At 58.8% G+C, this 55,473-nt stretch carries 54 protein-coding genes and 3 tRNA genes (2 of these 57 cut by a window edge); 38 read left to right on the top strand and 19 right to left on the bottom strand.

Translation table 11 applies throughout. From position 1 onward, the window contains the following. A protein-coding gene (metE, locus tag ACPF7Z_RS01080; protein ID WP_425191302.1) for a 5-methyltetrahydropteroyltriglutamate--homocysteine S-methyltransferase crosses the window boundary here: on the top strand, positions 1-1,679 show its 3' portion. The gene continues 607 nt to the left of window position 1, outside the view; 1,679 of the gene's 2,286 nt are visible here — the last part of the coding sequence; the start codon falls outside the window, past its left edge; its stop codon occupies positions 1,677-1,679. A gap of 200 nt (positions 1,680-1,879) precedes the next feature. Beyond that, a complete protein-coding gene (locus tag ACPF7Z_RS01075; protein ID WP_425191301.1) occupies positions 1,880-2,593 on the top strand; it encodes an MliC family protein in 714 nt (237 codons plus the stop codon). A 36-nt stretch (positions 2,594-2,629) separates the two neighbouring features. Here ACPF7Z_RS01075 and ACPF7Z_RS01070 read toward each other — a convergent pair whose 3' ends face one another. Further along, positions 2,630-3,700 carry a metal-dependent hydrolase gene (locus ACPF7Z_RS01070; protein WP_425191300.1) on the bottom strand — a complete coding sequence of 357 codons (1,071 nt, stop codon included), beginning with the start codon at positions 3,698-3,700 and terminating at the stop codon, positions 2,630-2,632. A 260-nt stretch (positions 3,701-3,960) separates the two neighbouring features. On the opposite strand from ACPF7Z_RS01070, the gene ACPF7Z_RS01065 reads away from it, so the two are divergent. Beyond that, positions 3,961-5,598, top strand: coding sequence for a BCCT family transporter (locus ACPF7Z_RS01065; RefSeq protein ID WP_425191299.1), 1,638 nt, complete (start codon positions 3,961-3,963; stop codon positions 5,596-5,598). A gap of 4 nt (positions 5,599-5,602) precedes the next feature. Here ACPF7Z_RS01065 and ACPF7Z_RS01060 read toward each other — a convergent pair whose 3' ends face one another. Next, the gene (locus ACPF7Z_RS01060; protein ID WP_425191298.1) at positions 5,603-6,139 is read right to left on the bottom strand and encodes a DNA-3-methyladenine glycosylase I; all 537 of its coding nucleotides are present in this window, start codon (positions 6,137-6,139) and stop codon (positions 5,603-5,605) included. Positions 6,140-6,249: 110 nt separating this feature from the next. Here ACPF7Z_RS01060 and ACPF7Z_RS01055 point away from each other — a divergent pair, with 110 nt between their 5' ends. The 3 genes from ACPF7Z_RS01055 to ACPF7Z_RS01045 are packed head-to-tail and all read left to right on the top strand — an operon-like array spanning position 6,250 to position 7,945. Next, positions 6,250-6,714, top strand: a complete 465-nt coding sequence (locus tag ACPF7Z_RS01055; protein WP_425191297.1) for a DUF411 domain-containing protein — start codon at positions 6,250-6,252, stop codon at positions 6,712-6,714. Between the two features lie 22 nt (positions 6,715-6,736). After that, positions 6,737-7,177, top strand: coding sequence for a lactoylglutathione lyase (gene gloA, locus ACPF7Z_RS01050; protein ID WP_425191296.1), 441 nt, complete (start codon positions 6,737-6,739; stop codon positions 7,175-7,177). 60 nt (positions 7,178-7,237) lie between these two features. Continuing rightward, the gene (locus tag ACPF7Z_RS01045; protein WP_425191295.1) at positions 7,238-7,945 is read left to right on the top strand and encodes a uracil-DNA glycosylase family protein; all 708 of its coding nucleotides are present in this window, start codon (positions 7,238-7,240) and stop codon (positions 7,943-7,945) included. A gap of 127 nt (positions 7,946-8,072) precedes the next feature. Here the strand turns inward: ACPF7Z_RS01045 and ACPF7Z_RS01040 are convergent, their stop codons facing one another. Next, positions 8,073-8,477, bottom strand: coding sequence for a DoxX family protein (locus ACPF7Z_RS01040; RefSeq protein WP_425191294.1), 405 nt, complete (start codon positions 8,475-8,477; stop codon positions 8,073-8,075). Between the two features lie 520 nt (positions 8,478-8,997). Here ACPF7Z_RS01040 and ACPF7Z_RS01035 point away from each other — a divergent pair. Both ACPF7Z_RS01035 and ACPF7Z_RS01030 read left to right on the top strand, forming a co-directional pair. Next, complete coding sequence (locus tag ACPF7Z_RS01035; protein WP_425191293.1) at positions 8,998-9,996, top strand: GGDEF domain-containing protein; 999 nt, start codon at positions 8,998-9,000, stop codon at positions 9,994-9,996. 49 nt (positions 9,997-10,045) lie between these two features. After that, positions 10,046-10,489 (top strand): META domain-containing protein, encoded by a 444-nt coding sequence (locus tag ACPF7Z_RS01030; protein WP_425191292.1) that lies wholly within the window; start codon positions 10,046-10,048, stop codon positions 10,487-10,489. A gap of 79 nt (positions 10,490-10,568) precedes the next feature. Here the strand turns inward: ACPF7Z_RS01030 and ACPF7Z_RS01025 are convergent, their stop codons facing one another. After that, positions 10,569-13,535, bottom strand: coding sequence for a valine--tRNA ligase (locus ACPF7Z_RS01025; RefSeq protein WP_425191291.1), 2,967 nt, complete (start codon positions 13,533-13,535; stop codon positions 10,569-10,571). 183 nt (positions 13,536-13,718) lie between these two features. On the opposite strand from ACPF7Z_RS01025, the gene ACPF7Z_RS01020 reads away from it, so the two are divergent. Beyond that, entirely contained in the window at positions 13,719-16,619 is a 2,901-nt protein-coding gene (locus ACPF7Z_RS01020; protein WP_425191290.1) for an ATP-binding protein, read from the top strand. Here ACPF7Z_RS01020 and ACPF7Z_RS01015 read toward each other — a convergent pair. After that, entirely contained in the window at positions 16,597-17,022 is a 426-nt protein-coding gene (locus tag ACPF7Z_RS01015) for a DNA polymerase III subunit chi (RefSeq protein ID WP_425191289.1), read from the bottom strand. The two genes, ACPF7Z_RS01020 and ACPF7Z_RS01015, sit on opposite strands and share 23 nt — an antisense overlap. Positions 17,023-17,232: 210 nt before the next feature. After that, a complete protein-coding gene (locus ACPF7Z_RS01010) occupies positions 17,233-18,750 on the bottom strand; it encodes a leucyl aminopeptidase (protein ID WP_425191288.1) in 1,518 nt (505 codons plus the stop codon). Positions 18,751-18,956: 206 nt separating this feature from the next. Here ACPF7Z_RS01010 and lptF point away from each other — a divergent pair, with 206 nt between their 5' ends. From lptF to ACPF7Z_RS00995, 3 genes are all read left to right on the top strand, one after another. After that, on the top strand, positions 18,957-20,036 hold the full coding sequence (gene lptF, locus ACPF7Z_RS01005) for an LPS export ABC transporter permease LptF (RefSeq protein ID WP_425191287.1): 1,080 nt from the start codon (positions 18,957-18,959) through the stop codon (positions 20,034-20,036). After that, on the top strand, positions 20,036-21,100 hold the full coding sequence (lptG, locus tag ACPF7Z_RS01000) for an LPS export ABC transporter permease LptG (protein WP_425191286.1): 1,065 nt from the start codon (positions 20,036-20,038) through the stop codon (positions 21,098-21,100). The genes lptF and lptG overlap by 1 nt, the downstream gene beginning before the upstream one ends. Positions 21,101-21,265: 165 nt before the next feature. Continuing rightward, the gene (locus ACPF7Z_RS00995) at positions 21,266-21,718 is read left to right on the top strand and encodes an RDD family protein (protein ID WP_425191285.1); all 453 of its coding nucleotides are present in this window, start codon (positions 21,266-21,268) and stop codon (positions 21,716-21,718) included. Here ACPF7Z_RS00995 and ACPF7Z_RS00990 read toward each other — a convergent pair. After that, on the bottom strand, positions 21,613-22,407 hold the full coding sequence (locus tag ACPF7Z_RS00990; RefSeq protein ID WP_425191284.1) for a hypothetical protein: 795 nt from the start codon (positions 22,405-22,407) through the stop codon (positions 21,613-21,615). The two genes, ACPF7Z_RS00995 and ACPF7Z_RS00990, sit on opposite strands and share 106 nt — an antisense overlap. 352 nt (positions 22,408-22,759) lie before the next feature. Here ACPF7Z_RS00990 and ACPF7Z_RS00985 point away from each other — a divergent pair, with 352 nt between their 5' ends. Next, positions 22,760-22,963, top strand: a complete 204-nt coding sequence (locus tag ACPF7Z_RS00985; RefSeq protein WP_425191283.1) for a (2Fe-2S)-binding protein — start codon at positions 22,760-22,762, stop codon at positions 22,961-22,963. Positions 22,964-23,133: 170 nt separating this feature from the next. Then, entirely contained in the window at positions 23,134-23,610 is a 477-nt protein-coding gene (gene bfr / locus ACPF7Z_RS00980; RefSeq protein WP_425191282.1) for a bacterioferritin, read from the top strand. Positions 23,611-23,701: 91 nt separating this feature from the next. Here the strand turns inward: bfr and ACPF7Z_RS00975 are convergent, their stop codons facing one another. The 7 genes from ACPF7Z_RS00975 to ACPF7Z_RS00945 form a co-directional block, all read right to left on the bottom strand. Beyond that, the gene (locus tag ACPF7Z_RS00975; RefSeq protein ID WP_425191281.1) at positions 23,702-24,799 is read right to left on the bottom strand and encodes a 5-(carboxyamino)imidazole ribonucleotide synthase; all 1,098 of its coding nucleotides are present in this window, start codon (positions 24,797-24,799) and stop codon (positions 23,702-23,704) included. Further along, positions 24,800-25,306, bottom strand: coding sequence for a 5-(carboxyamino)imidazole ribonucleotide mutase (gene purE, locus ACPF7Z_RS00970; protein ID WP_425191280.1), 507 nt, complete (start codon positions 25,304-25,306; stop codon positions 24,800-24,802). A 75-nt stretch (positions 25,307-25,381) separates the two neighbouring features. Continuing rightward, positions 25,382-26,923 (bottom strand): PHB depolymerase family esterase, encoded by a 1,542-nt coding sequence (locus tag ACPF7Z_RS00965; protein WP_425191279.1) that lies wholly within the window; start codon positions 26,921-26,923, stop codon positions 25,382-25,384. A gap of 91 nt (positions 26,924-27,014) precedes the next feature. After that, positions 27,015-27,248, bottom strand: a complete 234-nt coding sequence (locus ACPF7Z_RS00960; RefSeq protein WP_425191278.1) for a DUF1653 domain-containing protein — start codon at positions 27,246-27,248, stop codon at positions 27,015-27,017. Next, positions 27,238-28,062 carry a tRNA cyclic N6-threonylcarbamoyladenosine(37) synthase TcdA gene (gene tcdA, locus ACPF7Z_RS00955; RefSeq protein ID WP_425191277.1) on the bottom strand — a complete coding sequence of 275 codons (825 nt, stop codon included), beginning with the start codon at positions 28,060-28,062 and terminating at the stop codon, positions 27,238-27,240. Before tcdA ends, ACPF7Z_RS00960 begins: the two co-directional genes overlap by 11 nt. A gap of 33 nt (positions 28,063-28,095) precedes the next feature. After that, on the bottom strand, positions 28,096-28,890 hold the full coding sequence (locus tag ACPF7Z_RS00950; RefSeq protein WP_425191276.1) for a pseudouridine synthase: 795 nt from the start codon (positions 28,888-28,890) through the stop codon (positions 28,096-28,098). 7 nt (positions 28,891-28,897) lie between these two features. Then, positions 28,898-29,020, bottom strand: a complete 123-nt coding sequence (locus tag ACPF7Z_RS00945; protein ID WP_425191275.1) for a hypothetical protein — start codon at positions 29,018-29,020, stop codon at positions 28,898-28,900. A 159-nt stretch (positions 29,021-29,179) separates the two neighbouring features. Here ACPF7Z_RS00945 and aceK point away from each other — a divergent pair, with 159 nt between their 5' ends. From aceK to ACPF7Z_RS00930, 3 genes are read left to right on the top strand one after another with little or no spacing between them, the layout of a single operon-like run. Then, positions 29,180-30,937, top strand: a complete 1,758-nt coding sequence (aceK, locus tag ACPF7Z_RS00940) for a bifunctional isocitrate dehydrogenase kinase/phosphatase (protein ID WP_425191274.1) — start codon at positions 29,180-29,182, stop codon at positions 30,935-30,937. A 30-nt stretch (positions 30,938-30,967) separates the two neighbouring features. After that, complete coding sequence (locus tag ACPF7Z_RS00935; protein ID WP_425191355.1) at positions 30,968-31,681, top strand: SIR2 family NAD-dependent protein deacylase; 714 nt, start codon at positions 30,968-30,970, stop codon at positions 31,679-31,681. A gap of 33 nt (positions 31,682-31,714) precedes the next feature. Beyond that, on the top strand, positions 31,715-32,434 hold the full coding sequence (locus tag ACPF7Z_RS00930; protein WP_425191273.1) for a tRNA-uridine aminocarboxypropyltransferase: 720 nt from the start codon (positions 31,715-31,717) through the stop codon (positions 32,432-32,434). A gap of 4 nt (positions 32,435-32,438) precedes the next feature. Here ACPF7Z_RS00930 and ACPF7Z_RS00925 read toward each other — a convergent pair whose 3' ends face one another. Continuing rightward, positions 32,439-34,088 carry a GMC family oxidoreductase gene (locus tag ACPF7Z_RS00925; protein ID WP_425191272.1) on the bottom strand — a complete coding sequence of 550 codons (1,650 nt, stop codon included), beginning with the start codon at positions 34,086-34,088 and terminating at the stop codon, positions 32,439-32,441. Positions 34,089-34,259: 171 nt separating this feature from the next. On the opposite strand from ACPF7Z_RS00925, the gene ACPF7Z_RS00920 reads away from it, so the two are divergent. The 8 genes from ACPF7Z_RS00920 to nadA all read left to right on the top strand — a co-directional run bounded on the left by ACPF7Z_RS00920 (position 34,260) and on the right by nadA (position 39,793). Then, positions 34,260-35,489, top strand: a complete 1,230-nt coding sequence (locus ACPF7Z_RS00920; protein WP_425191271.1) for a TRAP transporter substrate-binding protein — start codon at positions 34,260-34,262, stop codon at positions 35,487-35,489. A gap of 12 nt (positions 35,490-35,501) precedes the next feature. Next, positions 35,502-36,062 carry a TRAP transporter small permease gene (locus ACPF7Z_RS00915; protein WP_425191270.1) on the top strand — a complete coding sequence of 187 codons (561 nt, stop codon included), beginning with the start codon at positions 35,502-35,504 and terminating at the stop codon, positions 36,060-36,062. 11 nt (positions 36,063-36,073) lie between these two features. Continuing rightward, positions 36,074-37,357 carry a TRAP transporter large permease gene (locus tag ACPF7Z_RS00910; protein ID WP_425191269.1) on the top strand — a complete coding sequence of 428 codons (1,284 nt, stop codon included), beginning with the start codon at positions 36,074-36,076 and terminating at the stop codon, positions 37,355-37,357. A gap of 89 nt (positions 37,358-37,446) precedes the next feature. Next, entirely contained in the window at positions 37,447-38,205 is a 759-nt protein-coding gene (locus ACPF7Z_RS00905; RefSeq protein WP_425191268.1) for an IclR family transcriptional regulator, read from the top strand. Between the two features lie 90 nt (positions 38,206-38,295). Further along, positions 38,296-38,370: transfer RNA gene (locus ACPF7Z_RS00900), tRNA-Lys, on the top strand. A gap of 18 nt (positions 38,371-38,388) precedes the next feature. Then, positions 38,389-38,463 (top strand) — tRNA-Lys (locus ACPF7Z_RS00895). 48 nt (positions 38,464-38,511) lie between these two features. After that, positions 38,512-38,586: transfer RNA gene (locus ACPF7Z_RS00890), tRNA-Lys, on the top strand. Positions 38,587-38,764: 178 nt separating this feature from the next. After that, positions 38,765-39,793 carry a quinolinate synthase NadA gene (nadA, locus tag ACPF7Z_RS00885; protein WP_425191267.1) on the top strand — a complete coding sequence of 343 codons (1,029 nt, stop codon included), beginning with the start codon at positions 38,765-38,767 and terminating at the stop codon, positions 39,791-39,793. A 94-nt stretch (positions 39,794-39,887) separates the two neighbouring features. On the opposite strand, the gene ACPF7Z_RS00880 is transcribed toward nadA, so the two are convergent. After that, positions 39,888-41,330 (bottom strand): M48 family metalloprotease, encoded by a 1,443-nt coding sequence (locus ACPF7Z_RS00880; protein WP_425191266.1) that lies wholly within the window; start codon positions 41,328-41,330, stop codon positions 39,888-39,890. Positions 41,331-41,441: 111 nt separating this feature from the next. Between ACPF7Z_RS00880 and ACPF7Z_RS00875 the strand changes: the two genes are divergently transcribed. Together ACPF7Z_RS00875 and ACPF7Z_RS00870 are read left to right on the top strand one after the other, a co-directional pair. Further along, on the top strand, positions 41,442-41,687 hold the full coding sequence (locus ACPF7Z_RS00875; protein WP_425191265.1) for a sulfurtransferase TusA family protein: 246 nt from the start codon (positions 41,442-41,444) through the stop codon (positions 41,685-41,687). Continuing rightward, positions 41,684-42,781 carry an AI-2E family transporter gene (locus ACPF7Z_RS00870; RefSeq protein ID WP_425191264.1) on the top strand — a complete coding sequence of 366 codons (1,098 nt, stop codon included), beginning with the start codon at positions 41,684-41,686 and terminating at the stop codon, positions 42,779-42,781. Before ACPF7Z_RS00875 ends, ACPF7Z_RS00870 begins: the two co-directional genes overlap by 4 nt. A 167-nt stretch (positions 42,782-42,948) precedes the next feature. On the opposite strand, the gene ACPF7Z_RS00865 is transcribed toward ACPF7Z_RS00870, so the two are convergent. After that, the gene (locus ACPF7Z_RS00865) at positions 42,949-43,425 is read right to left on the bottom strand and encodes a peroxiredoxin (RefSeq protein ID WP_425191263.1); all 477 of its coding nucleotides are present in this window, start codon (positions 43,423-43,425) and stop codon (positions 42,949-42,951) included. Between the two features lie 223 nt (positions 43,426-43,648). Between ACPF7Z_RS00865 and dapA the strand changes: the two genes are divergently transcribed. The 4 genes from dapA (at position 43,649) to purC (ending at position 47,174) form a co-directional block, all read left to right on the top strand. Continuing rightward, on the top strand, positions 43,649-44,533 hold the full coding sequence (gene dapA / locus ACPF7Z_RS00860; RefSeq protein WP_425191262.1) for a 4-hydroxy-tetrahydrodipicolinate synthase: 885 nt from the start codon (positions 43,649-43,651) through the stop codon (positions 44,531-44,533). A gap of 77 nt (positions 44,534-44,610) precedes the next feature. Further along, complete coding sequence (bamC, locus tag ACPF7Z_RS00855; RefSeq protein ID WP_425191261.1) at positions 44,611-45,564, top strand: outer membrane protein assembly factor BamC; 954 nt, start codon at positions 44,611-44,613, stop codon at positions 45,562-45,564. Then, positions 45,564-46,379 (top strand): MBL fold metallo-hydrolase, encoded by an 816-nt coding sequence (locus ACPF7Z_RS00850; protein WP_425191260.1) that lies wholly within the window; start codon positions 45,564-45,566, stop codon positions 46,377-46,379. The genes bamC and ACPF7Z_RS00850 overlap by 1 nt, the downstream gene beginning before the upstream one ends. An 81-nt stretch (positions 46,380-46,460) precedes the next feature. Continuing rightward, entirely contained in the window at positions 46,461-47,174 is a 714-nt protein-coding gene (gene purC, locus ACPF7Z_RS00845; RefSeq protein ID WP_425191259.1) for a phosphoribosylaminoimidazolesuccinocarboxamide synthase, read from the top strand. A gap of 165 nt (positions 47,175-47,339) precedes the next feature. Here the strand turns inward: purC and tsaA are convergent, their stop codons facing one another. After that, positions 47,340-48,083, bottom strand: coding sequence for a tRNA (N6-threonylcarbamoyladenosine(37)-N6)-methyltransferase TrmO (tsaA, locus tag ACPF7Z_RS00840; RefSeq protein ID WP_425191258.1), 744 nt, complete (start codon positions 48,081-48,083; stop codon positions 47,340-47,342). Between the two features lie 9 nt (positions 48,084-48,092). Between tsaA and ACPF7Z_RS00835 the strand changes: the two genes are divergently transcribed. From ACPF7Z_RS00835 to ACPF7Z_RS00820, 4 genes are read left to right on the top strand one after another with little or no spacing between them, the layout of a single operon-like run. Continuing rightward, a complete protein-coding gene (locus tag ACPF7Z_RS00835; protein WP_425191257.1) occupies positions 48,093-48,758 on the top strand; it encodes a methylthioribulose 1-phosphate dehydratase in 666 nt (221 codons plus the stop codon). Next, a complete protein-coding gene (locus tag ACPF7Z_RS00830) occupies positions 48,755-49,321 on the top strand; it encodes a 1,2-dihydroxy-3-keto-5-methylthiopentene dioxygenase (protein WP_425191256.1) in 567 nt (188 codons plus the stop codon). The genes ACPF7Z_RS00835 and ACPF7Z_RS00830 overlap by 4 nt, the downstream gene beginning before the upstream one ends. Then, positions 49,318-50,001, top strand: coding sequence for an acireductone synthase (gene mtnC, locus ACPF7Z_RS00825; RefSeq protein ID WP_425191255.1), 684 nt, complete (start codon positions 49,318-49,320; stop codon positions 49,999-50,001). Before ACPF7Z_RS00830 ends, mtnC begins: the two co-directional genes overlap by 4 nt. A 5-nt stretch (positions 50,002-50,006) precedes the next feature. Next, positions 50,007-50,489 (top strand): GNAT family N-acetyltransferase, encoded by a 483-nt coding sequence (locus ACPF7Z_RS00820; protein WP_425191254.1) that lies wholly within the window; start codon positions 50,007-50,009, stop codon positions 50,487-50,489. A 16-nt stretch (positions 50,490-50,505) separates the two neighbouring features. Here the strand turns inward: ACPF7Z_RS00820 and nadC are convergent, their stop codons facing one another. Then, positions 50,506-51,360, bottom strand: a complete 855-nt coding sequence (gene nadC / locus ACPF7Z_RS00815; protein ID WP_425191253.1) for a carboxylating nicotinate-nucleotide diphosphorylase — start codon at positions 51,358-51,360, stop codon at positions 50,506-50,508. A 307-nt stretch (positions 51,361-51,667) separates the two neighbouring features. Between nadC and ampD the strand changes: the two genes are divergently transcribed. The 3 genes from ampD to aceF form a co-directional block, all read left to right on the top strand. Then, positions 51,668-52,270 carry a 1,6-anhydro-N-acetylmuramyl-L-alanine amidase AmpD gene (gene ampD, locus ACPF7Z_RS00810; RefSeq protein ID WP_425191252.1) on the top strand — a complete coding sequence of 201 codons (603 nt, stop codon included), beginning with the start codon at positions 51,668-51,670 and terminating at the stop codon, positions 52,268-52,270. A gap of 260 nt (positions 52,271-52,530) precedes the next feature. Then, entirely contained in the window at positions 52,531-55,215 is a 2,685-nt protein-coding gene (gene aceE / locus ACPF7Z_RS00805) for a pyruvate dehydrogenase (acetyl-transferring), homodimeric type (RefSeq protein WP_425191251.1), read from the top strand. Between the two features lie 110 nt (positions 55,216-55,325). Continuing rightward, positions 55,326-55,473, top strand: the beginning of a protein-coding gene (gene aceF, locus ACPF7Z_RS00800; RefSeq protein ID WP_425191250.1) for a pyruvate dehydrogenase complex dihydrolipoyllysine-residue acetyltransferase. Its footprint extends 1,931 nt past the window's final position; 148 of the gene's 2,079 nt are visible here — the first part of the coding sequence; its start codon is at positions 55,326-55,328; its stop codon lies off the right edge, out of view.

The raw sequence follows: 55,473 nt of genomic DNA, 5'->3' as shown, positions 1-55,473 counted from the left end.
AGTGGGTGCAGCTCGATGAGCCTGCACTGGTGCAGGATCTTCCTCAGGCATGGCAACAGGCCGTGGAGCACACCTATAACAGACTGCAATCCGCGCCGGTCAAGGTGCTGTTGGCGACTTACTTCGGTGATCTTGGTGACAATCTGGCCCTGGCCGTTGGCCTGCCCGTCGAGGCGCTGCACATCGATACGGTACGCGCTCCCAGACAACTCGAGCGGGTTCTCGATCGTCTGCCAACCTACAAGATTCTCTCCGTCGGCGCCATTGACGGCCGCAATGTCTGGCGCGCCGATCTGGCCGGACTGCGCGAAACGCTGGCTCATGCCAAGGTCCGGCTGGGTGATCGCCTATGGCTGGCACCGAGCTGTTCGTTGCTGCACGTCCCGGTGGATCTCGAAAGCGAAACGGAACTCGACGCAGAGCTCAAGAGCTGGCTGGCGTTTGCTCGACAGAAGCTCGACGAAGTCGCCCTTCTGACACGCTTGCTCGACGATCGCGGCACTCCGGCGGACGAGGAGCGCCTGGCGGAGGCGACGACTGCGCTGGAGGGGCGTCGTCATTCGAAGCGTATTCATAAAAAGGCGGTGGCGAAACGTCTCGGGGCGCTTGTCCAGAGTGACGCGGAGCGGACCAATGCCTACCCTCTGCGTGCCAGGGTGCAGCGGAAGCGCTTCGATCTGCCGTTGTTTCCCACCACCACCATCGGCTCCTTCCCGCAGACCGATGGTATTCGTGCCGCACGTCGCGCCTTCAAGGCCGGGACTCTGGAGCTCGAGGCCTATGAAGCCCGGATGCGCGAGGAAATCGCTTTTGCCGTTGAACGTCAGCAGGCGCTAGGGCTCGATGTGCTGGTGCATGGCGAAGCCGAGCGTAACGACATGGTCGAGTACTTCGGCGAACTGCTCGATGGCTTTGCCTTCACTCGTTTCGGTTGGGTGCAGAGCTATGGATCGCGCTGTGTCAAACCACCGATCATCTTTGGCGATGTCGCTCGGCCTCGGCCCATGACCGTGCGCTGGAGCGAATATGCGCAAAGTCTGACCGATGCACCCATGAAGGGCATGCTGACCGGACCGGTGACGATTCTTCAGTGGTCCTTCGTACGGGACGACCAGTCACGTGAGGCGACCTGTCGACAGATCGCCCTGGCGCTGCGCGATGAGGTGGCGGATCTCGAAGCGGCCGGCATCGGCATCATTCAGATCGACGAGCCGGCACTGCGCGAAGGGTTGCCTCTGCAACGTGAACAGTGGCAGACGTATCTGGACTGGGCGGTGACCTGCTTCAAGCTATCGGCGGCGGTGGCCCGGGACGAAACGCAGATTCATACCCATATGTGTTACTCGGAGTTCAACGACATCATCGATGCCATTGCGGCACTGGATGCGGATGTCATTACCATCGAGACCTCGCGTTCCGACATGGAGCTGCTCGATGCCTTCGAGGATTTCGCCTATCCCAACGAGATCGGCCCGGGGGTCTACGATATTCACTCGCCGAATATTCCCGAGGTAAGCTGGATAGTGACGCTGATGCAAAAGGCAGCGGACAAGGTGCCCGCGGAGCGCCTGTGGGTCAATCCGGATTGCGGCCTCAAGACCCGAGGCTGGGCAGAGGTCGAGCCGGCATTGGCCAACATGGTCGAGGCGGCAGGGGAGTTGCGGCGGCGCTATTCCTGACGGACTATCGTTGAAAGATCAATAGGCTCAATACCCTAAAATGAAGCCGGAAAAGGTGGCGGTAAGAGGCATGAGCAGTGTGCGATGACTGGTAATATCATCTCCTGATGATTAATTCTTTCATTCTGGAGGTGGCTGTGAGGTTCATTGTACCTGTGCTCGTTGCATTCGTCCTGGCGGGGTGCACCCTATCATCCTCAATGTCGACGACCACCGCACCGCAAATGGAGGAGCGGGTGGTTGAGATAACGCCTGCGACTCCTGCGGAGAAGGATGGATCCACGCAAGCGAGCAACAAACCCTCATCGCCGCTACTGCCATCGGCCTTTTTCGCCGATGGCGGTAAGGCATTCACCGCCTGGCGCTGCACCCCGGCTCAGGATTTGATTGCGACCTTTCCCGATAACCGGCTACGCCTGTGGTCAGGGCAAGGGCACTATGAGCTCGAGCGGGCCGTCGTGGCATCCGGAGCGCGCTACACCAAAGATGATCTGTCGTTCTGGAACAAGGGCGATATCGCCCTCGTCGAGAGCGACAACGGCCGACTCGAGTGTCAACAGGATGCGCAGCGCAAGACCTGGGACCGCCGCCAGCATCCCGACACGATCTTCTATGCCAAGGGTAACGAACCCGGCTGGGCGCTGAGACTGGATCGCCAGACACCGAGACTGAGTTGGGTAACGGATTACGGTAAGCGCACCCTGGTACTTCCCTACAAGGTAGACAATGTCGTCAATGGCCAGCACGCAAGCATGACCCTGGTCAGCCAGGACCCGGCCCAGCCTCTGACCGTCGAACTGGAGGCCAGGGCATGTTTCGATAGCATGAGCGGTAAACCCTTTCCGGTGCGCGTCACGATAACCTCTGACACCCAGAAATTGCTCGGTTGCGGCCAGGGCATCGAAGAACGCTAGTACGGATAGGAGTAAAGTGGCACCTGTAGCCGACTCCTACTCTTGATGCGATTGGCAGGTATCAGTGGATGCTGTCTGAGACGTACTGGCGAAAGCGGAGGGACACACGCGCCGATCGGGTGAAAAGACGCGCCGGGCCAGCAGTGCCAGCGCGTCCGAACCTGCCGAGCGCTCGTCTAACAGTCGCGTAGTGATCGGCGCCCAACCATCGCCGTTGCTTGCCGCCAGGGAAAAGCTGAAAGGATGAAAGCCGGGCACGCCCAGGCGTAAGTCGGTGGCGATCAGCTCCACGGCTTCATCACTCGTTTGGGTTCGGTAGCTCAAGAAGGGCCCGGCAAACCAGTAAAGACGTCGCCCGCTGGACAACTCTTGCACACTATCCTCATATTGCGCTCCTCGCGAGAAACGTTCGAACAGCGGTGGCCGAGTATCGAACAGCCCGACCAATGCTTCCTGATGGTCTGTGTCATCGATCACCGTCACTCGCCACAGCAGTGTATTGAACGGCGTCGGCTGCACGAGTCGAGGCGCGTTTTCCAGACCACGTTCGGCCAAAAGAGGCTCGATCCGGGTATCGATCGTCCATTGGGCGCCGATGGAAAACACCAGATAGGCACTGGACAAGGCCAATCCCCAGGTCAGCGACCGAGGACGATATCCCCGGATCAGCCCATAGGCCACGGCGATCAACAGCGGCAAGGTATACAGGGGATCGATGATGAAGATGCTCGACCAGCTCACTGGCGGAGTGTTCAGCGGCCATAACAGCTGAGTGCCGTAGGCGGTGAAGGCATCGAGCAGGGGATGCGTCAGCAGGCAGGCGCCATAAAATAGCCCCCATCGCGTCAGGGTAATATTCCCCCAGGTAATCAAGCGCGTCGACAGGAGCGCAAGCAGCAGCGCCAGGCCAGCGAGCACCAGCAGCGAATGGCTGAAGCCACGGTGATAAGTGTAATCGGCCACGGCGTCGCCATAGTCGATCAATACATCGAGATCCGGAAGAGTGCCCAGTACCGCTCCAGCAAGCAATGCCTTACGCCCCAGGCGTCGGCCAAGCACCGCGCCGCCGACTGCGGCGCCCAGACAGGCTTGGGTCAGGGAATCCATAGAAATCGGAGAACTTTTATCATTGCTGAAATGGCGATTGGTACATTCTCGGCAGAGCGCCAGCAGCGCGTCTTGATAGCTGGGTTTCTGTGATCGCGGTGCTCACGTGCTGACGCTTAGAACTGTTTTCGATGTGGAAGTATGTCACAAACTCGCCGCGCGTAGGCTAGTATGATTTTGTTGAGCTTCACTATTGTCGATGAGGTGACTCGAGGCGTCCTGTAGAACGTCAACGATCAAAACAGCACAGCGAGATAACAATGACAGAAAACGGATCTTCCAGCGAGGGCGGTCATGCGCCCCAGGACTCACTCATCGATACCGACTACGTCGTCGGTCAGGACAATATCGAAGGCAGTCTCGGCCCTATCGGTTTCGATATTCACAATCCAGTTTTCGGCATCTCCGCCGGCACCACGATCGTCTTCATCATCCTCACGCTGCTGTTTCCGGACAGGGCTGGCCAGGTCTTCCAGGCCGTGGTGGATTTTTCCACCGGCACCCTGGACTGGTATTTCATCATCGTCGTCAATCTCTATCTGCTCTTCTGTGTCGTGCTGGCCATCTCGCCCTACGGCTCGGTACGCCTCGGCGGCAAGGATGCGCGCCCCGACTATTCCTATCTCGCCTGGTTTTCGATGCTGTTCGCCGCCGGCATCGGCATTGGGCTATTGTTCTTCGGCGTGCTCGAACCGGTCTATCACATGGCGGTTTCCTCCCCCCTCGGGGTGCCTTCGCCCATCGGTCCGGAGGGCGAGATCATCGAAGCGAACATTGCCGATGCCCGGGCCTTGGGCATCGCCGGCACCTACCTGCATTGGGGATTACATGGCTGGGGGGTGTACGCGCTCATGGCACTGGCCCTGTCGATCTTCAGCTACAACAAGGGATTGCCGTTTTCGATTCGCTCTTCCTTCTATCCATTGCTGGGCGAGCGCGTGTGGGGCTGGACGGGTCATTTGATCGACGTGCTCGCGGTCTTCTCCACCCTGTTCGGGCTGGTCACCTCCCTGGGACTGGGCGCGCAGCAGGCCAATGCGGGCTTCAACTTCGTATTTGGCATGGAGATCAGCCTCACCGCGCAAATTACCATTATCGTCGTGGTCACCGCGGTGGCGCTGGTGTCGGTGTGGCGAGGGCTCGACGGCGGTGTGAAGGTGCTTTCCGAGATCAACATGGTCATGGCGTTCTTCTTTTTTCTCTTCGTGTTCTTCGCCGGCCCGACCCTCGCGGCGCTCAGCGGGTTCTGGGATGGACTGGTGACCTACGTCGGGGAGTTCGTGCCGCTCTCCATGCCCTTCGGTCGCACGGATGACGCCTATCGCGAAGACTGGAGCGCCTTCTACTGGGCCTGGTGGATCTCCTGGTCACCCTTCGTCGGCATGTTCATCGCCCGGGTCAGCCGCGGTCGCACGGTGCGCGAGTTTGTCGTGTCGGTGCTGTTGGTGCCTAGCCTGATCATCTTCCTCTGGATGGGGGTCTTCGGCGGTATCGCCATCGACCAACTCTTCGCCGATCCCGAAAACAGCCTCGTCAAGGCCAATGTGATCGACAGCTACAGCCCCGAACTGTCGCTGTTCGGCATGCTCAATGAACTGCCTTTTCCGGGCATCGTCTCGACCATCGCCATCATCCTGACACTGATCTTCTTCGTCACCTCATCGGACTCCGGTTCCCTGGTGGTCGATACCATCACCTCGGGTGGCAAGACCGATGCTCCCGTATCTCAGCGCATGTTCTGGGCAACGGCCGAGGGCATGATCGCGATTGCTCTGCTGGTGGGCGGCGGCCTCACGGCGTTGCAGGCGGGGGTGACGGCCACCGGATTGCCCTTCTCGCTGGTACTGCTGGTAATGTGCTATTCGGTGTGGAAGGCAGTGGCGAGCGAACCACGCTAATCGGTTACCCTTGTGACCAGGGCGGATGGCTGGCCAGTATCCGGGCCTGTACCGGGCAGTCATCGCGATGAGCACCGGGCAGGTAGCCAGTGCTCATCAAGAGTTCATTGACGATCTCCGGACCGGTGAAGCGAAAGGTGCGCTTGAACAGGCGCACCCATTCATCCAACGACAAGGGATGATGCAGATCCAGCCAGGCCTTGAAGCTGCCATGTTCCTTCTGCAGCCCTTGCACGACATTGGCATTGTGAATGGCGGCATCGACCTTCAACCGGTTACGAATGATGCCGGCATCGTTGAGCAGTCGTTTGCGCTCACGATCATCATAGGCGGCAACGCGGGGCACGACGAAGCCTTCGAAGGCGGCATTAAATGCCTCACGCTTTTTCAGCACCGTCAGCCAGGAAAGCCCTGCCTGATTGATCTCCAGCACCAGACGCTCGAACAGCACGTCATCTTCGTTGACTGGAAAGCCATATTCGTGATCATGATAGGGACCATGGAACGGATGGCCCGGTGCCAGGTCGCAGTAATCGGGCATGTAACGACTCCTCTTGAATGACTGATCCGTGTCAATGCCGGTGCGACATCCCCATGCGATGATGCCCTATCATGCCGTAATCGGCAGCAACAGAAAAAGTGAGACGCACTATGTTCATAACCTCTTCTTCCCGGCGCCTGCGTCAAATGAGTGCTGCACTGGCACTGGGGCTTGTTTCCATGCCGCTTTGGGCCGCCCCCACCGTCGAGATGTGGAAGGATCCCAACTGTGGATGCTGCACCGCCTGGGCGGAACACATGGAGGCCAATGGCTTCGAGGTGGTCCAGCACGCCACCCCGAAGATGAATGCCATCAAGCGTGAGCAGGGGGTGCATCCTCAACTGGCGTCCTGCCATACCGCCAAGGTGGGGGAGCACGTGATCGAGGGCCATGTACCCGCAAGCGACGTGCGTCGTTTACTGGAGAGCGATGCCAAGCCTGCGGTATTGGCAGTGCCGGGTATGCCCCAGGGTTCACCAGGCATGGAAACCGGTCGCGAGGATGAGTACGCGGTCTACCTCTGGCGGGATGGAGAAAATCCGGAAGTGTTTAGCCAGTATCCGCAATCGCAATAATCGATCGTCAGGAGCCTCTATCGTGCAATATCTGCATACCATGGTACGCGTAAGCGATCTGGACACTTCGCTGCACTTCTACCGCGATCTGCTTGGACTCGAGGAGATCAGCCGCAAGGATAACGAGAAGGGACGCTTCACCCTGGTCTTTCTCGCGGCGCCTCAGGACAAGCGACGCGCCCAGGAGGATCGCGCGCCCATGATCGAACTGACCCACAACTGGGACCCGGAGGAGTACACCGGCGGGCGCAACTTCGGTCATCTCGCCTATCGGGTCGATGATATCTACTCACTTTGCGAACATCTGCAGACGAATGGGGTGACCATCAACCGCCCTCCACGGGATGGTCATATGGCCTTCGTGCGGTCGCCGGACGGGATTTCCATCGAACTGTTGCAGGCCGGCGATGCACTGCCAGTCCAGGAGCCTTGGGCGTCCATGGAGAATACTGGGACTTGGTAAGAATCTGTTTGTGATTGAATCATAAAACAGATGCTAAGAGATTGCTGCCAAGGAGGGCTTATGCAGCTAAGCGACTCATTACGTACCGCCTTTCGTCGTGAGGCGGAGAATCTGGAAGGGGTGGATCTGGAGGTCTATCGCCAGTTCGACAAGGATCCTTTGGAACCGGTGATTGGTTTGGGTCCTCGAGAGGCACCCATCGGCTTCTTTGGTCGCGATCCGGGGCGCCAGGAAATCAAGCACGGTGCGCCGTTCGTGGGCAGCGGTGGACAGAAGGTTCGCGGGCCGCTCTACGAGGCACTTCATGGTGAACCCTTGCCGGATTTCGAGGCCTCGCTCGAGGTCGGTCGACGGGTGTTCTGGGCCAATACGGTGCCTTACAAACCGGCCGGCAACAAAGCGTGGTCCATGGCGGTCAAGAGGCGCTTTCAGCCATTGATGGCGGAACTTCTGGTCACGCATTGGCAAGGACGCACCGTGATCACTCTGGGCCGAGAAGCCTTTTTGTGGTTCGGGATCAATCAGCCGAAGGAGGTGCGTCAAGCCTTGGAAGCCTTCTGGACACGAGAGGATCGCTTTGAAGCCCTGCATCACACCCCGCTGGTGTTGGAAAGTGGTGAACAAGCGACCTTTGATCTGGCGCCGCTTCCTCATCCATCACCCCTCAATCAGACCTGGTACAAGCGTTTTCCTGGTCTTCTTGAAAGGCGTCTCGATGATCTGGGCGTGGCAGGGCGTTGCAGCGCTTTTGCAGGCACTGAAAAATAGACGAACGAAGCCCAGCGCTAGGCCCGAGGCGGGCCTGCCTGTCCCACATCCGTGTGGGTCACAAAGCAAAATACAGCGAGAATGCGGAGTTTACGGGTGTAAATGAGCATCTTGAACCATTCCAGTACTAATCTGGCCGAATGGCCATCCTTCCACTTCCTGTGAACACTATCGTCAGGGCGCCGACCAGGAACATGCCCTGTAGTTCGAGCGCCCAGCCACCGCTGCTTCCCAGCGTGAATAATTCATGCGTGTGAACCAGGATGATGGCGACTACCATATTGATGGTGATGAGCAGCGCCGCGATACGTGCGTGCCAGCCCAGCAACAGCATCACCGGCGCCACGATCTCGCCGATCAGTACACCATAGGCCAGAAACTCGGGTAAGCCATAACGGGCGACTTGATCGCCGATCCAGCTCAGGCTACTCGGATTGAGCAACTTGGCGATCCCGTGCAGCAAGATCAACCCGCCAACGCCAAGGCGTAGAATAAGTTTACCCAGTGCTTCATTGTGCAACGCGTTGAGCATGCAAAGGCCTCTCGATGGGAAAATCGTCAAAAATTAAGGAAAAACAGCCTTGATTGTGAATCAAATTGTGTATTTGTTTCAAAGTGCTGCGATAGGAACGCCAATGCCGTATTTATAACAGCTAATCAAGAGTGGCAGTGCAGCATCATTCCTATAAAAAAATTACAACAATCATTTCTGCTGAGGCGTGAAAAGCCAGGGTGTCATTACTCTGCATCATTTTGATTGCAAGGACAAAAAATTCATAAGATAGAAATGTCGTGACGTTTTCAGGTGTCGATAAATACTAAAATATTCATCGTATCCGCGTTGAAATCAATCAGTCTCGACTCCTTGTAATCTCAATAATAACCTGTAACGAATGATGAGAAGAGAGTGCGGTGTTATGGCCAAGGGTGTCTTGCGATTTCTCGATAGGCGTGTCTTGTCACCGTCGTTCAATCTAGCCCCAGAGCGACGCCGTAGTTTTCAGATATTCGCGCGCACTTATCTTTTCGTGACGACGGTTCATGTGCTCTTCATGCCCATCTTTCTATGGGTCGATATTCCTGTACTGACCGCACTCAATCTTCTGTGTATCGGCGTCAATCTGTTGGCAATTGGTCTTCATCGACATGGCTGGCTAGTGCCGGCGCTACTGATCAAGCTCACCAGCGCTTTTGTGCTGATCGTGGTCGCCGGTATGCTGCTGGGAAACGATATCGGCTTTGAATATTATTCCTTCATCATTTTGTTCGAAATCGTGATCAGCGATCTGCATCGTCGCTACAAGATGATGCTCAGCGGTGTGTTGCTGGGCATGTTTTTGGCCATGCTGCAGTGGCTGTTCGGACTCTGGGGTGAGTGGTCACTCGGTGAGCCGGCACGCGAAATGCTGCATGCCTTTAACCTGATGGTCACCTTCATCCTGATTACCTTCATCGCGTTACAGGTCTACATCGTGACAGAGACCAATGAGCGACGCTTCCTGAGCGATGCCTACCGGGATTCGTTGACCGGGGTGTTCAATCGGCGTGCCATCATCGAACGCGCCGATACTTTGTGGCATCAGGAGCGCCCTTTTGCCTTGCTGCTTATCGATGCCGATCATTTCAAGCAGGTCAATGACAACTACGGCCATAGTGCCGGTGACAAGGTGCTGCGCCATATTGCGCAGCTATTGCAACAGGCCTTGCGCGATAGAGATTGTATTGGACGCGTAGGGGGCGAGGAGTTTTTGATCCTGCTTCCCGATGCCCGCTTCGATGAAGCCGTGGGTATCGCGTCTCGCTTGCGAGAGCAACTGGCCAATCACCCCTGTCGTCTGGGTAGGCAGACATTGACGGTGACTCTTTCCATGGGCCTTTCATTGTCCCATGAGGAACAGGCGTTGGATGACGTGATCGATTTGGCAGATCGACGCCTGTATCTGGCAAAATTCTCGGGACGTGATCAAATGATAGCCGAAGGAGGGGAATCCTTCGGTATCATGGTGCGTGGTGAGGTGTTCACTGGCCCTGAGTCCACTGACGAGCTTTGACACTCACGTTGAGAACACATATCACTCGAATTCGTAGGGAGAGACAAGGATGCGCTTATGGGTAGCACTGCTGCTGTCGATGGTTCTGCTGGGCGGTTGTGGTGCATCGCCGTCAGTCAATAACGGAGCCGACACAGCACAGGCGACGTTGCCAATAGTAGGGCCGCGCTGGACATTGACACTGCTGGGCACGGACCAGCCCTGGCAAGGAGAGGCGGCTGCCTATTTCGAATTACAGCCGGAAGGCGATACATTGAGGCTCAGCGGCAGTGACGGCTGCAATCGCCTCATGGGCAAGGCGGAGCTGGGGGAGGGCAATCGCATCGCTATCTCCGAGGTCATCAGCACTCGCATGGCCTGCCCTGGTCTGGCGCAGTCGACCCAGGTGAGTCATCTACTTTCCCAGGCACACCGCTATTTGATCGACCACGATCGGTTGGTCTTGATGGGTCGCGACGGCCATGTACTGGCGGGCTTCAAGCGTCAGAAATAGTCGGTAAAGCAGGTGTCAGGAGGCTCGCCATCGTCCTGAGCGGCCGGGTGACGAGCCTCTTGCATGACAAAGCACCTTTTTACAGCGCGTTGATCTTGGCGTGCTGATCGGCCAATACTGCACGGTTTGCCTGCGCCTCCGCCAACTTGGCGCGCTCCTTGTCGACCACCTCGGCGGGGGCCTTGGCGATGAAGCTTTCGTTGGAAAGCTTTCGCTCCACTCCGGTAATGAACTTGTCCTGCTTGTCCATTTCCTTGGTCAGTCGAGCGAGTTCGGTTTCCTTGTCGATCAAATCGGCCATGGGCACCAGCACCTCCATGTCGCCGACCCGCTGGGTCGCCGATAGCGGCGCCTGAGCTGGATTGTCGAGCCACTCGACGCTTTGCAGCTTGGCCAGCTTGGCGAGGAAATGACGGTTGTTTTCCAAGCGCCGGTGATCGCTCTCGCCGCCCTTGGTCAGCAGCACATCGAGCAGCTTGCCCGGGGCGATGTTCATTTCGGCCCGCACGTTGCGTACGGCTACGATCACGCCCTTGAGCCACTCGATATCCCGCTCGGCCTGCTCGTCGATCTTGTCCATCTCGGACCGAGGCCAAGGCTGGTTCATGATCGATTCGTTGCCATCATCCTTGGCTTTTCCGGCCAGGGGCGCCACGCGCTGCCAGATCTCTTCGGTGATGAAGGGCATCATCGGATGAGCCAGACGCAGTATGGCCTCGAGCACACGCACCAGCGTTCGCCGGGTACCGCGCTTGGCCTCATCGGAGGCATTTTCGTCCCATAGCACCGGCTTGGAGAGTTCCAGGTACCAATCGCAATACTCGTTCCAGACGAACTCGTAGAGGGCCTGAGAGGCATGATCGAAACGGAACTCTTCCAGGGCCCGGGTGACCTGGGCTTCGGTCTGCTGCAGCGTCGATACGATCCAGCGATCCGCCAGGGACAGTTCGATATCGCTGTCCGTCAGGCCCACATCCGCCTCCTCGGTGTTCATCAGCACGTAGCGCGAGGCATTCCACAGCTTGTTGCAGAAGTTGCGGAAGCCGTCGAGACGCCCCATGTCGAACTTGACGTCGCGACCGGTAGTGGCCAGCGACAGGAAGGTATAGCGCAGCGCATCGGTGCCGTGGGGCTCGATGCCGTCAGGGAACTCGTTCCGGGTCGCCTTGGCGATGGCCTTGGCCTTCTGTGGCTGCATCATGTTGCCGGTGCGCTTGTCCATCAAGGTGTCCAGGTCGATGCCGTCGATCAAGTCGATGGGGTCGAGCACATTACCCTTGGATTTGGACATCTTCTGGCCCTGGGCGTCGCGCACCAGGCCGTGCACGTAGACCCTTCTGAAGGGCACTTCGCCGGTGAACTTGAGGGTCATCATGATCATCCGCGCGACCCAGAAGAAGATGATGTCGAAGCCGGTGACCAGCACGCTGGTGGGGTGGAAGGTCGCGAGCTCCGGCGTGTCTTCCGGCCAGCCCAGAGTGCCGAAGGTCCAGAGTCCGGAGCTGAACCAGGTATCCAGCACATCCTCGTCCTGGTTTAGCGGGATGCCGGGGGGGAGGTCATATTTTTCGCGGGCCTCGGCTTCCGTGCGGGCCACGAAGACGTTGCCTTCCGGGTCGTACCAGGCGGGAATGCGATGCCCCCACCAGAGCTGGCGTGAGATGCACCAGTCCTGCAGATCGCGCATCCAGGCGAAGTACATGTTCTCGTAGTTCCTAGGCACGAACTGAATATCGCCATTTTCGACGGCTTCGATGGCGGGTTTGGCCAAGGACTCCACTGCCACGAACCATTGATCGGTGAGATAGGGTTCGATGACTACCTGAGAGCGGTCGCCGAAGGGCTGCATGATCTTCTTGTTCTCGACCAGCGGTTGCGCCGTGCCATCCTCGCCTTGCTGGGTCACCGCCAGCCCTTCAGCTGTGATGGCCTCGACCACGCGCTGGCGTGCCTCGAAGCGGTCGAGTCCGCGCAATGATTCGGGTACCAGATTGACGTCGGACACGTCGCCCACGTCTTCACCCCGGGCGGCGCGGGTGGCGAATTCCGCGCTGGCCTCATAAGATAGCCCGTCGGTACGCATCCGGGCCTTGCGGTCCATCAGGTTGTACAGTGGGATGCCGTTTCGCTGCGCCACGGCATAGTCGTTGAAGTCGTGAGCGCCGGTGATCTTGACGGCGCCGGAGCCAAAATCGGGATCGGGATAGTCGTCGGTGATGATGGGAATCAGGCGCCGATGCTCTTTTGGCCCAACCGGGATCTCGCACAGCTTGCCGACCAAGGGCGCGTAGCGCTCGTCGGAGGGATGGACGGCGACGGCGCCGTCGCCCAGCATCGTCTCGGGGCGAGTGGTGGCGATGGAAATGTAATCCCGCGTCTCGCGCAGGGTAACGTTGCCGTCCCTGTCCTTCTCGATGTACTCGTAGGTTTCACCGCCCGCCAGCGGGTACTTGAAATGCCACATGTGGCCGTCGATCTCGACATTTTCCACCTCGAGATCGGAAATGGCGGTCTCGAGCTTCGGGTCCCAATTGACCAGACGCTTGCCGCGATAGATTACCCCCTCATCGAACAGGCGAACGAAGACTTCCTGCACCGCCTTGTAGAAGCCGTCGTCCATGGTGAAGCGCTCGCGGCTCCAGTCCACGCTGGCGCCCATGCGTCTCAGCTGGCGGGTGATATGGTCGCCGGATTCGGCCTTCCACTCCCATACCTTGTCGATGAAGGCATCACGGCCCAGGTCATGACGACTCTGCCCGGTTTCCGCGGCCAGCTTGCGCTCGACCAGCATCTGGGTGGCGATACCGGCGTGATCGGTGCCGATCTGCCACAGGGTATTGTGGCCCTGCATGCGTCGCCAGCGGACCAGGGTATCCATGATGGTGTCCTGGAACGCATGACCCATATGCAGGCTGCCGGTGACGTTAGGCGGCGGAATCATGATCGAGTAGGGTGCGCCTTCACCGGAAGGGGCGAAGCGATGGTCGGCTTCCCAGCGCTGATACCAGCGCCTTTCAATCTGCTCGGGTTGGTACGTCTTGTCCATGGATCGCTCGGTTTGAAAGGTGGCGTTCGCCCAGAGTATGGCGAACGTATGAAATGCCGAAATGGCTGGGATTATACCGGCGCAAATCGCCAACGTCATGAAGGCTTGCGGGTATTCCCCAGTGGCACAAAGGCCAGCCGGCTAGGTTAGTATGGCCCTTCGAACGAGTAGGAACGAAGGCTTATGGGCAAGACGCTGGATACACGCCGCTGGTTGTGGCGCGCGATGAGCAGGACATTGCTGGTCCCTCTGCTGTTGGTGGCTGCAGGGGTGATCGTCATGTATCTGGTGACCTACAAGCTGATGTACGCCCACCAGGTCGACTTGCTGGAGAAAGAGTCCAGCACCCTGTTGAGCCAGGTATTGGAGCGTGAATCGCGCTTGATGCAAGCGGATTTGAAAAGCTGGGAGCGGCAGGGGGCATTACTGGCCGATGCGGCACGCCGCGCACTGAATCAGCCGGTAGATTCACAGCGACTCGTGGAGGAAACTCGTCGGCATCGGCACGAGGCAAATGGCGTTTACTACACGCCGATGGATGATGGCCGAGCGGCTTCTTATTATTCCGCATTGACCCCGGAGGCGCTGCGCGATTATCGCAAGGTCGCCCAGTTGGCAGCGCTTGATCCTCTCATGCAGCAATTGGTCGAAGGTGATCCACGTCTGCGTCAGGTGTATATCAATACCTTCGATAGTTATAACCGGCTGTGGCCCTGGTTCGATGCCCGAGCCACCTACGACAGCCACATGGATATTCCCTCGTTCAATTTCTACTTTCTGGCGGATGCGCGCAACAATCCTGAACGCCAACCGGTGTGGACCGAGGCGTATATCGATCCGGCCGGGAGTGGCTGGATGATTTCTCTTGTGGCACCGATCTATCGCGGCGATTTTCTCGAAGGGGTTGCCGGTGTGGACATCACTCTCAAGGAACTGACGGACAGGCTGTTGTCCATGGAGCTGCCTTGGTCAGGGTATGCCGTGCTGATCGGACGCGATGGTCAGGTGCTCGCATTGCCCCCGGCAGATCAGCACGACTTTGTGCAACTGTTTCAGGAGGCCGAGTCGGCGAACGGCGTCGAGCCGGGAACCAGCATTAGCTCACACCCCGTCAATCTGTTGCGACTGAGCGATGCATCGATCATCGGTGACATCCTTGCCGAAGCCTCGGGAAGCCGACACATAGCGATGGCGGGAGAGGCTCGTCTATTGGCCTGGCGTGAGCTCGAAGGTGTGGATTGGACGCTGCTGGCGATCATCGATGAAAACTCTGCCTTCGTGACCGGCGACTCCCTGGGGCGTTCCTTCCGCGAGTTGGGTATCTGGATGCTGGCGGGGCTGCTGCTGTTTTATCTCGTGACCCTGGTGATCATTCGTCGGCGCACGGTCACTTTGAACCGCATGCTGGTCGATCCTTTGCAGCAATTACAGTCCATGGCCGCGGCGTTCGGCACCCAGCGCAGTATGAACAAGCCTCAATTTCAATTGCGCGAGTTCGATGACATAGGCGATGCGTTGGTCGACGCCAGTCGTGAGCGCGAAAGAGCCCTCGGCACATTGGCTGCGGAGAAGGAGCGTCTACGCTTGGCATTGGACGCCAGTGGGGGAAGCGTGTGGGAGTACGATATCCTCAATGACCGTTTGATGATGCACGACAGCATGTTCCAACTGCTTGGGCTGGTGCCGTTGGTGGCACTTCCCTTGGCGAGCTTTCAGGCCTGTATTCATCCCGAGGACTTGCCTCGCTTCGAATCTCAGCGTCGCCGCGTAATGGCCAGAAAGATGACGGTAGGTGAGGTGGAGATGCGTCTGCGAGTGGCGGACGGGCGTTGGCTATGGGTACTGACCCGGGGCAGTGTGCTCCGTCGCAACGAAAGCGGCGAGGCGCTTTATGCCACCGGCGTCGTGTTGGATATCCATCAACGCAAGCATACGACGAGTGAGCTGGAGCGTGCACGGGACGAGGCCAGGTGGGCACAGCGCGCGCAATCGCGGCTGTTTTCCCGGGTCAGCCATGAACTGCGCACCCCCTTGGGTATCATCATTGGCTTCACCGATCTGCTACAGGACAAGGATGCGTCCCGGTTCGACTCCCAGACCCAGCATTATCTCGATGAAGTGGTGCGGGCGGCGGAACGGCTTGATGAGTTGCTCAAGGATGTGCTGCAACTGGCCAATCTCGAGTCCGGCGAAATGGCCCTCGAGTGCGAAGCACAATCGGCGCTGCGGTGTTTGCAGCGTAATGTGAGTCATTCGAGAATCCGCGCCTCCCAAGGCGGGATTCAGCTCGAACTCGCGACGGCGATTCAGAGTAGCTGGGTATTGGCTGATCGCCAGCGGCTCGACCAGATACTTCAAAACCTGATCGACAATGCCATCAAGTACAATCGTCCCGGTGGCTGGGTCAGGCTATCGACCTGGACCGAGGCGGATAGTGTGTGTCTGGAGGTGGCGGATAACGGGCAGGGCATTGCCGAGGATGTCCGGGACGATCTGTTTCTGCCCTTCGCCCGTCTGGGAATGGAGCATAGTGACATCAAGGGAACCGGACTGGGACTGGCGCTATGCCTTGAGCTTGTGCGCCGCATGCAGGGTCATATCGAGGTATTCAGTCATCCAGGTCAAGGCAGCCGTTTTCAGGTCTGGCTGCCTCGGGTAGACGTGCAGGCGCACCAAGCCGCTGTGGTTCAGGCCCTGCCCGTTCAGGCACGACTGGCGCGTCCACTGACCTTGCTGTTGATCAGCGGGGATGAAAAGACCCGTATTCGCATGGAGGTATTGGCCGAGAAGCTCGATGGCCTCTCCTTAGTAAGCACGGGTCGCTACTCCCGAGCGCTGCGCTTGATCAATGAGCAGCCGCCACAGTTACTGGTCTGCGATGCGAGCGTGGGCATTGATAAGGCCACGGAACTGTTGCGCCGCTGTCAGCGTGTGCTGAAGACGCAATCAGTGTATGGCTACTGGATTGGGCCATTGCCCTTGCCAGAGGGATTCCATGCCCAATGGCAACCGCCACCGCGGATAGAGAGGGTGTGGTCGGCGTTGCAGCAGGCCGGCGCGACTAGCTCAGATGATGCGCCTTGACCGGATAGCCGCGACGCTTGTAGGTCTGCCAGCAGTCACGTTTGGCGCTCAACACGTCCTGATGTTGATTGATGATCTCGGCGACTCGCTCGAAGCGCGAGAACCACTCGGGAATGCCCGGATTCAGGTTCAGCATTGCCTCGATGCCAGGCTCCGGAGCCTCGCGCCAGTCGATGGTCACGGGAGTCTTGTCGAGATCGCTCCCCAGGATGGCGTGTGGCACATAGCTGTCAGGCCGAAAGGTCCATAACCGTTCATCAATGAATTGCGCCTCCTGCTCATCCGTCACGTGCACATGCAGTCGATAGCCCTTGCGGTAGATGGTCTCGATCAGCCTGCAGGCGAAATCGAACCGCGCCTCGCGGGTGGTGTCAGGGAGGATGTAGAAATCGATCTGGGTCATGGGGCTATGCCTGAGTATTGGCTGCGCTCGATCATGCTGCGTTAAAAATTATCTCAAGGTACTCATTTACACCCCGTAAACTCCGTCCTCTCGATAATTTTTGCCTTGCCTGATCTTCGCTCGCCGAATTCTCAGACAAAGCCCGGCTTCCAGAAACTGGCGGCCAGTTGAACCAGGCATCCCCCGCGCGGGGCGGATGCCCAAGGGTCATTACGTGTCGGTTTCGATCTTGGCGTCCTGCTCGCGATCCAGCAGATACTGGGTCAGCAGTCCCACCGGGCGGCCCGTGGCGCCTTTTTCCTTGCCGGAAATCCAGGCGGTGCCGGCGATATCCAGATGCGCCCAAGGGTACTTATCAGCGAAGCGAGATAGATAACACGCTGCGGTGACCGCACCTGCGGGGCGTCCGCCGATATTGGCCAGGTCGGCGAAGTTGGAATCCAACTGGCTCTGATACTCGTCCCAAAGCGGCATGTGCCAGGCCCTATCCCAGGCAGTTTCGCCGGCGTCGAGTAGGTCCAATGCCAGATCGTCGTCGTTGGAGAAGAGGCCAGTGGCATGATTGCCGAGGGCCATGACCATGGCGCCGGTCAAGGTGGCAATGTCCACCACGCTGGCCGGCTCGAAGCGCTCGGCGTAGGTCAGGGCATCGCACAGCACCAGCCGTCCTTCCGCATCGGTATTGAGCACTTCGACGGTCAGACCCTTGAGGGTCTTGATGATGTCGCCGGGCTTGGTGGCGCGCCCGTCCGGCATGTTTTCCGCGGCGGCGATGATGCCTACGACATTGAGCTTGGGCTTGATGGCAGCCAATGCCTTGAAAGTGCCTAAGACGCTTGCGGCGCCGCACATGTCGTACTTCATCTCGTCCATGTCCGCGCCGGGTTTGAGCGAGATGCCGCCACTGTCGAAGGTGATGCCCTTGCCGACCAATACGTGCGGTGCTTCCTGGTCGTTGTCAGCACCTTGATAGCGCATCACGATCAAACGCGAGGGTTCTTTACTCCCTCGACCGACGGAGAGCAGCGTGCGCGCTCCCAGCGCCTCGAGCGCCTCTTCGTCGAGAATTTCCACACTCAAGGTACCGGCGGACGCCTGGCCTAGCTGCTCGGCTTGCTCTGCCAGGTAACGCGGTGTGCATACATTGCCTGGCAGATTACCCAGGGTGCGGGTGAAATTGATGCCTTCACCCAAGGCGTCACCGATACGCAGGCCACGCTCGCTGCTCGCCGCATCGCCGCTTTCATCGAGCAGTAAGCCGACCCGCTCGAGGCGTGACGCCGGGGCCGGCTCGGATTTGAAGTCATCGAAACGATACAGGGCACGCCAGGTGGCCTCGGCAATCATGCGGGCCTTCCAGTCATTGGCGCGCTCGGGCACCGGCACGTCGCTCAGAGCGACCACGGCTTCGTCAATCGGCAGGCGTACAAGTGCCTTGAAAGTGGCATCGAGCACCTTGCGAAAGCTGCCCTCGTTACACTTGGCGCGCTCGCCAAGTCCCACGAGTAACAAGCGCTCCGCGGGCAGCCCTGGTGCAAAGGGAACCACCTGAACATTGGCGAGGGTGGCATCGAAGTCACCGCGCTCGATCAATTGCCCGATCAGCCGCTCACTGGCGTCATCGATCTTGGCTGCCGTCGGCAACAGCTCGCCATCCTTGAATACCGGAACGACGAGGCAGGCGGTCTCGACCTTGGCCGGTTTGACGGTGATGACAGGGAATTCCATGGTGTCTCCGCTGAACAAAGGGTTTCTAGTCTGGCCACTTGATCGGTAACGAGACAAGTGTCCGAGGATTCTGGATAATGCCGGCACGGTATCGGGAAGGCATTGCTCCTTGCTGCTCCGTATCCGTACTCTCCTCAGTGTACGCAAAGCACTGCGCCATTGCATGGACGTTACCACGCGCCAGGACGCTATCCCGGGAGACAGTCTTGATCATCTTTCGTTACTTGACCCGCGAAATTCTGATCACCATGAGTGCCGTGGCCGGTGTGCTGCTGCTCGTCATCATGGGCAGCCGCTTCATTCGCTACTTCACCAATGCCGCTGAAGGCGATATTCCGGCAAGTATTCTCGGTACCCTGATGCTCTATCATCTGCCCGGGTTTCTCGAGTTGATTCTTCCGCTGGCGTTCTTTCTGGGCATTCTGCTGGCCTATGGGCAGCTCTATCTCAACAGCGAAATCACCGTATTGGTGGCCTGTGGCATCAGCCCCAATCGCTTGTTGCAAGTCACCATGTTGCCGACGCTACTGGTGACCGTTCTGGTGGCATCCTGCAGTCTATGGCTGACATCCAGCGGTGCTCGCCATAATGAAATATTGCTCGAAGAGCAGCAAAGCCGCCTGGATTTCTCATCACTGGCGCCGGGGCGCTTTCAGGAATTCGGGGATGGACGCACTGCCTACATCGAAGGGTTGAATGACAAGCAGACCCGCATGCAGGAAGTCTTCATCAGCGAACGGCAACGTCGCGAGGACGACACCCCGCAAACCGTGGTGACTCGCGCCAGAAGTGGCTACCAGACCGTCGACAAGGAAACGGGGAGTCGTTTCCTGGTGCTCGCCGAGGGAGAACGCTATAGCGTCGAGCCCGGGCTCGCCCAAGCGGAACGTCTGGAGTTCGATACCTACGCGGTGCGTCTCTCCCGGGCCACCGAGATGAGTGAGCTCGACGACGCTGAGTACGCCACTACCGCCGAGCTCATTGCGTCTGATGACCCGGAAGCTCAGGCACAATTGCAATGGCGCATCAGCCTGCCGTTGATGGTGCCGATCCTGACCTTACTGGCCTTGCCCTTGTCCAAGGTCAACCCACGACAAGGTCGCTTTGCCAAGCTGTTGCCGGCGATCTTTCTGCACATCAGCTATCTGAGTCTGCTGTTGGCCGCGCTGGACGCGATCGGACGGGGGGCGCTGTCCGCCACTATCGGTATGTGGCCCATTCATCTGGGGTATCTGGTGCTGGGCTGGTGGCTGGCTCGCCGGTCGCAACTGGGGGGAATGCGCTGATGATTGCCGACCGTCTCGACCGCTATATCGCTCGCAATGTACTGGCGGCCATTCTCGTGGTCCAGCTGGTGCTGCTGGGGCTTGATCTGATCATCGCCTTCATCAACGATCTGAAGGATGTGGAGGGTGGCTACGGCGCCTTCGATGTTCTGCTGTATCTGGGGCTGCGCATGCCCTGGCGCTTTTACCAGTATGCCCCGGTGGCGGTGCTGATCGGAGCCTTGATCGGCCTGGGAAGCATGGCCTCCAGCAATGAACTGACGGTAATGCGTGCCTCCGGGCGCTCCTTGATGCGTATTCTATGGAGTGCGATGAAGCCCATTCTTCTGATAATCGTTGCCGTGTTGCTGATCGCCGAATTCGTCAGTCCCCGCAGCGAGCAGTTTGCCCAGGCCTGGCGTCTGGAACAGCTGAGTGGTGCGGGTGCCGTGCTGACTCAACGTGGTGGCTGGCAACGCGAGGGGGACTCTTTCTATCGATTTGGTGCGATTCGAGCCGACGATACGGTCATCGATCTGACCCGTTATCGTTTCGATGACTATCGTCTCGAGCAGGCCACTCACGCGGAGCGGGCGGTCTGGGAAGAGGACCACTGGGTATTGATGGGCGCCGAGGTAACACGCTTTCTCGAGGAGCGTACCGAAACCGAGCAACACGCCCGCTTGACCTGGAACACTAGCCTTACTCCTGAGCAGCTTAACCGTCTGCTGCGGGATGTGGAAAGCCAGGCGCCCAGCGAGCTGTGGGCTTACGCGAACTATCTTGGCAATCAAGGACTGACCGCCACTCAGCCCTTGCTGTACTTCTGGCAGAAGATGCTGATGCCGGTCACCATGGCGTCACTGGTATTAGTGGCGGCCTCTTTTGTATTCGGCCCCTTGCGGACCGTGGCTGCCGGTACCCGGGTGTTCTACGGCGTCATCGTCGGTTTGTCGTTCAAGTATTTGCAGGATCTGCTGGCGCCCGCGTCTATGGTCTTTGGTTTTTCGCCCGTCTGGGCGGTACTGACGCCAACACTGGCCTGTATCGGGGTGGGGCTTTATTTGCTGCGGCGCAGCGGCTAGGAGGCCAGTCACGATTTGCTGCGTGTCGGTCATACTTCGTTAAATTCGAACTCGAGTGCGAGCCCAGTCCGTTTTCGTCCGAATTTGCCTTGTCTGACTCTAACTCGCTAAATCGTGAACAGACCTCCGTGGGCTTGACTACGGTTTACTGTTGAGGGAAAAGAGATGCGGTGTTTTGCCAATCTGGATGATGTGTGGCCGGCGGGATTGCTGCGTCGTTTGGCGGCCATGATCTATGACTCGCTGGTGCTGATGGCGATATGGATGCTGGTGGGGTTCGTGGGCGTGGCGCTGAACGAGGGGGAGGCCATCGAGAGCCCCTTTTTTCATAGCGTTTTGCTGATCGTGACCTTCGTATTCTTTGCCTTCTTCTGGATGCGCGCCGGCATGACACTGGGCATGCAGGCTTGGCGTCTGCGAGTTCAAAGCGTCGAAGGCAATACGTTGACCCTGCCGCAATGTCTGGTGCGTTTCGTTGCCGCTTTCTTTTCGTTGGCCCTGGGTGGGTTGGGTTACTGGTGGATCTTGTTCGACAGTGAGCAGCGCAGCTGGTCGGACATTGCCTCTAATTCACGGGTGGTCGTGCTTCCCAAGCGCTCGGGACGCAGAGCGTCCTGACACCTGGCGGTAAAGCGGTTTAAACGGCTGGCTTCGCGAATGACCACAACGAAGACCTTGCGATAATGGCCTGGAGGACAGGTGACTTCCCGTACGCCATGCCAGGAATTTCCGCGGCGCGAAAAGATGAGACTGTAATTGCCCATGGCCCGGGATTCGATGGCCTCATCGAAGTCTTCGAACGCCGGTGCGCTATTGGTGACGAAACGTCCGCGATCGTTCAGCATGACGTTCTGCCCGCCCCATTCCGGTTGCCAGTCATCCCCATCATTGAAATAAAAGATGTGTGAGCCGATTTTGCGCTGATCGCCGCAATGCGGTGACACCGGGCAGCTTGCCGGTGTGTAGTGCCAATGGAAATGCATGTGAAATACATTGGTACCTAGTATGCGAGCCATGAAGCGACGATAACGTAGGCCTTGCAATTCAGCCATGAAGGCATGCCAGTGCGGCGACAGGGCCATGTCCGGCGTATATTCCAGGAATAGACGATCGTGGGGCCTCTGATCGAGATGGCGCATTTCACCAAGGTTTTTCTCGAAACGCTCCACCCCGGGCATCGATGACTGCAGTGCGTGGAAGCCTTCTTCCGTAAGCAGACCATGCGGATTGATCCAGGGGTAAGGCGTCTGAGTCTGAAACTTCTTGGCATCCAGCTTCGTGAGCGCATCGAAGTCTAGATAGTTCATTGCCTTTCCCTTTGTAAAAGATTGCCATAGACCAGGCGAGGCCAAGCTTGTCTGGGGTCGTTGAATAGCGAGCATGGTTGCTTTTTTACATAAAAGTAACAATAGAGTGTTTTTGTGAAATTAAATGTAATATTCAAGGCGGTTAAATCACTAATACTCGGATGGTAATAATTGCCTATTCGTTTGCTCGGAGTATTAGTTGCCTAAAGCCTTGTGTCTGATCAGGCGCTGTTGACCGGTTTACAGAGACTTGCGGACAGGGCGTTGGGCGGAAAAAATAAGATGACTTTTACTTGCAATCCCCTATGCGAATCATTTACATTCACTATCAGGGCGATAGTGAGGCAATCCCATGTATGTATGTCTATGCAAGCGTGTTTCCGACCATACCATTCAACAGGTGGTCGCCGAAGGTGCAAGGAGCTGGCGCGAGGTGCGTGAGCAGACCGGTTGCGCTACTCAGTGTGGCAAATGCGCCTGTATGGGCAAATCAGTCACCCAGGATGCCCTGGCCCGGGAAATGTTTGGCGACCCCGAACTGGCCTATGCTGTCTAGCCTGTAATGATGTTCACTTTCATTGGCATTCGACAACACCTGTCGAATGCGATGTTGTCTCTATAACTATTTGGCATCGTTGGACTTTTCCTCGACTTTAAGCGATACTTTGCGCGTAAAAAGAGCGTGGGCACGCTTCCTGCGCCAATAGAAATTGTCAGGAGATTCCCATGAAAGGCGACGCCAAGGTCATCGAACATCTCAATACCGTGCTCGGTAACGAGCTGGTAGCGATCAATCAGTATTTTCTGCACGCCAAGATGTACAAGGACTGGGGTCTCAAGGCACTGGCGAAGTGGGAATACGATGAGTCTATCGAGGAGATGAATCACGCCGACAAGCTGATCGAGCGCATTCTCTTTCTCGAAGGGCTGCCCAATCTGCAGGATCTTGGCAAACTGCATATCGGCGAGCACACCCGTGAAATGCTCGAGAGCGATCTGGCCGCTGAGCACAAGGGCCGCAAGGACCTGATCGAAGCCATTACCCATTGCGAGCAGGTGCGCGATTATGTCAGTCGCGATTTGTTCCGGCATATCCTCGATGACGAGGAAGAGCACATCGACATGCTCGAGACCGAACTAGGACTGATCGACAAGGTGGGTATCGAGAATTATCTGCAGAAGCAGATGCACGAAGCCTCATAACCTGACATCGTGGATAATTCGCTGACACGATTGGTAACGAAGAAGGCGCCCCCTGAAAGGAGGCGCCTTCTTTCATTGAGAAACAACAAGATCAGCCCAGATCGTTGACCAGCAGCCTCTCCACGGTGGCGATGCGTTCGCCGAGCTGTGCTTCGTTCGCTGCCAGCACGGTGATATGACCGATCTTGCGACCGGGGCGCGGCGCCTTGCCGTAGTCGTGCCAGCGTGTACCGGGTACCTTGAGTACTGCGTCACGCTCGGGGAGGGCGCCGATCACATTGAGCATGGCGCAAGGGGCAAGACGCTCGACACAGCCCAGGGGTAGGCCGGTGATGGCCCGTAAATGATTCTCGAATTGGCTGGTTACGGCACCCTCGATGGTCCAGTGGCCGGAATTATGGACACGAGGGGCGATCTCGTTGGCGAGCAGAGTCTCACTATCCTGAACAAAGAATTCAAAGGCCATGACCCCGACATAATCGAGTTCCGCGAGCACCCGGTTGGCGTAATCCTCGGCTAGGGGCTGCAGCGCGTGACCCGGCTCCGGGATGGAGCAGTGCAACATGCCCTGGCGATGTTCATTGCGTACCAGTGGCCATACCCGGGTTTCCCCATCGTTACCCCGCACCGCGATCACTGAAACCTCGTGGTCGAAATCGACGAAGCCCTCGAGTACCAAGGGGACTGCGCCCAATTCGGCAAAGGCATCGGTCACATCATCGGGTTCGCGCAGTAACTTCTGGCCCTTGCCATCGTAGCCCAGAGTTCGCGTCTTGATCACTGCGGGCAGGCCGATCTCGGCGACTGCCGCATCAAGATCGGTCTGGTTGTCGATCTTGGCCACCGGCGGCAGCGGAATGTCCAATGAGCGAAACAGTGACTTCTCGGCCCAGCGATCCTGGGCGGTTGCCAGGGCCTTGGCGGGAGGAAAGGCGGGACGATCCTCGGCCAGTCGGGTCACGACCTCGGCGGCGATATTCTCGAATTCGAAGGTCACCACATCGCTATCGACGACGAGCCGTTCGTGAGCGGCATTGTCGTTCCAATCCGCCTGGATATGACGGCCGTGAAGGGCCGCGCAGGGCGAGTCCGAGGGATCTAGAAAAGTGAAGCGGGCATCGAAGCCCGCTCCCGCTTCGGCCATCATGCGGCCCAACTGGCCGCCACCGACGATACCGATATGCATCATTCAGGCCTCCGGTGAATCCTGTTGGCTGGGGTCGGGCTGATCCAGCACCTGGCGAGTCTGTTCGGCGCGATAATGCTCGAGTGCTCCTCGCACCTCGGGATACTTGTTGCCGAGCATGGCGGCGGCAAGCAGGGCGGCGTTGATGGCGCCGGCACGGCCAATGGCCAGGGTGCCGGTAGGGATGCCGGCGGGCATTTGCACGATCGACAGCAAGGAATCGACACCGCTGAGCATGCTCGACTGTACCGGGACACCCAGCACCGGCAGGCTGGTCTTGGCCGCAGCCATGCCAGGTAGATGGGCCGCACCACCGGCGCCGGCGATGATGACTTCGAGGCCGCGATCGATGGCGCCGGCGGCATAATCGAATAGAAGATCCGGGGTACGATGAGCGGACACAACCTTGACCTCATGTTCGATTCCCAGTTGTTCCAGGGTCTCGGCGGTATGGCGCATGGTCGCCCAGTCCGATTTCGATCCCATGATGACACCTACCCGTATGCTCATTCGTCCTCCGCTTGCCGCTTTCGAAACGCTGGCCGGGGTTGTCGGCGTGGCCATTGAAAGAAGCGCCGCAGTATATCAGCCGTTCCCCCCAGTGGCACCTCGAGCCTCGCGACATGCGTCTGGCCGTAATAAGTACCACTGCCCCGGCTCTCCCTCATGGAGTGTCACGCTTGACCAGGTATCGTAGGCGAAGCCAATGTCCCGGCGATCGGCTTTCGCAAACGCCCGAAGGCCGAAGAACCCCCCGGCGACGGCGCGGCCGGCATTGATATGCCCACGCGGTGAGGCGGTGACACTGGCACAGGTTTCGCTCGGTGTCTGAGGGTCGAACACACGCACGGTGCGCTGAGCGGTCGTGGTGTTGCCATCGCTGTCGGTGGCAGAGTAGGCACAGGCGTAGTCGCCGAGCCGAGAGGTATCTATCTGGCTGCAATCGGTAGTGACGGGCACTTCGCCATCCTCGGTGTCCTCGGCGCTCGCGCCCGGGTCGTCGTAGGAGGCGTTCAACGGTACCAACAGTGGGTTTGCACCGTTGAGTACGATCCTTGGGGCGCCTGGGGGCGATGAAGCATTGCGTGGGTGACGTTCAAAAAAGTCCCAGATGATGTCGGGATAGCTGGGCCCCTGGCGTATTGCCCACCGGCCTTGATTGCCGCTTTCGCCGCCGATCCAGTAATGGCCCTTATCAGTGTCCGCGGGGCTAGGCGTGGCCAGGGGGCCGTCATAGAAGACTGTTTCCACCAGCGACCGACTGGTCGGCTCGCTGTTCACGGTATAGCGGGACTGGCGACAGGCATAATCCTGTTCATGGAACGGTTGGCAGGCCTTCTGTGATGCGAGTGCCTCGTTGGGAGTGTCGTGGCTTTCATCGCCGAACACTGCAAGCTGCGCATCCCTCAGATTGCGCCCAGCAGGTTGAATCACCGTGCAGTCGTCGTTGTTCTGCAATACCAGTAGCGGAATGGCATAGTCGTCGTCGAGCTCACCACGCATATCGCCGACCACTTGACTTACCGGATGAAAGGTAGCAAATCCGGGGCACTGTCCGGATAGCGACACCGAGGCGGCATCCTCGCCATAGGGCAATCCCGCAGCGCTGGCTGCAGCGGCCCAGTATTCGTTGTGGGTGATGGCGGCCACCACCGTCATGGCGCCACCGGAAGAGAGCCCGGTGATATAGCGTCGCTCGGGATCAATGGCAAAGTCGCGTTCCACGGCCAGGGCGATCTGATGCAGATCCTCGGGTTCTCCCATGCCCTCCTGTTGATGCTGATCCAGCCAGAAGCCCCAGCAATTGGTATTGCGTAGCCCGTCGTAACTAGTGATGAACGGTGCGACCAGAATGAATCCGTAGCGGTCCGCCGCTGCTTTGAGGCCCCAGTCATCAAGTACATCGGCTTGGGTTTGCTGGCAGCCATGCAGTGCCATGACCAGGGGAGCGGGCCGGGTAAGATTATCGGGCACGTAGACTTGATAATTGCGCTCCCGGGAGCCCGGATAGCCTTGAGCATCCAGGGTGGCACTGGTGATGGTGCCGGCCTGAACCGAGGCGCTGAGAAGCAGTACCAGGATCGCGATCAGGTCGCGAACCAATCGGGTGAAGGAAAGCGCAGGCATAAATCATCCTTGAGAGCTGCGATAGTCAGCCTTCAGCATCGTCGTTTTTTCACGAGCATGCCAGCTCATGCTCGTCGTCACGGCTGAGGGGCTACTTAAAGGCCACTTCCAGCTCGAAGCGTGGCAGGGGTTCGCCCTGGACCTCAACGGTCTCGCCGAACATGGCAAGCGGGCGCACCCACAGGCCGTAATCGCCATACAGCGCACGATAGACCACCAGGGGCTCTTCGGTTTCGCTATGATGGGCAAGCCCGATGACTTCGTAGCTCTGCCCTTTGTAATGACGATAGATGCCCGGCACCGGACGGGGATGTTCATGGATCATCGGAAGACTCCTGAAAAGCGGCCAGGCGTGCCATCGCACGAGAAGCGGCAACGAAGCCGAAGCTGCCGGTGACGAAGGTTGCCGCGCCGAAGCCGCTGGCGCAATCGAGCCGGGTGGCTTCGCCAGAACCGGGTTTCTGCAGGCAGACCTCGCCGTCGCTGCCCGGATAGACCAGTTGTTCATCAGAATAGACGCATTCCACACCGAAGCGTCTTTTCGGGTTGCGCGAGAAGCCAAAATCTCGACGCAACCGGGAGCGCACCTTGGCCAATAGCGGGTCGTGCTCCGTGCGGGTCAGATCGGCGACGCGGATGCGAGTAGGATCGGTCTGACCGCCGGCGGCGCCGGTGACGGTGAGCCGGATCTTGCGGCGCGTGCACCAGGCGATCAATGCCGCCTTGGCAATCACACTATCGATGGCATCGATGACATGGTCCGCATTCTCGGGGATGCGCTCGGCGAGGTTGTTCGGCGTGACGAAAGCACTGTCGGCGACTACTTCGATATCGGGATTGATGGCCCGGCAACGCTCCGCCAGTACCTCGACCTTGGGCCGGCCGATGGTGCCCTCCAGGGCATGCAACTGGCGGTTGATATTGGAAACACAGACATCGTCGAGATCGATGAGCGTCAGTTTGCCGATACCGGCGCGGGCCAGGGCTTCCACCGCCCAGCTGCCGACGCCTCCGACACCCGCCACGACGACATGGGCTCGACGAAAGCGTTCTGCGGCCCGAGCGCCGTAAAGGCGGCGAATACCGCCGAAACGAACCCTATAATCGTCGGCGATGGGGGCGGGTTCAAAGGTGTTCATGAGGGCTCTCTGCGTCTGTCGCCTGTAAGTCTGTCAAGAATGTGCGGTAGGTGATGACGACGATGATGGGCCGGATCGGGCCTCTTGCCAATGGACGATATTTTCTGGCAAATGCCCCGACCAGCCAAAGCGATCGAACAGTCGGCCCATGCCGATATCGAGCGCAGAACTCAGATGTAGCACCGCCTGATGTTCGGGATGCCAAATACTCAGGCCCACCGCCGCCAGCAGTAGGTGAGGGTGATCGAGCCGCTCGCGAAAGAAGCGATTGTGCACGCCCTTGCCGTGCTTGGCGTCACCGATGATCGGATAGCCGCGCCGGGATAGATGACGCCGAATCTGATGGCGTCGCCCCGTCAATGGACGGGCCTCCATCAGTGAATAGCGGGCCTGGGGATAGCGATCGATGGGAATCGGTAGTTCGACGCTATCCAGTCGGCGTACCTCGGTGCAGGCAGGCTGCGCCGGCATCTCGGCCTTGGGCCGGTGACCGTCTTCCTCGCGCAGTGGCCAATCGATCCGTTCCTGCCCGGGGCCGATGCCCCGCACCACCGCCAGATAGCGTTTTTGCACGCGTTGAGCGCTGAACTCCGCCGCCAACTGACTGGCCATCCCGGGGGAAAGTGCAAACAACAACAGCCCCGAGGTAGGACGATCCAGACGATGTACCGGATAGACACGTTGACCGAGTTGATCCCGCAGGATCTGCAGAGCGAAACGTGTCTCGCCCCGGGCTAGCGCCGTGCGGTGTACCAGTAGCCCCGAAGGCTTGTACACCGCCACCAGATACTCGTCCTGAAAAAGGACCGTCAAGGATTCGTCCTTCATTGAAATATCAACCGAAGAAGCCATACAGGATGCCCGTGCCCACGGCGGTGCCGAAAAGGCTCAGTATCCAGGCCGTGGCCTGCACGGCGTTCCGATCGCGCCCCGGATGAGTGATAGTGGGAGCTTCCATGAGAATACATCCATTGCCTCAAAAAGTGCGCGGCAGCATAACGCATTCCAGGTATGTAAAACATGACGCCGGTCAGTTATACCGATAGCGGCTTGTTGCGTCTCGCAATCCGCATCGTCATTGGGCATGCTGATGCTTTGAGCCGTGGAAAGCTTCCTCATGAAAGTGTCCCCTGCCTATCGCATCGCTGCCACCATCCTGCATGGCTTCGATGAATACCGCTCACGCTTTAAGCAAATCACCAGCGATGCTCGCCGCCGTTTTGCTGAGGCGGCTTGGCGCGACGCACAGCAAGCGTCTGCGGCACGCATCAACCTCTATGATGTGAAGGTCGAACAAACGCTTTCGCGACTCAGGCGCTCCTTCGAAAACGAGGAACTCACCCACTGCGAAAACTGGCGCGAAGCCAAGCAGCATTACGCCGAGCTGATCGATCAGCGCCTGGATTATGAACTGGCCGAGACCTATTTCAATTCGCTGTTCTGTTCGATCTTTCATCATCGCCATATCCGCAATGACTGGATGTTCGTTTACAGCTCGCGAAGCCACGCCGCCCGTCGCTCGGATATCGAGCTGACACGCCGACGGCCGGTGGAGGGCGACTGGAAAGGAGCGCTGTACTGGGCGCTCAACGAGGCCCCCCTGGATACCCTTTTCGACGATCTCGAGCGTGACACCGACCTGGGTAGTGGCTTTCTGAATACGCATTTGCCCGAGGCGTTGCGCGACGCCCCGGATGCGCAGATCGAACTGCTCGAGAGCGTGTTTTATCGCAACAAGGGCGCTTATCTGGTGGGGCGGCTCAGTGGCGCTGACTTGCAGGTGCCTCTGGTCCTGCCCATCGTGCACGATGAGTTCCAAGGCGATGAAAGGGGCGTGCGGCTGGATACGGTGATCATCGAGCCAGTCGAGATATCGATCATCTTCTCCTTTACTCGCGCCTATTTTCAGGTCGATGTGGCGGTGCCCGGCGAGTTCGTGGGTTATCTGCAGCAACTGATGCCAGACAAGCCGGAGGGGGAGCTCTACTCGGCCATTGGCTTCTTCAAGCACGGCAAGACGGAGTTTTTCCGGGCGTTGAACCATCACATGGCCAAGCGCCAGGATCGTTTCATCATCGCCCCGGGAGTACGCGGCATGGTCATGGCGGTGTTCGTGTTGCCGTCCTACCGAATAGTGTTCAAGATCATCAAGGATCGCTTCGATCCCTCCAAGGCGATGAGTCACGAGAACGTGCGGGAGAAGTATCGTCTGGTCAAGCGCCACGATCGCGTGGGGCGCATGGCGGATACCCAGGAGTTTTCCAACTTCATCGCCCGCAAGGATCACTTCGATCCAGAGTGTCTGGCGGAGCTGCTCGAGGTGGCGCCGTCCACCGTGGAGCTACGCGATGACAAGGTACTCATCAAGCACTGCTATACAGAGCGCATGATGATGCCGCTCAACCTCTATCTGGAACAGAGTGAGGAGCAGGAAACCCGGGCGGTACTCAAGGATTACGGCAACGCCATCAAACAGATGGCGGCAGCGAATATCTTTCCTGGCGATATGCTGCTCAAGAACTTCGGGGTCACTCGCCATGGACGAGTAGTGTTCTATGACTACGATGAAATCTGCTATCTCACCCAATGCAACTTCAGACGCATTCCCGAAGCGCGCTATCCCGAGCAGGAGATGATGGACGAACCGTGGTACTCGGTCGGCCCCAATGATATTTTCCCCGAAGAATTCGGTCCGTTCCTGTTCGCCGACATCAAGTTACGCCGCCTGTTTCTTGACCTGCATCCCGAGCTCTTCGAGGCGGAGTACTGGCAGGGCCTACAAAATGCCATCAAGGCAGGCCAAGTGATCGATGTCTATCCCTACCGCAACAAGCAGCGTTTTGCAGGGGACGACCAGGCGGTACTGACTTACTGATTTAATGGTTGAATGCGAGACAACATGACGATGAATTCCAAAGCGCGTCTAGTGGTGCTCACCGGCGCGGGAATCAGCGCGGAAAGCGGTCTGAAAACCTTTCGCGACGGCGATGGCCTATGGGAGAACCATGCCATCGAGGATGTCGCTACGCCGGAAGGATGGCAGCGTGACCCAGAGTTGGTACTGCGCTTTTACAATGAGCGTCGCGACCAGGTACGCCGTGCCAAACCCAACCCCGCTCACCGCGCCCTGGCGGAGCTCGAAGCCGCTGGCTTCAATGTATGCATCGTGACGCAGAACATAGACGATCTGCACGAGCGCGCCGGCTCCAAGGACGTCGTGCATCTGCATGGCGAAGTGCTCAAGGCGCGTTCGAATGCCGACCCGCGACTCGTTTATCCATTGACGCGTGGCGACATCAAGCTCGGCGATCTTTGCGATAAGGGCTCTCAACTTCGCCCTGATGTGGTGTGGTTCGGTGAAGCGGTGCCTGCCTACGGCCAGGCCTGCGATATTGTGGCCGAGGCCGATCTGCTCCTGGTCGTCGGCACCTCGTTGGCGGTCATGCCGGCAGCCATGCTGTTACATGAGGCGCCCACGGATTGTCCGTGCATTCTGGTCGATCCTAACGCCTCCGCGCTGTCACCGCAGTGGGTGCGGGCCATTGATGCACCGGCCAGTCGGGGCGTGCCACCACTGGTTGAACACTGGTGCCGCCAGCGCCGCTTAGAGATGCCTTGAGCGTTTGATGAAAACTGGATTTCAGAGTACGTCATGACCCTCACGGACTCGTACCCCTGTGTTTCGCCGCCACCCCGACGACCCTTCAAGGCCCGCGGTAGCTTCGTTACCCGCTGCCAGACGTGTCGCCTGCCGGCGTTGAATTGTCTGTGCCCTTATCGGATAAGGACCCGGAGCGACGCGCGTTTCTGGCTGTTGACCCACCCTCTGGAACATAACAAGCCGACCAACACCGGCCGACTGATCGGGGATATTCTCGATACCACCGAGGTCTTTACCTGGTATCGCACCGCGCCGGACACTGTGCTGCTTGACCATCTCGATGACTCGCGCTTTGTACCCTTCGTCATCTTTCCCGACGATCAGCCGGACTATGCCGAGCGGGTCATCAGCGTCGATGCGGTAAGCGGTGCAAAGCGGGAAGGGCGCATTCCGGTGTTCATCATTCTCGACGGTACCTGGCGTCAGGCACGGCGTATCTTTCGCAAGAGCCCCTATCTGGAGCGTCTGCCGGTACTGCCGCTGCACACCGATCGGCAGACGCGTTATCACCTGCGCAAACCCGCCTCAGCGTCTCACCTGTGCACTGCCGAGGTCGCCGCCGAGCTGCTGCGTCAGAGTGGCGATGCAACCGCCGCCGAGGTGCTCGATGACTACTTCGATGCCTTCAACGACAGCTACGCGGCGAGTCGTCGGCATCACAAGCTCGAGACGCCGACGCCGGCGATGCGGCGCTTGTTGGAAAGACAATGACACTTCAATGCGGGTTGTCCTCCTTGATCATGTCGGCGGCTTTCTCTGCGATCATGATGGTCGGGGCGTTGGTGTTACCGGAAACGATGGTCGGCATGATGGAGGCGTCGACTACCCGCAGTCCGCTTAGGCCATGAACCCGTAGGCGGGCGTCGACCACCGCCATGGCGTCATTGTCGCTGCCCATCTTGCAGGTGCCGGCGGGATGGTAGATGGTCTGACTGTACTGGCGTGCGGCGTCGAGCAGTTCCTCATCGGTCTGAAACTTTGTTCCCGGTACGTACTCATCGGTAATCACTTCCTCCAGAGGCTTGGCTTCGGCGATACTGCGAGCCACCTTGATGGCATCCACCACCACGCGCTGATCTTCCTCGGCGCTCAGATAGTTCGGGTGAATGACCGGGTAGTCGAGAGGATTCGAGCTAGTGATGCGCACGCGTCCGCGACTGTGCGGACGCAGTTGACAGACAGAGGAAGTGAACGCGGAAAAAGGATGGACACCTTCCGCGGGTTTGTCGGCGCTAAGAGGCTGCATATGAAACTGGATATCCGGGCGATCCAGCCCTTCCCGGGATTTGGTGAAGATGTAGACCTGGCTGGCCGCCAGGGTCAGTGGACCGGTACGAGTCAAGACGTACTGGGCCCCCACCATGAGCTTCTTCAGGGGATGGCGTACTTCGTCATTGAGGGTGCTACAGCGGGTCTTGAATACCAGGCGCACCTGCAAGTGATCCTGAAGATTCTCGCCTACCCCGGGCAGGGCGTGCCGACATTCCACACTTACCGACTTCAGATGTTCGGGATCGCCGATACCGGAGGACTGCAAAATCTGCGGCGAGCCGATGGCGCCGCTGCTCAAGATGACCTCGCGCCGAGCATGGGCGGTATGCGCCTTACCACTTTGTTGAAAATTGACGCCGTAGACGCGCTTGCCGTCAAGCAGCAGTTGCTTGCACTGGGCACGCGTCATTACCGTCAAATTCTTGCGTTTGCGCGCCGGACGTAAAAAAGCCTTGGCGGTGCTGCACCGAAAGCCTTTGTAGGCGGTCTGCTGGAAGTAGCCGACGCCTTCCTGATCCTGGCCATTGACATCGCTGTTGCCGGGGATGCCGATGGCCTTGGCAGCCTCGATGAAACGCTCGGCGATCTCGCGGCGTAGGCGTAGATCCGAGACGTGGAGCGGGCCATCCACGCCGTGGTAGTCATCGGCGCCCCGGGACTGGCATTCGGACTTCTTGAAGTAAGGCAGCACCGAGGCGTAGTCCCATCCCGGATTTCCTTCTGCGGCCCAGCTGTCGTAGTCCTCCTTTTGTCCGCGGATATAAAGCAGGCCGTTAAGGGAACTCGAACCACCCAGCACCTTACCCCTTGGCCATTGCAGCTGACGATTGTTGATACCGGCGTCGGGCTCGGTCATATAGCACCAGTCGGTGGCCGGGTTGTGCATGGTCTTGAAATACCCTACTGGTACATGAATCCAGGGATTCCAGTCGCGTCCGCCGGCTTCGAGCAGCAGCACCGTGACATCCGGGTTCTCACTCAGGCGATTGGCCAGGACGCAGCCGGCGGAACCGGCGCCAATGACAATGTAATCGTAGGCGTCGCCGTGATCGGGCGATGACTGTTCTGCTGAGTGGGAGGCGGACTTGATCATGAGGTAGCCTTTATATCGAGACTTTTTGTCTCGATATTATCTATCTATCTTATTAATTGGTCAATAACGAGACAAAATATTTCAAAATAATTTGCATCCTGGGTGATAGTGACCTAGCTTTGATCAAGCCCCTCGGGTAATCACAACAACCAGGACACCAGGAGCCCCTCCATGAGCCAACAACAAGAGACGGGCATCTCCCGTCGCGACTTCGTCCGCATCTCTGGCCGCTTCGGCCTGACATCGACCCTGCTGGCCGCCTCCGGTCTGGGCGCGACCATGACCGCCTCGGGTCTGGCGCGGGCCGCAGAGGAGGAAGACAAGAAGCGCAATCAGGTCGAGCCCAAGTTCAAGTTGCGTTTTGGCGCCTCAGGCTTCAACGAGCGCAATCTGGACATCCAGAAATCCGGCCAGCTATTCTTCGCCAGGGATCTTGAAGCCCGTACCAACGGGGCGATCCGGGTCGAATTCATGGGCAGCAATGAGGTCTGTAACCAGCTCGACTGCGTGAGCAAGACCCAGCAGGGCATCGTCGACATGTTTTCCGCCTCGACCCAGAACTCCGCCGGGGGCGCGCCCTATTACAACGTGCTCGACTTCGCCTACATGTTTCCTTCCACGGCGTCGATGTTCCATTTCTTCTACGACAATCGCAGCGAAAAACTCTTTCGCGAGCCGCTGCGCGAGCGCCACAACATTCAGTTTCTGTTCACCCATTGCGATCTGCGCGGCCTGATGATGGGGCTGAAATGGGCGGACAAGCCGCTGGTCACCAGCCTCGAGGATCTGGCCGGCACCAAGAATCGGGTGACGGGTACCCAGTTGGGTCGCATCGCCATGCAACAGATGAACCTCAATCCGGTGCCGGTGGCCTGGGAAGAGACGTTGGACGGGCTGCGCCAGGGCCTGCTGGATGGGGCAGAAACCTGGATGGCGGCGGTCGCCTACGCGGGCATGGCGCCGGTGGTCTCCCAGGCGGTGGACCTGCGCTTTTTTGCCGGTACCGAGCACACCGCCATGAGCCTGCAGGTCTTCGACAAGCTGGGCGGCGATCTCCAGGATCAGGTGATGGAGTCTGCCTATACGGCACAGATATTCACTCAGGGCATGAACGAAGCCGGGCGTATCGAGGTGGTAGGGGCTACGGAAAATCCCGCACCTGGCACCGTCTTCGCCAAGAACAACGTACGGGTGGCGCCATTGTCGGACGAGGTGCGTCAGCAGGCTGCCGAGATGTGCGCGCCGGAGTTCAACCCGGAGCCTTGGGAGCAGTGGCGTGAGCGTCTCAACGGCTGGGCCGGTGGCGTGGATATCTATAAGGAAATTCACGGCATTGCCCGGGAGATTCCACTGGAAACGGCGGCGGTCAATGTCAAGCCCAATCGCTGGTGGCGCGCCTGATCGGAGGTTCTCATGACCCCTAACGACAACACACCAGGCCGGCCCCGTCCGGTCTGGCTCAAGCCCTTTCTCTGGCTCAATGATAACCTCGAGAAGACGGTCATCCTGATCGCCTACTCCGGCATGGCCGGGATCATCTTTATCGAGGTGATCCGCCGCTTCCTGCTCAATCAGCAAGCCGCCTGGAGCACCAGCATACCGATTCTGCTGTTCCTGTGGCTGACCTGGTTCGGCGCCTCGCTGAACGTCAAGAATCGCAGCCACCTGTCCCTCAATGAGCTGCGCATGCGCATGCCCTACAAGGCCCAGTTCGGCTGTCTGATTCTGGATGCGCTGCTGTGGATCGGCTTCGGGATACTGGTCATCTACTTCTCGACCCAGCAGGTGACGCTGGCCTATGACAATTTCGCCATCGTCAGCGGCACCAACGACGTCATGCAGTGGTGGTTCTATCTGGCCACACCCTTGGCCTGGGTGCTGCTGCTCTTTCGGGTATTACAGAATCTGTACGTGGACATCCAGCGCTTCAAGCGCGGCGAGTCCTTTCAACTACAACCTGCGATCATGGATTAACGGAGGCTATCATGGCGGATGGAACCTTGATTGGCCTCGTGACGTTTCTGATCGTGGGGCTCTTTCTGATCGGTGTGCCGATCTTTCTGGTGATCGGCCTATGGGTGGTCGGTGTCAGCATCATCATCGACTTCAGTCTGGCCAATATCGGCGTGACCCTGTTTCAGGGGCTTCGCTTCTTCGGGTTGCTGGCATTGCCGCTTTTCATTCTGACTGGCGACCTGATCAACGCGGCGGGCATCGCCAAACGATTGTCGGACTTCGCTTACTCCGTGCTGGGCTGGATGCGGGGCGGCATGGGCATGGCGACCCTGGGCGCCTGCGGCATGTTCGCGGCGATCTCGGGCTCCAATGCCGGGACCACGGCCACCATCGGTTCCATCATGCATCCGGAGATGGTCAAGAACGGCTATGACGAACGCTTCGCCGCCGCCACGGCGGCCTCCGGCGGCACCGTGGGCATCATCATTCCGCCGAGTATCATCTTCATCGTCTACGGCTTCATGATGAATCTGTCGATCAGCGAGCTGTTCATCGCCGGCATGGTGCCCGGGGCGCTGATGGTGCTGGTGATGATGCTGGCCTGCAACTGGGTATCCCGTCGCAATCGTTGGGGCACGCTGATCCCGTTTCGTGTGGGCGATAGCCTGCGCCATGCGGGGAAGGCCTATCTGGGATTCGCGACCATCGGCGTGGTGCTCTACGGCATCTACTCCGGGCTTTTCTCGCCGACCGAGGCAGCAGCGGTGACGGTGGGCTTCACCTTGATTGCCGGGCTTCTGATCACCCGGGAGATCAAATTCAGGAACCTGCCGGCCATCTTGCTGCGCTCCGGGCAGATCGCCGGTATGCTGGCGCCGCTGATCGCCATCTCCGTGGTCATGCAGCAGCTGCTCTCCGTGCTTGGGGTCGGAGAATTGCTCAACGACCTGTTGCTCGGGCTGGGTAATTATTACCTCGTGCTGGGCATCTGCATGGTGATCATTCTGGTGGCGGGGATGGTGCTGGAAAGCTTGCCGATCACCATCATCCTGGCGCCCATTCTGGCCCCGATTGCCCAGAACGTAGGGGTGGACCCGATCCATTTCTCGGTCATCTTCCTGGTGGGGGCGGCCATCGGCTTCATCACGCCGCCATTCGGTCTCAATTTGTACGTGGCCAGCAGCATTACCGGCATCCCTTACCTACGACTGGTCAAGTACATCATTCCGTACTTCGTCGTGCTGATGCTGTGCTGGTTGGCCATTGCGCTATGGCCGGCGCTGTCGATGTATCTGGTGCAGTTCAGCGGCTGAACGTGCTTTGCACTTCCGATTGCCGCGGCTCTTGGTTTAACCAGGGGCCGCGGTATCATTGGCGGCTCGAATAACGCAGGGAGCATTGCATGTCATTGCCGACGAATTCCACGCTGCTAAGAGCCATCGCCATCATGGAAGAGGTGGTGCGCGCCCAGGATGGTGTAACCGCCGCGGAAATCGGCAAGCGTCTGGATATTCCCAAGCCCACGGCGCACCGGCTGTTAAACCAGCTGGAGCAGGAAGGGCTGATCAAGCGCGAACTGGACGGACGCCATCTTGTGCCGGGACAGCGAATGAAACAGCTGGCTTTCGGCATCCTCGCCAGTCCCAGCGTCAGTGCAGCGCTGAGAGCCGTACTGCAACGACTTTCGGAGCAGGTGGGGGAAACCTGTAACCTGTCGGTACGCAGTGAGCACGAAGTCATCTACTTCGATCGGGTCGAGACCAACTGGCCGGTGCGGGTGCAACTGGCGCCGGGTTCCCGACTGCCCCTGCATTGCACCGCCAGCGGCAAGCTGTTTTTGGCTCTGATGCCCCATGATCAACGCCGCACCCTGATGGCAAGCCTTGACCTGAAACCCCATACCCCGCACACGGCAACGACGATTGAGCAGCTCGAAGAGCGCCTCAAACATATCGAGCGTGAGCGTATCAGCACCGATGATGAAGAATTCATCGAAGGCATGGTGGCGGTGGCGGTGCCGGTCTACGATGGCACCAACAATGTGCTGGCATCCCTTGCGATTCACGCGCCCAGCATGCGCCAACCCATGGAACGCCTATTGGAGCAGGTACCGTTGATGCGTAAAGCGACCCGGGAATTGGAAAGTATTTTGGAAGAATGAGGGCTGAGCTTCATGGGGCTCGGACTATGGACGTCGAAAACCCACTTGTCATCCCCGAGCGCTGTCAGTAATATGTGCGCCCTGTCGAGGGGGTCGTTAGCTCAGTGGTAGAGCAGTTGGCTTTTAACCAATTGGTCGTAGGTTCGAATCCTACACGACCCACCATCTCGACGGCCCGGCGGCGGGTCGTTAGCTCAGTGGTAGAGCAGTTGGCTTTTAACCAATTGGTCGTAGGTTCGAATCCTACACGACCCACCATCATTGCCGCCCAAGCTTTCTCGCAGCTTACATAGCAGGATTCATTACGGGTCGTTAGCTCAGTGGTAGAGCAGTTGGCTTTTAACCAATTGGTCGTAGGTTCGAATCCTACACGACCCACCAGGCGCCGACGCCCTCGCATGTTCGAATGCGAGGGCGTTTTGCTATTCGCGGGGAGCGTTTTCGCGCTAGACTGGTCGAAATTCGTGAGTTGGGCGCGTCGGACGATCGAAAAGATCGATCAGGTCTGACGCTTCTGAAATGCAGGGGGATTCCCTGCCGATCGAGAGTGATAGACACGATGACGATCATGACGCCTCGCGCGAGGGTGCAAGAGCACCTGGCTCGCGCCTACTGTCCTACGCGGATTCCTGCCGAGGATGAAGCGCGCATCGACGAGATCAAGCGCTTGCTGAAAGCGCGTAACGCGGTGCTCGTCGCCCATTACTATACTGACGATGCCATTCAGCAACTGGCGGAAGAGACCGGCGGTTGCGTCTCCGATTCGTTGGAGATGGCGCGTTTTGGCGCCCGTCATGAAGCCTCGACTCTGGTGGTCGCCGGGGTGCGCTTCATGGGCGAGACCGCCAAGATCCTCTCCCCCGAAAAGCGGGTGCTGATGCCGACCCTGGAGGCTACCTGTTCCCTGGATATCGGTTGTCCCGCGGACGAGTTCGCGGCCTTCTGCGATGCCCATCCGGATCGCACTGTGGTGGTCTATGCCAACACTTCGGCGGCGGTGAAGGCGCGAGCCGATTGGGTGGTGACCTCGTCCATAGCCGTTGATGTGATCGAGCATCTTCACGCAAAGGGCGAGAAGATACTGTGGGCCCCGGACAAGCACCTGGGCGGCTACATCCAGAAGCAGACCGGTGCCGACATGCTGCTATGGGACGGTGCCTGCATCGTCCATGAGGAGTTCAAGGCCAAGGGGGTGGGCGATCTCAAGTCGATCTATCCCGAGGCGGCGGTGCTGGTGCATCCGGAATCTCCGGCCAATGTGGTGGAGATCGCGGACGTGGTGGGCTCCACCTCGCAACTGATCAAGGCAGCCAAGGAGTTGCCCCAGCAGGAGATGATCGTCGCCACGGACCGCGGCATCTTCTTCAAGATGCAGCAGGCGGTGCCGGAAAAGACCCTGTTTGAGGCCCCCACCGCCGGCAATGGCGCGACCTGCAAGAGCTGCGCCCACTGTCCATGGATGGCGATGAATGCCCTCGACAATCTGGCCGGAGCGCTGCGTGATTATAGCGGTGAGATATTCGTCGACGATGAGTTGCGTCAGCGGGCGTTGAAGCCGCTGGAGCGGATGCTTGACTTCAAGCGTTGACTATCAAACGCATCGCAGCAAGGCCGATATTTTCCAAGAGCCCGTTCACGATTTAACGACGTATGACTGACACGCAGCAGATCGTGAATAGGCTCTAAAGCTGCTGGGCGGCCTCGCGATATGTCAGATACACCTTGCGCCGCTGTTGAATACGACTGGCCATGCCGAAATCGTTGTCGCGTTTGGCCACTTCCTCGGCCACCTCGAGTTGGCGGATGGCACGGTCGATTCGCCCGGTGAGTTGGAGCTGCTCCGCCCGGGCCAGATGCCCCCAGGTTTCGTGGCCGCTGCGCCCGGCAGCCTCGGCGAGCAGGGTGAACACCTGAGGGTCTTCCGGGGCTTGCTGACTGAGTTCACGTAGTACATCGAAGGCTTGGGTGGGGTCGGTCTGCAGCAGAATATCGGCCCGGAGCAGCTCGACGGGAAAGTAACCTGGCGCCAGTCTCAAAATACGCTGGGTACGCTCAAGGGCTGCACTGCGTCGTCCTGCATCCAGCGCGATTTCTGCGGCGCTGGCCGGGATCAAGGAGAGATCCGGCAGTTCTCGGGCCAGGCGGTCGAGGCTGTCCAGGGCCGTATCGGTACGGTTCTGCTCCGCGGCGATGAGCGCCTCCAGGTAACGAATAGCCGTCTTGGGTGGATCGTCCTGGCGCAGTAGCGTCATGGGCTGAGTCGGGTCATTCGGGTTCAGTTTCAGCAGGGCCCTGGCCCGAATCATGGCATAGCTCGGGTCCCCGGAAGAGGTTGTCGAGCGAAGTTGATCGGCGCGGCTCTGAGTATCGCTGATGCGTGATTCCGTGACCGGGTGGGTCAACAGGAATTCCGGCGGGTTGCCGCCCTGCAGGCTGGTCAAGCGTTGCATTGCACGAAACATGGCGGGCATGGCCTGGGGGTCGAAACCCGCATCCGCCATGGCCTCGAGGCCGACCCGATCGGCTTCCTGCTCGAAACGCCGGGAATAGGCGAGCTGGTCCTGGATAAAGGCGGCCTGGGAGCCGGCCATGGCCGCAAGGCCGGCATTGCCGCCACCGCCGGCGGCAATCACCATGCCCGCCAGCATGGCCGCCATGGTGGGTAACTGGGTTTCCTCGATGCGCTCCATGCGGCGCGCGAAATGGCGCTGGGACAAGTGCCCCAGTTCATGGGCCAGCACCGAGGCGAAGGCGTCTTCGCTAGGAGCGAAAGAGAAAAGCCCCGCGTTGACGCCGACGATCCCTCCCGGCACGGCGAAGGCGTTGAGCAGCCGACTATCGACCAGGGTCACGATCACCTGGGTATTGCCGATATCACTGTAAGGTAAAAGGCGTGATAGCACCGACTCGACATAACGTTGCGTGATGGGGTCCTGCCAGGCTTGGGTCTGGGCGCGAAACTGACGCAGCCAGGCGCGGCCGAGACGATGCTCTTCGTCGATGGAGACGCTGCTCCCGCCACTTCCCAGGGAGGGCAGGCCATAGTCGTCGGCGTGAATTGGTGGCGCAAGCGAGGCGAGCGTCAGGACGCTGATCAGTGCCGGTATTGTCATTCTAAGCAGCATGACTATCCTCGTGGGCAAGTAACGCCGGTAGCGGCTATGGTCTCTCGACATTGATTCGAGAAACAAAGTGCCTTTAAATCGAAACGATTTTCTATTCTCAGGGGAGATGTCATGGCTCTGCAACCCGATGATGTGCTCGATGCGCGTGGCCTGCACTGCCCGCTGCCGCTGCTCAAGGCCAAGCAGGCCTTGGCGGGCCTCGATGTCGGCGAGGTACTTCATGTGAAAGCGACGGATCCCGGCTCCTGGAAGGACTTCGAGACCTTCACCGATCAAAGCGATGTCGAATTGATGTCCCGAGAGGAAGCCGGCGACGAATACCACTACTGGATTCGCAAGGGCGCTGCCAGCCCATGAAGATGAAGGAGGTTCTGAAAACCTGGGCCGAGCGTTACTTCTCGGACGAGGAGGCGGTCGTTCTGCTATTGGTGCTGATTCTTGGTTTTGCCATCGTGATCTGGATGGGCAAGATGCTGGCGCCTTTTTTTACCGCACTGATCATTGCCTTCTTGTTGCAGGGGATCGTCGCCTGGCTGGAGCGCAGAGGATTACCGCGCCTACTGTCGGTATTGACGGTTTTCGTGATCTTCATCGGCGCTCTATTGGCGTTGGCGCTGGTCGTATTGCCATTGGTCTGGAACCAGATGGTCGAGCTGGTGCAGGAAACGCCACGCATGTTCGCCCGAGTGCAACAACTGCTGGATGGGCTCCAGGCGCGTTATCCTACGGTGATCACGCCGGATCAAATCCAAGCCTGGATCGCCACGGCCGGACGCGAGGTGACACAGCTCGGTCAGCGAGCACTGACCCTGTCGCTATCGTCACTCGGTAATCTGCTGGGGTTGATCATCTATCTGGTGCTGGTGCCGATCCTGGTGTTCTTTCTGCTCAAGGATCGAGAGTCGCTGACACGCTTCTTTCTATCGCTCCTGCCGCAAAAACGCGCCTTGATGACCAACGTCTGGCACGAGATGGATCATCAGATCGCCAACTACGTGCGGGGCAAGGTGATCGAGATTCTCATCGTCGGCAGTGCGGCCTACGTTACCTTCTGGTTCTTCGGGCTACCTTACACGGCGTTGCTCGGGTTGACGGTAGGGCTCTCAGTGCTGGTGCCCTATATAGGCGCGGCGATTGCCACGATTCCCGTGGCGGCGGTGGCGGGGTTTCATTTCGGCATCAGCGACGAGTTCGTCTATGTGGTCGTCGCGTACGGCGTGCTACAGGCATTGGATGGCAACGTGCTGGTGCCGGTGCTGTTCTCCGAGGCGGTCAATCTGCATCCGGTATCGATCATCCTGGCGGTGCTGTTCTTCGGGGGCATCTGGGGGTTCTGGGGTATCTTCTTTGCGATTCCGCTGGCGACGCTACTCAAGGCGCTGGCAAGAGCCTGGCCCCGCAGTGTGGGGCAGCGGGGGTTGCCTATTCGTCAGGTTGATCTAGAAGACTAAAATCCATGCATGAGCTACTGCGCTTGGGCATACGGCGTTAAAACTGGTCTCGTGCGCGAGTCCGATCAAAATACTCATTTACTTAAGTAAACTCCGTTTCTTCGTCCAGTTTTGCCTTGTCTGACCTTCGCTCGTAACGCTCATGAATGGATTTACGAGTTGCGCTATTACTCTTTTGCGTGAAGTTCCTGGGCCGCTTCGAGTACCTTTTCTACGTGGCCCGGCACCTTGACGCCGCGCCATTCCTGGACAAGCTTACCGGTCTTGTCGATCAAAAAGGTGCTGCGCTCGACCCCCAGGTGCTCCTTGCCATACATCTTCTTGAGCTTGATGACATCGAACAGCTGGCAGAGTGCTTCGTCCTTGTCGGAGATCAGCTCGAAATTGAAGTTCTGCTTGGCCTTGAAGTTCTCGTGGGCACGCAGACCATCTCGGGAGACGCCGAAGATCAGCGTGTCGACTTCATCGAAATCGGCCTTACGGTCACGAAAATTGCCGCCTTCGGTGGTGCAGCCCGGCGTACTGTCCTTGGGGTAGAAATAGATCACCACCTGCTTGCCCTTGAGCTGCGAAAGGCGGACGGTGGTGTCGTTCGTCGCGTTGGCGGTAAAGTCGGGAACTTCCTGGCCAATGCTGATGCTCATGTTGCGCTCCTCATGTTGCGTTTCTGTAAAGAAAAAGGGCGAAGGAACAAAGAGAGTACACTCAAGCATACGCGAACGGTAAGTCTATGCGTTTTACCGGCCCTGGCACCTGTACAGACTTTCGCCGCCTGAGTACCATTTGCTCTTCGAACAGCGTATCGATCGCGATGGGCGGCTAGTCGCCCTATGGCCAGAAAGCTGTTGCACAGGAGGACATCCCCGCATGATCACAGGCAGCATCGTCGCATTGGCGACGCCGATGAAGGTTTCCGGAGAGATCGACTGGGAGGCCCTACGCCGCCTGGTAGGATTTCATCTCGACAACGGCACCGATGCCATCGTTGCCGCCGGTACCACCGGCGAGCCCACCACCATGTCCTTCGCGGAGCATTTCGATGTCATTCGCACCATCGTCGAAGAAGTGAATGGACGCATTCCGGTGATCGCCGGAACAGGCTCCAACAACACGACCGAGGCGGTGGAGTTGACCCGCTATGCCAAGGAGGTGGGGGCCGACTATTGCCTGACTGTGGCTCCTTACTACAACAAGCCCACTCAGGAAGGCTTGTACCAGCATTTCAAGGTGATCGCCGAGGCCAGCGACCTACCGGTCATCCTGTACAATGTGCCGGGGCGCACCTGTTCGGACATTTACAACGAGACCGTGCTGCGGCTGGCAAAGGTCGACAACATCGTCGGGCTGAAAGATGCTACCGGTAATCTGGAGCGCGCCGAGGATCTCATCGCACGTCTGAAGGGCTGCGACTTCGCACTTTATTCCGGTGACGATCCCACGGCCTGCGAGTTCATGCTGATGGGTGGTCATGGCGATATCTCCGTGACGGCTAATGTCGCGCCGCGCTCGATGCACGAACTGTGCCAGGCGGCTGTGACCGGTGATAGCGACAAGGCGCACCAGATCAATACACGGCTGATGCCGCTGCATACCTCTCTGATCGTCGAAGCCAACCCGATTCCGACGAAGTGGGCGCTCAATCGCATGGGCTACGCCGAGCAGGGTATTCGTCTGCCGTTGACCTGGCTCTCCGAAAAATACCATGCCACCGTCGATGAGGCGCTCCAGCTTGCCGGTGTGCTGGAAGACTGACATTGCGTAGCGGCAGCTCGGCTAGCAGGCTTTGGCCGGGCTTGTCGTCGGCCTCACGCACAAGAAAAGGTAGATGCATGAACCCCGTCTTCAAATGGATGCCGTTGACTCTTGCGATTGCTTTGGTGGTAAGCGGTTGTGGTCGTAGCGGCTATTATTACGATCGTAACGACGAATATCGCGAGGCCGAGCTGACCAGGCCGTTACAGCTGCCCGAGACACGTCAGGCCAATCGCTATCAGGACGCCATGCCCGTACCTCCAGCCAACAGCGATTTCTTGGCCCAGGGTGAGTTCGAGGCGCCACGACCCCAGGCGTTGGCGGTCAGCAGTCAGGGAGAGCAGAAATTCATAGAGGAGCGTAAAGCGGGATCGGATCATTGGCTATTGGTCAATGCTTCCCCCGCCGCCATCTGGCCACGCCTTCAGGCCTTTGCCGAGCAGCGCGGGCTCGAGCTCCGCGCCCTGAATGCGTCGCAAGGACGCATCGAAACCGACCAGGCCACCTTTAGCGTGCGTCAGGGACTGCGCGGCAACACCAGTGAAGTGCGCTGTGAGACACCCACGGGCAACGATCAGGCGCAGTGTTTATCGGCATTGAATAACTATCTCGCCTCCTACGCTCAGGAACAGCAGAGTGTCTCGCTTGCGGCTCAGAACCTATCCCGGGACGATCGTGTGCGTCTTGAGAATGCTGGGGGCGAATGGCAATTGCTGATGGCGTTGGGTTTCGAGCGTGCCTGGTCGGAGCTCTTCTACCAGCTCGAAAACAACTTCAACAGTGAGGGAAACCGGTTGCTTGATCAGAACCGAAGCGCTGGCGAATTTCTGGTCGAGTATACCCCGCGAGGGGACGATGGCGGTTTCTTTGGCCTGTTCGAGGGCGATGCGGAGCCTAGACGATACCGCTTGTCCATCGACGAGCCGACTCAGGGGTCGACCCGAGTGCGCGTTGCCTCCGCTGACGACACACCTGTCAGTGGTGGTGATGCCCGCGAGCTGCTCGACAAGCTGGCCGCCACGCTGCGTTGATGGCAACACGACAATCCGCCTCGGCCCGGGGCCAGGCTGAATGGAAAAAAGCCCTACGTTTCGCTTCCTTGGGCAGTGGCAGCAAGGGTAATGCGACCCTGGTCAGCGATGGCGAGACGCATGTCCTCATCGACTGCGGTTTCGGCCTGCGTGAGACCGAGTCCCGTCTGGCGCGTCTGGGGTTGCATCCGCGACAGCTCTCGGCAGTGCTGATCACTCACGAGCATGGTGATCACATTCGCGGCGTCGGTGCCCTGGCGCGCCGGTATGGGCTACCGGTCCATCTCAGTGCCGGCACCTGGCTCTCCGGGCGCCTCGGCGACGTGCCCCGGCACGAGCTGATTACCCCACATTCGCGTTTCACGATCAAAGGGCTGGAGATTGACCCGATTACCGTGCCCCATGATGCTCGGGAGCCGGTACAGTTCTGCGTCAGTGCCCGGGAGAGACGTCTCGGGGTACTGACCGACTTGGGGCATCCCAGCGCCCATGTCGTGCAGGCGTTTCGCGGCTGCGATTCACTCATTCTGGAGTGCAATCACGATCCGCGCATGCTGGCCGAGGGCCCCTATCCGCCGCGGCTCAAGCGGCGTGTCGGGGGCGACTGGGGGCATCTGGCCAATGCGCAAGCGCACTCCTTGCTTCGCCAGGTGGGGCTGGATCGTCTGCAACGTATCGTCTGTTCGCATATTTCCGAGCAGAACAACCGGCCCGAGCTGGCGCAGGAGATACTCAATCCGCTACTCGATGGTGACGAGTCGCGATTGGTCATCGCAGCTCAAGACAAGGGCTTCGATTGGCAGATCGTCGCATGATACGACCTGCTGCATACGGCCCTTCAACGTTTAACATCGCTTCAAATCATCCATGCCAACCCCCTTCGGAGATCCCCGCCCATGGAAAAACGTGACGAGCTGTATGCCGGCAAGGCTAAATCCGTCTATCGCACCGATGACCCGAACCGTTTGATTCTGCACTTTCGCGACGATACCAGCGCCTTCGACGGCAAGCGCAAGGAGGCCCTGGCCCGCAAGGGCATGGTCAACAACAAGTTCAATGCCTTCATCATGGGCAAGCTGCAGGCGGCGGGGATACCCACGCATTTCGAGACGCTGCTGTCGGATACCGAATGCGTCGTCAAGAAACTCGACATGATTCCGGTCGAGTGCGTGGTGCGCAATCTGGCTGCCGGCGGCCTGGTGCGTCGTCTCGGAGTGGAGGAAGGGATTGCACTCGAGCCGCCGACCTTCGAGCTGTTCCTCAAGAACGACGAGAAGGGCGATCCGATGATCAACGAGTCCCTGGCCGAGACCTTCGGCTGGGCGACGCCCGAGCAGCTGGCACGCATGAAGGCGCTGACCTTCCAGGTCAACGACGTGCTCAAGCAGCTGTTCCTCGACGGCGGCATGCTGCTGGTCGACTACAAGCTCGAGTTCGGCATGTTCGACGGCGAGATCGTGCTGGGCGATGAGTTTTCCCCGGATGGTTGCCGGCTATGGGACGCCCAGACCCGCGAGAAGATGGACAAGGATCGCTTCCGGCAGGGCCTGGGTGGGGTGATCGAGGCTTACGAGGAAGTGGGTCGGCGGATCGGTGTCAGCTTCGGGTAGGAAGTGCCGATTTACTGCTGCGCACAGGCCTTGGTAATAACAGCTGGCCGTCGGCGATGCCTGTGCGCCGGTCCGAACGGAATCCTCATTTACTAAAGTAAACTCCGATTCCTGTGCTCCGGCGTCGACCAGCCGCTCATCGCTCGCGACGTAAATCTGCATTTCCTATTTTTGATATCGAGTGATCTCGAGAACCTTCATGATAGTGTTGTTACCTGCTTCCACCACGGCGCGAAAACGCACATTCACATCACGTAGAAAAACGCCGTAGACCCGCGTTGGCGTGTCACCATGATAGGCCGGGCGCGGATCCTGCCCCAACACTTGGATGATCAGTTCGTGCAGTGAATCACTGTCGTCTCGCTGTGCAAGCGTAGCCTCGGCTTCCGGTGAGAAGACGACAGGGTGGCTGGCTGGTGCGTCCGGAGCAAAGCCCGCCTGGGCATCCGGGCGCGATTCCGCCCAGGGCAGGTAGGGTTTGATGTCCAATACCGGCGTACCGTCGATCAGGTCGTGACCGCGCAGGTACAATCGCACCCCACTCGTCGTCTCGATCCTTTCCAGTTCCACCAGGGACAGTCCCAGGCGATTGGGACGGTGGGTGCTGCGGGTGGCGAAGACGCCAAGTTTGGCGTTGCCGCCTAGGCGCGGCGGCCGCACCAGCGGCGTCCAGCGTTTCGGGCTACGATGAAAGATAAAGGTGAGCCAGAGGTGGCTGATTCGCTCGAGCCCGCGCACCGTCTGTGGATCATCGAAAGGCGGCAGCAGATGCAACACGGCGCGTCCAGCGGGAACCAGTCCGGGCTGACGAGGCACGCCGAACTTGTCGGGATAGTCGCTGCTGATGCGCCCGATGGGTGTCAGGGTAACGTCATCCTCATGGGAGGGGTATGAAACGGCGTCGGTCATGGCACTATTATGCCGTTGGTGGCATCTTTTTTCCTGCATGAGGCAGACAACGTGATCAATCTGGAAAAATTGGCTCTTGCCCAGCAAGCCATCGTCGATGCGGGCAAACAGTTACATGCCGCGGGGCAAGTGCCGGCGACCGCAGGGAATTTTTCGGTGCGTCTGGACGAGTCGCACATGGCCATCACCGTTTCGGGCTGTCACAAAGGGCACCTGTCGGTTGCCGACGTGATGGTGACCGACTTCGCCCTGGCGCCGGTGGGAAGCACCCTCAAGCCGTCCGATGAGGCGCATCTGCATGGCCAACTTTACGAAGACGCACCCTTGGCCGGGGCAATCCTGCATGGGCACTCGAAAGCGGCGACATTGCTTTCTCTTCTCGAGCCCGGCGATACCCTATGGCTGACCGGTTATGAACTGCAAAAGGCGCTGGAGGACGTTACCAGCCACGAGGCGCGTATCGCCGTGCCGATCTTCGACAATACCCAGGATATCGCTGCCCTCGCGGATACTGTACGTCAGCGCCTCGCGGAGCAGGACTGCTGCGCATATCTGATTCGTGGGCATGGGTTCTATACCTGGGCTCAGGATATGCAAACCTGTCTGCGGCATGTGGAGGCGCTGGAGTTTATGTTCGACTGTGAATTGGAGCTACGCAGGGGGTTGTCATCATGAGTTTTCTACACATCTACCATGAAGCGGACGGTGAGCAACCGATCGTTTCCACCCACGAGGGCGAGCGTATCGCCGCCGAACTCGCTCCGCATGGCGTGCGTTTCGAACGCTGGAGCATTCGTCCCGATGTCGCTGCGGACGCGGATCAGGATACCGTGCTGACGGCCTATGCCGCAGACGTGGAGCGGCTCAAGCAGGAAGCCGGCTTCGCCGCCGTCGATGTGATCGGCTTGACTCCGGGTCATCCCGACAAGGTGTCATTGCGCGAGAAGTTTCTCGATGAACACCGGCATAGCGAAGATGAAGTGCGGTTTTTCGTGCGCGGCGAAGGGATCTTCTATCTGCATATCGATCAACGTATTTATGTCATTGGTTGCGCGGCTGGAGATCTAATGTCTGTGCCGGCCGGTACCTCGCACTGGTTCGACATGGGGCCCGAGCCGGATTTCACTGCCATCCGTCTGTTCACCAATCAAGAGGGCTGGATAGCGAACATGACCGGTAGCCCGATCGCCTCGCGCTTCCCCCGCTTTGAAGCCCTGGCGGGAGGCGCGGCTCCATGATTCGCGCCATCGTCACGGATATCGAAGGCACCACCGGTTCGATCAGTTTCGTGCACGAGGTGTTGTTTCCCTATGCGCGGGCCCGATTGCCGGGCTTCTTGCGCCGAAGTGCTGGTGATCCAGCCGTCAAGGAGCAACTGGAGGCAGTGCGCGAGTTGGCCGGTGAGCCCGAGGCGGATCAAGCGCGTGTCATCGCCCTGCTTGAGCAATGGATGGACGCGGATCGCAAGGTGACACCACTCAAGGTATTACAGGGCATGATCTGGGAAGAGGGGTATCGCCAAGGCGACTTCACTGGCCATGTCTATGCCGATGTCCTCCCGTGCCTGAAGGCCTGGCATGCAGCGGGTCTGGCGCTGTACATATACTCCTCCGGCTCGGTCCAGGCTCAGAAGTTACTGTTTGCTCATTCCGATGTCGGCGACCTGACGCCGCTGTTGTCCGGTTATTTCGACACCACCACGGGGCCCAAGAAGGAGAGCGAAAGCTATCGGCGAATTGCGGCGCATCTTGGCCTCTCGGGCCATGAGATCCTGTTCCTGTCGGACGTCGTGGCCGAACTCGATGCCGCCGCGGCGGCCAACTTTCATACTGTTCAGCTGGTACGTGAGAGGGATATGACCACCGGCGATCATCCTGTTGCAGCTGGCTTTGATGCGGTGTGCCTGCCGGAGGAGTGAATATCATGCTCGAGCGGATGGTCTATCGTGCTGCCGTTCCGAAGGATGCGGCGGACCAGGGTGAGGTATTTTATCACGCTGTGATGCAAGGGGCTGCAGGCTGCTATACACAGGCCCAGCGGGAAGCATGGGTCTCGGCATTGCCTCGGGAGGCCAGCGCCTGGGCCGCGCGCCAGATGCTCTATCCGACGCTCGTGGCGGTGTGCGATCGGCGCTGTGTCGGTTTCGTCGAACTCGATCTGGAGGGAGCGCGCATCGAAACGCTTTATGTCTGGCCCTCCTTGGCCCGGCGCGGCATCGGCTCGCGTCTGCTCGACTATGCGGAAGTCGCGATGCGCGAAGAGGGCGTCACGAGATTGCGCATCGAAGCCAGCCTGGTAGTGAGCCCAGGCCTTGAAAAACGAGGTTGGCGGCCTCTTGGCGAAGAGTGGGTCGAACGCCAGGGTCAGCGCCTGACCCGGGTACGGCTGGAGAAAACGCTAACCTGAGGCTCAAAGGGAGCGGCTAGCGGGAATCGACTTGAGTCACCCGCATCGACAAATCGATGGCCTTGACGTCCTTGGTCAGTGCTCCGATCGAGATGCAATCCACGCCGGTGGCGGCAATGGCCTCCAAGGTCGTCTCGCTCACATTGCCCGACGCCTCAAGGGTGGCCCGCTTGGCGGTAATGCTCACCGCCTGGCGTAAATCTTCCAGCGAGAAGTTGTCGAGCATCACGATATCGGCCTGGGCCTCGAGGGCCTGATCCAGTTCACCGAGATTTTCTACCTCCACCTCCACCGGCAGATCCCGCGCGATGTTGCGCGCTTCCTTGACCGCGGCGGCAATGCTGCCGCAGGCAGCGATATGGTTCTCCTTGATCAGGAAGGCGTCGTACAAGCCAATGCGATGATTATAGCCACCACCGCAGGTGACGGCGTATTTCTGTGCCAGACGCAGCCCGGGTAGCGTCTTGCGCGTATCCAGCAATCGTACGCCACTGGCGGCGAGGCACTGAAGGTAGTGACGAGCCCGGGTTGCGGTGCCCGATAGCGTCTGCAGCAGATTGAGGGCGGCGCGCTCGCCGGTCAGCAGGCTGCGTGCCGGACCCTCCAGTTCCAGAAAGACCTGGTCGGTGCTGATCGCATCGCCATCCGCGGCATGCCAGGTCAGCTTGACCCGCTGATCGAGACGGCGAAACAGTTCATCGACCCAGGCGACCCCGCAAAGTACTGCGTCCTCTCGGGAAATGACCTGAGCCGTCGCCCACTGGCGTTCGGGAATCAGCTGCGCGGTGATATCGCCAGGGCCGACATCCTCCGCCAACAGGCGCGCGGCACTGATGCGAATATCTTCGGCGAGGGCTTCATGGTAGTGCATGGCATATCCTCGTGTATGAAAAACACCAAATAAATGCCTGCGTGTCTCAATCACGGCGCTATGACCGCCTCCCGTGGCGGCCACCCTCTGGGCCAGCCTAACGGCTGTTCAAATTCGTTCCTGACGAATTTGTGCGCGGTGTTGGTACGCCAGCCCGGTCAGAATCCTCATTGACTAAAGTAAACTCCGGTTCCTGCGCTCCGGGCGCCTTGTGCTTGAACCACTCGGCGATTTCTTCAGCGTTTCCTATGCGACAATGGCCCCTAGTATAAAGAAAGCCACCAGAATTCGTCAGGGGAGTCCCATCATGAGGATCGAGGCGCACTGGTTACAGGACGTAAGACATATAGCGTCGCCTAACTTCAATGATCGACCCGATCACGAGATTTCGGTGCTGGTTCTGCACTCCATCAGCCTGCCGCCGGGGCACTTCGGGGGGGATGCCATCGAACATCTGTTCACCAATTCCCTTGATCTTTCGGCGCATACCTACTTTGCTAACCTCGAGGGTTTAAAAGTTTCGGCACATCTATTGATTCGTCGAGATGGTGAATTGGTGCAATTCGTGCCCTTCGACAAGCGTGCATGGCATGCGGGGCGATCACGATGGCGAGACGGTCATCGGTCGCGCAGCGGACTCAACGACTTCAGCATCGGCGTAGAGTTGGAGGGCGACGAAATTCATTCCTACAGTGAGGAACAGTATCGGAGTCTGAGCCGGGTGATCCATGCTTTGATGAGTACCTATCCGGCCATCACGCGAGCACGTATCACCGGTCATGCGCGGATCGCACCGCTGCGTAAGAGTGATCCTGGCCCCGCTTTCGACTGGCAATATCTGCATCAGTGTCTTAAACAGTTACAAGCATTTTGTAGTGTCACTACAGGAATTCTGGAGGATGGTAAGTGAGCGATGGGAATTCGCAAGCTCTTAATGTTGCTATGCAATAATTTTTGTGGAAATAATTTTCATGGTGGTTTCAATTGGCAGCGACGCGGGTTTACGGTATCTTCCTGACCCATATCCATATTTATGGTGTGCATTTGTAAATAAATTACATGGTGTTTTCGAAGCGCTTGGCAGCAGGCGTCAAATCATGAGTTTTACTGGTCCTTTTCGGCACCGCGAAGGGCAAGATCGACATCACATCGTCATTCGGAGAGACATCTATGAGTCTGGAGGCAAGAGAGGATTTCGATCCGATCGAAACCACGGAATGGTTGGATTCCCTGGAGTCGGTACTGGATCACGAAGGCGAGGAACGTGCCCAGTACCTGATGAGCCGGCTGGCCGACCGAATGCGTCGCGACGGCGTGAAAGTACCCTTCTCGGTGACGACTCCACATCGCAACAGTATTCCGGTGCATCGCGAGGCGCGGCTGCCCGGAGACATGTTCATGGAGCGGCGCATTCGTTCGCTGATTCGTTGGAACATGGCGGCCCAGGTTATTCGCAGCAACAAGAAGCATCCTGGGCTGGGCGGCCACCTGGCCAGCTACATGTCCAGCGCGACTCTTTACGAAGTAGGTTTCAACCACTTTTTCCGTGCCCCCCACGGCGACTTCAAAGGCGATCTGATCTATATCCAGGGTCATAGCTCTCCAGGTATCTATGCGCGTTCCTTTCTGGAAGGCCGTCTCACCCAGGAGCAGATGGACAAGTTCAGGCAGGAAGTCGACGGTGATGGCTTGTCTTCATACCCCCATCCCTGGCTGATGCCGGATTATTGGCAATTCCCCACCGTTTCCATGGGTCTCGGGCCGATCATGGCTATCTATCAGGCTCACGTCATGAAGTATCTGAACGCACGCGACCTGAAACCGATGCAGAATCGCAAGGTTTGGGCCTTCCTGGGTGACGGCGAGTGTGACGAACCGGAATCTCTGGGTGCTCTGCACCTGGCGAGCCGCGAAAAGCTCGACAACCTGATCTTCGTCGTCAACTGCAACCTGCAGCGCCTCGACGGCCCGGTTCGCGGTAACTCTCGGATCATGGACGAGCTCGAAGGAATCTTCCGTGGCGCCGGCTGGAATGTCATCAAGGTGGTCTGGGGGCGTCTCTGGGACCCCTTGTTCGAACAGGACAAGAAGGGCGTGCTGCAAAAGCTGATGGACGAAACCGTCGATGGCGAGTACCAGAACTGCAAGGCCCAGGGCGGCGCCTATACTCGCGAGAATTTCTTCGGTAAGTATCCCGAGACCAAGGCCATGGTCGACGACCTGAGCGATGAGGATATCTGGAAGCTCAATCGCGGCGGTCACGATCCCCACAAGGTCTATGCGGCCTATCACGAGGCATTCAACAATGCCAACGGTCGTCCCACCGTGGTGCTGGCCCACACCGTAAAAGGCTATGGCATGGGCGGCGGCTCCGGCGAAGCCGACATGGAAGCCCACCAGATCAAGTCGATGGATACCGAGGCGCTGAAGAAATTCCGCGATCGTTTCAGTATCCCGATCACCGATGAGCAGCTTGATAGCGGGGAGATGCCGTATTACAAGCCGGCGGACGACGCCCCGGAAATCAAGTACATGCACATGCGCCGCGAAGAGTTGGGTGGCTATCTGCCGGCCCGCCAGAGCGATTTCGAGGCCATCGAGATCCCCGGGCTCGACGACAAGATGTTCGCCACTCAGACCAAGGGCTCCGGGGATCGAGAAGTTTCCACCACCATGTCCTTCGTGCGCATTCTGAACGGCCTGGTCAAGAACAAGACCTTCGGCAAGCAGGTCGTGCCCATCATCCCCGATGAAGCGCGTACCTTTGGCATGGAAGGCATGTTCCGCCAGCTCGGCATCTACACCGCCGAAGGCCAGAAGTACGAACCGATGGATGCTGGCCAGATCATGTACTACCGCGAGGACAAGGCCGGTCAGATACTCGAGGAAGGCATCACCGAAGCGGGGGCCATGTCCGCCTGGATCGCTGCGGCGACCTCTTATGCCAATCATCATCTGCCGCTGCTGCCGTTCTACATCTACTATTCGATGTTCGGCTTCCAGCGTATCGGCGATCTGGCCTGGGCCGCCGGCGACATGCAGGCGAGGGGGTTCATGATGGGCGGCACCGCTGGGCGTACGCCGCTCAATGGTGAGGGGCTGCAGCACCAGGATGGCCATAGCCATATTCTGGCGTCGACCATTCCCAACTGCCGCAGCTACGACCCGACCTACGGTCACGAGGTGGCGGTGATTGTCCAGGATGGCCTGAAGAGGATGTATCAGGACAAGGAGAACTGTTTCTACTACATCACCTTGATGAATGAGAATTACCAGCATCCCGAGATGCAGGAGGGGACCGAACAGGACATCATCAAGGGCATGTACCTGCTGCGCGAAGTGGCGGGCAAGAAAGGCAAGGGTCACGTACAGCTGATGGGTAGCGGTGTCATTCTCCGCGAGGTCGAAGCCGCGGCAGAAATACTCAAGGAAGAGTATGGCGTCGGTTCCGATATCTGGAGCGTGACCAGCTTCAATGAGCTGCGCCGTGAGGCCCTGGAAGTCGATCGTCAGGCCTTCCTCAAGCCCGAAGACGAGCCGGGTAAGCCGCACATTACGCGGTGCCTGGAAGGGCGCAAGGGACCAGCCATTGCCTCCACGGATTACATGAAACTGTTTTCCGATCAGGTTCGTGCCTGGGTGCCCACCGATTATCACGTGCTCGGTACCGATGGCTATGGCCGCTCCGATACTCGCGAGAAGCTACGTTACTTCTTCGAAGTCGATCGCTATTTCATTACCGTGGCGGCACTCAAGGCACTGGCCGAGCGTGGCGAGATCGAGCGCAAGGTCGTGGCGGATGCTCTCAAGAAGTATGGCATCGACCCCAACAAGCCCAACCCGTTGGTTTCGTGAGGGGCGAGTGATCGCCCTGGCCGGACGGGCTACGCTGGAAGACAAGGTGGTCCGACCGTCCCGCACAGGAGTTGCACTAACGGTGAGCACGATTAGAAAGGAGCGCGACCTTGAGTAGCGAAATCATCAAAGTTCCCGATATCGGCGACAGCTCCGATGTCGAAATCATCGAGATTGCGGTGTCCGAAGGCGATGTCATCGAGCCCGAGGACACCATGATCACCCTGGAATCCGACAAGGCCAGCATGGACGTACCGG

It is taken from the genome of Halomonas sp. GXIMD04776 (genome assembly GCF_049808615.1).
GTDB lineage: Bacteria > Pseudomonadota > Gammaproteobacteria > Pseudomonadales > Halomonadaceae > Modicisalibacter.
The sequence above is the reverse complement of the archived record's forward strand: the minus strand, read 5'-3'. Positions and strand labels throughout refer to the sequence as shown.

Excerpts from the sequence above, each read along its gene's own strand:
- ACPF7Z_RS01075 (WP_425191301.1), top strand. The coding sequence starts at position 1,880 with ATGTCGACGACCACCGCACCGCAAATGGAGGAGCGGGTGGTTGAGATA.
- ACPF7Z_RS01070 (WP_425191300.1), bottom strand. The coding sequence starts at position 3,700 with ATGGATTCCCTGACCCAAGCCTGTCTGGGCGCCGCAGTCGGCGGCGCG.
- ACPF7Z_RS01065 (WP_425191299.1), top strand. The coding sequence starts at position 3,961 with ATGACAGAAAACGGATCTTCCAGCGAGGGCGGTCATGCGCCCCAGGAC.
- ACPF7Z_RS01060 (WP_425191298.1), bottom strand. The coding sequence starts at position 6,139 with ATGCCCGATTACTGCGACCTGGCACCGGGCCATCCGTTCCATGGTCCC.
- ACPF7Z_RS01055 (WP_425191297.1), top strand. The coding sequence starts at position 6,250 with ATGTTCATAACCTCTTCTTCCCGGCGCCTGCGTCAAATGAGTGCTGCA.
- ACPF7Z_RS01045 (WP_425191295.1), top strand. The coding sequence starts at position 7,238 with ATGCAGCTAAGCGACTCATTACGTACCGCCTTTCGTCGTGAGGCGGAG.
- ACPF7Z_RS01040 (WP_425191294.1), bottom strand. The coding sequence starts at position 8,477 with ATGCTCAACGCGTTGCACAATGAAGCACTGGGTAAACTTATTCTACGC.
- ACPF7Z_RS01035 (WP_425191293.1), top strand. The coding sequence starts at position 8,998 with ATGCCCATCTTTCTATGGGTCGATATTCCTGTACTGACCGCACTCAAT.
- ACPF7Z_RS01030 (WP_425191292.1), top strand. The coding sequence starts at position 10,046 with ATGCGCTTATGGGTAGCACTGCTGCTGTCGATGGTTCTGCTGGGCGGT.
- ACPF7Z_RS01025 (WP_425191291.1), bottom strand. The coding sequence starts at position 13,535 with ATGGACAAGACGTACCAACCCGAGCAGATTGAAAGGCGCTGGTATCAG.
- ACPF7Z_RS01020 (WP_425191290.1), top strand. The coding sequence starts at position 13,719 with ATGGGCAAGACGCTGGATACACGCCGCTGGTTGTGGCGCGCGATGAGC.
- ACPF7Z_RS01015 (WP_425191289.1), bottom strand. The coding sequence starts at position 17,022 with ATGACCCAGATCGATTTCTACATCCTCCCTGACACCACCCGCGAGGCG.
- ACPF7Z_RS01010 (WP_425191288.1), bottom strand. The coding sequence starts at position 18,750 with ATGGAATTCCCTGTCATCACCGTCAAACCGGCCAAGGTCGAGACCGCC.
- lptG (WP_425191286.1), top strand. The coding sequence starts at position 20,036 with ATGATTGCCGACCGTCTCGACCGCTATATCGCTCGCAATGTACTGGCG.
- ACPF7Z_RS00995 (WP_425191285.1), top strand. The coding sequence starts at position 21,266 with ATGCGGTGTTTTGCCAATCTGGATGATGTGTGGCCGGCGGGATTGCTG.
- ACPF7Z_RS00990 (WP_425191284.1), bottom strand. The coding sequence starts at position 22,407 with ATGAACTATCTAGACTTCGATGCGCTCACGAAGCTGGATGCCAAGAAG.
- ACPF7Z_RS00985 (WP_425191283.1), top strand. The coding sequence starts at position 22,760 with ATGTATGTATGTCTATGCAAGCGTGTTTCCGACCATACCATTCAACAG.
- bfr (WP_425191282.1), top strand. The coding sequence starts at position 23,134 with ATGAAAGGCGACGCCAAGGTCATCGAACATCTCAATACCGTGCTCGGT.
- ACPF7Z_RS00975 (WP_425191281.1), bottom strand. The coding sequence starts at position 24,799 with ATGATGCATATCGGTATCGTCGGTGGCGGCCAGTTGGGCCGCATGATG.
- purE (WP_425191280.1), bottom strand. The coding sequence starts at position 25,306 with ATGAGCATACGGGTAGGTGTCATCATGGGATCGAAATCGGACTGGGCG.
- ACPF7Z_RS00965 (WP_425191279.1), bottom strand. The coding sequence starts at position 26,923 with ATGCCTGCGCTTTCCTTCACCCGATTGGTTCGCGACCTGATCGCGATC.
- ACPF7Z_RS00960 (WP_425191278.1), bottom strand. The coding sequence starts at position 27,248 with ATGATCCATGAACATCCCCGTCCGGTGCCGGGCATCTATCGTCATTAC.
- tcdA (WP_425191277.1), bottom strand. The coding sequence starts at position 28,062 with ATGAACACCTTTGAACCCGCCCCCATCGCCGACGATTATAGGGTTCGT.
- ACPF7Z_RS00950 (WP_425191276.1), bottom strand. The coding sequence starts at position 28,890 with ATGAAGGACGAATCCTTGACGGTCCTTTTTCAGGACGAGTATCTGGTG.
- ACPF7Z_RS00945 (WP_425191275.1), bottom strand. The coding sequence starts at position 29,020 with ATGGAAGCTCCCACTATCACTCATCCGGGGCGCGATCGGAACGCCGTG.
- aceK (WP_425191274.1), top strand. The coding sequence starts at position 29,180 with ATGAAAGTGTCCCCTGCCTATCGCATCGCTGCCACCATCCTGCATGGC.
- ACPF7Z_RS00935 (WP_425191355.1), top strand. The coding sequence starts at position 30,968 with ATGAATTCCAAAGCGCGTCTAGTGGTGCTCACCGGCGCGGGAATCAGC.
- ACPF7Z_RS00930 (WP_425191273.1), top strand. The coding sequence starts at position 31,715 with ATGACCCTCACGGACTCGTACCCCTGTGTTTCGCCGCCACCCCGACGA.
- ACPF7Z_RS00925 (WP_425191272.1), bottom strand. The coding sequence starts at position 34,088 with ATGATCAAGTCCGCCTCCCACTCAGCAGAACAGTCATCGCCCGATCAC.
- ACPF7Z_RS00920 (WP_425191271.1), top strand. The coding sequence starts at position 34,260 with ATGAGCCAACAACAAGAGACGGGCATCTCCCGTCGCGACTTCGTCCGC.
- ACPF7Z_RS00915 (WP_425191270.1), top strand. The coding sequence starts at position 35,502 with ATGACCCCTAACGACAACACACCAGGCCGGCCCCGTCCGGTCTGGCTC.
- ACPF7Z_RS00910 (WP_425191269.1), top strand. The coding sequence starts at position 36,074 with ATGGCGGATGGAACCTTGATTGGCCTCGTGACGTTTCTGATCGTGGGG.
- ACPF7Z_RS00905 (WP_425191268.1), top strand. The coding sequence starts at position 37,447 with ATGTCATTGCCGACGAATTCCACGCTGCTAAGAGCCATCGCCATCATG.
- nadA (WP_425191267.1), top strand. The coding sequence starts at position 38,765 with ATGACGATCATGACGCCTCGCGCGAGGGTGCAAGAGCACCTGGCTCGC.
- ACPF7Z_RS00880 (WP_425191266.1), bottom strand. The coding sequence starts at position 41,330 with ATGCTGCTTAGAATGACAATACCGGCACTGATCAGCGTCCTGACGCTC.
- ACPF7Z_RS00875 (WP_425191265.1), top strand. The coding sequence starts at position 41,442 with ATGGCTCTGCAACCCGATGATGTGCTCGATGCGCGTGGCCTGCACTGC.
- ACPF7Z_RS00870 (WP_425191264.1), top strand. The coding sequence starts at position 41,684 with ATGAAGATGAAGGAGGTTCTGAAAACCTGGGCCGAGCGTTACTTCTCG.
- ACPF7Z_RS00865 (WP_425191263.1), bottom strand. The coding sequence starts at position 43,425 with ATGAGCATCAGCATTGGCCAGGAAGTTCCCGACTTTACCGCCAACGCG.
- dapA (WP_425191262.1), top strand. The coding sequence starts at position 43,649 with ATGATCACAGGCAGCATCGTCGCATTGGCGACGCCGATGAAGGTTTCC.
- bamC (WP_425191261.1), top strand. The coding sequence starts at position 44,611 with ATGAACCCCGTCTTCAAATGGATGCCGTTGACTCTTGCGATTGCTTTG.
- ACPF7Z_RS00850 (WP_425191260.1), top strand. The coding sequence starts at position 45,564 with ATGGCAACACGACAATCCGCCTCGGCCCGGGGCCAGGCTGAATGGAAA.
- purC (WP_425191259.1), top strand. The coding sequence starts at position 46,461 with ATGGAAAAACGTGACGAGCTGTATGCCGGCAAGGCTAAATCCGTCTAT.
- tsaA (WP_425191258.1), bottom strand. The coding sequence starts at position 48,083 with ATGACCGACGCCGTTTCATACCCCTCCCATGAGGATGACGTTACCCTG.
- ACPF7Z_RS00835 (WP_425191257.1), top strand. The coding sequence starts at position 48,093 with ATGCCGTTGGTGGCATCTTTTTTCCTGCATGAGGCAGACAACGTGATC.
- ACPF7Z_RS00830 (WP_425191256.1), top strand. The coding sequence starts at position 48,755 with ATGAGTTTTCTACACATCTACCATGAAGCGGACGGTGAGCAACCGATC.
- mtnC (WP_425191255.1), top strand. The coding sequence starts at position 49,318 with ATGATTCGCGCCATCGTCACGGATATCGAAGGCACCACCGGTTCGATC.
- ACPF7Z_RS00820 (WP_425191254.1), top strand. The coding sequence starts at position 50,007 with ATGCTCGAGCGGATGGTCTATCGTGCTGCCGTTCCGAAGGATGCGGCG.
- nadC (WP_425191253.1), bottom strand. The coding sequence starts at position 51,360 with ATGCACTACCATGAAGCCCTCGCCGAAGATATTCGCATCAGTGCCGCG.
- ampD (WP_425191252.1), top strand. The coding sequence starts at position 51,668 with ATGAGGATCGAGGCGCACTGGTTACAGGACGTAAGACATATAGCGTCG.
- aceE (WP_425191251.1), top strand. The coding sequence starts at position 52,531 with ATGAGTCTGGAGGCAAGAGAGGATTTCGATCCGATCGAAACCACGGAA.